The following is a 54,765-nucleotide window of genomic DNA, read 5'->3' on the forward strand; positions in this document are numbered from 1 at the left end:
GCCTATGTTGGCGTTCCGTCAGAGTCGGAAGGTTTGAGTTGGCGAAGAAAAGCACCCTGCGGGCGGTCACCACAACCGCGCTGGCCGATGCGATCAAGCGCAGCCGAAGCCGCATGGCGACGCCATGGCAGCGCGCGCTCGGCCATCTGGAAGCCGTGTTCATCGACCATGCCTGTTTCCGGCTGATCTATTCCAACACCTACCGCATCTCCCCCAACATGTACCGGGCGAGCCAGCCCTCGCCTTCGCACATCGCGGCGGCTGCGCGCAACGGGGTGAAGTCGATCCTCAACCTGCGCGGCTCGCGCGACTGCGCCTCCTACATCCTGGAGGCGGAAGCCTGCCGCGCCCATGGCCTGGAACTGGTCGATTTCCCGGTCAACTCCCGCGACATGCCGAAGAAGGAAACCCTTCTGAAAGCGCGCGAACTGTTCAAGACCATGACCTATCCTGCGCTGATGCACTGCAAGTCGGGCGCCGACCGCGCCGGCTTCATGTCGACGCTGTATCTGTTCGCCCATGAAGGCCAGCCGCTCGAACAGGCGATGAAGCAGTTGTCGTGGAAATATGGCCACTTCAAGCAGGCGAAGACCGGCATCCTCGATTACTTCTTCGAGCTGTACGCCGCCTACAACCAGAAGCGTCCCATCGCCTTCTGGGATTGGGTCGAGCGCGTCTATGACCCGGTGGAAGCCAAGGCGAGCTTCCGGTCGCGGGAATGGGCCGACGCGGTGGTCGACCGGGTGCTGGGCCGCGAATAGAGCGGCCCGCACCGTTGTTCATCGGGCGACGTACCAGTCGGCGCGGTGGTTGAAGGCGACGAAGGCATTCAGCACCGCAGCACCCAGGATGGACGCCAGCAGCGCCGGCCAATCAAGCACGAAGGCCGCAGCCGAGAATACCGCCAGATCGAACAGCGACTGCAGCCAGCCGGCACGGAAGCCGGTCTTTTCCTGCAGGTAAAAGGCGAGGATGCCGACCCCGCCGCCGCTGGCGCCATGGCGGAACAGGGCTATGACGCCGATCCCGACGCAGAAGCCGGCCAGCACCGCCGCGACATAGGGGTTGATGACGCTGAAGCTCATCATCGTCGGCAGCAACCCGGACAGCACGGCGATGCCGGTCACCGCGATCAGCGACTTGACCGTAAAACCGACGCCGATGCGCGCCAGCGCAAGAAAATAAAAGGGAAGGTTGACCAGGAAGAACAGAGTTCCGAAATCGATCCCGGTTGCGTAAGAAATAACAAAGGCGAGTCCCGCCGCCTGTCCGGTGACCAGCCCAGCGGCATGAAGAATGGCAATGCCGAAGGACGTCATGACAATGCCGAACAGTTGTCCTTGCAAATTGTCAAAGACACTGTGCGCCGCCTTTGGACGCTCGTAAGTGGCCGATGCGGGGGATGACGAAATGGTCGAGGCCGAATTGTTCGTCATGCCAGCTACCCCTCGGTGTCGCCTGTGTGTTTACACGCGACGACCAATATAGGTCATTTCTGCTGACCTATCCATACTTCGCTTCGGCGAAGAGTTGAGCTATGCGATTTGCGGGGGATCGGGTGAGGAGACGGTCCTTTGGTGCCGGCCGCCCACCTCCCACCGGCGTTCCGCGACGACAGCAATGAATGGGAGGGGGCAAGCGACCGAACCCTGATAAATAGCGAAAGATCACGCCGCCAGGGTCCGCGCCAGCGTGTCGCCATCGACGTTGCGGCCGGATAGAACCGCCACCGTCCGTCCAGTCCGTCCCAGCCGGCCGCCGAGCACCGCGGCGATCCCCGCGGCCCCGGCTCCCTCGGCAACCACGCCGAAAGAACGGTGCAAAGCCCTCATCGCCGCAGCGATCTCCGCCTCCTCAACCTCGACCACCCGGTCGACAAGGGTGTCCACGATTGCCTGTGGCAGCTTGCCCAGCGCATGGACGTTGATACCGTCGGCCAGCGTCGGACCGCCCCGCCGGGCAAGGCGCACGCCGATCACCCGCACCCACGGATTCCGCGCCTTCACCGCAGCGGCCACCCCGGCCAGCAGGCCGCCGCCGCCGACCGGCACCACCACCGTGTCGACATCCGGACGGTCGGCCAGGATCTCCAGCCCGACGGTCCCCTGCCCGGCGATCACGTCGGGATCGTCATAGGGATGGAGGAAGGTCAGCCGGCGTTCCGCCGCGAGTTCCAGCGCCCTGCCCTTTGCCTCGCCGACCGTGGCGCCGTGCAGCACCACCTCGGCACCCAGTTCCGCGGTGCGCTCCACCTTGCAGCGCGGGGCCGTCTCCGGCATCACGATGGTGGCCCGCACCCCCAGGCGGGCGGCATGCAGCGCCACCCCCTGCGCATGGTTGCCGGCCGACATCGCCACCACGCCGCCGGCCCGTTCCGGTGCCGTCAGCCGCAGCAGGCGGTTCAGCGCACCGCGCTCCTTGAAGGCGCCGGTGGCTTGGAACACCTCCGCCTTCAGCCACAGGTCCCGGCTCAACGTCGGCGCATGCAGCAGCGGCGTGCGGACGATCTGGCCGGACAGCCGCTCGGCGGCATCGGTCACCGCCGACAAGGGCAGCCACGGCGGCAGCCACGCAGGCAGGCGGTCTTCAAGGGATCGGTGGCGGGGAGCGCAGACGGAAAGGGTGCGCGCGGCATCGGCATGCGCGGTGAACATCGCGAAGATCCTCGGCGAACGAATTTTTGGGTGAGTCGGGCGTGCCCCGGACCGCCTCAGCGGACCGGGAGAGTAATTCGCGCCGAGCCACACATTCGCTCGCCGAACCGGACGTCATAAGACGACGCCGCAACAGCGGTCAGAGCGTTGGACCTGTCATGAACCGGATTGAGGGTTCCGGGAACCACATAGTGCAGCGACACGCCACACACTCCACACGACCATTGAACACGAAGACGGCAACCCTCCGACGCTTCAGAGCGCCGGGCCGGTAATTCGCATTCGCATGGTGTCGGTGGTCTTCATGGGATCTGGATACCCGTTGTTGCAGCGGCGGTCAAGCCGTCATCGTTCAAATTGTCGCAGGTCGATACACCCCTTCACATCACCTCGACCCGGTTCCGCCCGAGCGCCTTGGCGCGGTAGAGCGCCTGATCGGCCCGCCCCAGCACGCTCTCCACCGTATCTCCCAGCGCCCGCACCTCCGTCAGACCGAAGCTTCCGGTCAGTTGGAAGCTCCGGCCATCCGACATCTCGATTGCCAACGCGGCGAGGCCGCTGCGCAGCCGCTCCGCGATGGCCACACCGTCGGCTCGCGAACTGTCCGGCAGCAGGATGGCGAATTCCTCCCCACCGATGCGGCCGATCTGGTCGGTCGCGCGCATCTGGCCGCGGATCACCTCGACCACCCGGCGAATCGCGAGATCGCCGGCGCCGTGGCCCATCTCATCGTTGATGCGCTTGAAATGGTCGATGTCGAGCATGATCAGACAGGCCATGCCTGCGGTCTGACGCCCCTCCGGGACAACGTCCAGCCCGGTCAGCAGACGTTCCAGAAGCTCCAGAATATGCCGGCGGTTGTGGGCACCGCTCAACGGGTCGGTGGTGGCAAGGCGCTGGAGTTCGCGTTCCATCCGCCGCCGCTCCGTGATGTCGGTGGCGATGGAGATCACGCCGGTCGCGGCGCCGTCCGGCGCGGTCAGCGGACGCTTCACCACCAGCAGCTCACGCGCGTCGCCGTCCGGCCCGGCGACGCTGGTTTCGAAGGAAAAGGCCGTTGTGCCGGGCGGACTCTGTTCCGGGAAATCCTGGCTTGGAGGCCCCTGATCCTGGGATGACCATTCGGCCCCGTCGGCGGCGTTCGGAAACAGCTCGCGGAAGGCACGGTTGCATAGGGCATAGCGGCCGGCCGAGTCCTTGTACCAGACCGGGCTCGGCATCAGTTCCACCAGATTCTCGATGAAGCGGCGCTGCTCCTCGGCCAGGGCCGTCTGCCGTTCCAGCTGCGCCGTGCGTTCGGCGACGCGATGCTCCAGCGATTGGTTCAGAGTCTCGATGGTGACCAGATCGCGCCAGCCACGCACGGCGCTGACCAGACTGGTAAACAGCTTCTGGGCGGTCAGCTCCGCCTTGCTTTTGTAGTCGTTGATGTCATAGGCGACAATGGCGTCGCGTTCCGGCGCCTGTCCGGGCTGGCCGGTGCGCAGGATGATGCGGATGTGGCGGTTGCCCAGATCGCGCCGGATGTGATGGACCAGACGCAGGCCCGCATCCTGCGTTTCCATCACAACGTCGAGAAGGACCACGGGCAGGTCCGGCCGTTCGGCCAGGATCGTCTGCGCCTCCGCTGCGGAAAAGGCGCTGACGATGGTGAAGCGGCGGCTTTCGAACTCGAAATCGTTCAGCAGCACGCGCGTCATCGCATGCACCTGCTCGTCGTCGTCGACAACCAGCACCGGCCATGGAGCGGCCGTCGTCATCAGCCGGTCCGGCATCGTGCCGGTTTCGTCGTCCTGGAACATCAGATCGTCGGGCGACATGTCACCTGCCGGGAATTGCCCAGTTGAGCGTTGCATAAGCCTGTACTCACCGGGCTTCGATGTCGACACCTGAAAAATCCTGATTGAAAATGTTGTTCGTGTAGTTTTTTACCTCCTTGCGGTGGGCGACGACGATGATCGAGTTCGCAATGGGAAACCATGGGACTTCCTGATGGAAGATCTGCTGGGCAGTGCGGTAATGGGCAGTCCGGCGGGAGACATCGCTGGTCACCTTGGCCTTGGTGATCTGCTCTTCGAAATCGGGATTGCACCATCTCGCGATGTTGGCGCCGCCGGGACGCACCGCGCCGCAATTCAGAAGGAAATACAGGAAGTTGTCGGGATCGCCATTGTCGCCGGTCCAGCCATAGAGCACCATGTCCTGTTCGCCCCGGGTCACTTGGCGGCGATAGTTGCCCCAGCTTTCGGTCTTCAGGGTCAGCTTGATCCCGACGCGTTCCAGATTCTCCCGGATCATTTCGGCGGCACGCTTGCCATTGGGCAGGTAGGGGCGCGTCACCGGCGGATACCACAGGTCGAGGGTGAAGCCCTCGGGATGACCCGCCTCGACCAGCAGACGGCGCGCCTCGACCGGATCGAACGGGTGATCCTCGATGCTGTCATTGTAGGACCACATGCCGGGCGGAATCGGGTTTTTGGCCGGTAGCCCGCCATTCTGATAGACCGCGTCGACCAGGGTGCGCTTGTCGATCGCCAGGGTGATCGCCCGCCTCACCCGCACATCGTCGAGCGGCGGCTTTTGGGTGTTGAGCGCCATATAGGCGACGTTCCGCCCATCCTGCCGTTCCAACACCAGATTTGGATCTTTCTCGATGTTCCCCAACTCGGCCGGGTTGGGAAAAATCATCACGTGGCATTCACCAGACCGCAGCTTGTTCAAGCGAACCGCGATGTTCGGTGTGATCGAGTAGATCAGATTGTCCAACGGCTGGCGCCCGCGCCAATAATCGCCGAAGGCCTTGTAACGGATCGCCACGTCCTTCTGGTAGGACACGAGCCGGAACGGTCCCGTTCCGATGGGCATCTCGTCGAACGAAGCCTGGCGGCCGGATTTCATCAGAAAATCCGCATATTCGGCGGATTGGATCGACAGGAACGGCATCGCCAGATCGGCGAGGAACGGCGCTTCCGAATGATCCAGGGTGATGCGGACGGTATGGTCGTCCAGTTTCTCCACCGACTTCAACAGGGTGGGCAGCCCCATATCCTTGAAGTAATCATAGGTTGCCGGCCCGACATTGTGATAGGGATGGTCGGCATGCCATTGACGTTCGAAGGTAAAAAGAACGTCATCGGCGTTGAGTGGCCTGCTTGGGGTGAACAGATCGTTGGAATGGAAGTTCACATTCCGGCGAAGATGGAAATCATAGATCAGACCGTCAGCCGAGATCGTGTAGGATTCGGCCAGCCCGCTGTCCGTGATTTGTCCATCCGGCCCCATTTCAACCAGATTGTTGAAGAGCGGTGTGACCGCATTCACGGTGGTGCCGGAGGTTGAGAACTGCGCATTGAAGCTCTGCGGATTTCCTTCGGTGCAGTAGACGAGAGATTTTTCCGCCAGCGCCGCGCCGGACATTGCCGCAAGCCCGAAAAGAACAGCCGCCCCCTTTGCAAGAGTCCCCGTCAACGTCTTCGGCGGCAAAGGCATTCACTGCTCCTGCGGGGATGGCACTGCGGCGACCAACGTCATGTTATCAGTGGCAAATCGCCGTGGAAAGCGAATGGTGAACCGCACGCCTCTATCGGGAAGGCTATCCACCGCGATCTTTCCACCCAGCCGATTGACCACGAGGTTATAGACAATGTGCAGGCCGAGACCGGTGCTGCCCGCACCGCGCCGGGTGGTGAAGAACGGATCGAACACCCGGCCCAGATCGGCCGGGGCAATCCCGCGGCCATCGTCGGAGTAGACCAGCGTCACCATGTCGGCGCCCTGGGCTGCGGCGGCAATCAGCAGTTGACCCCGCTGTCCTTCGCGATAGGCGTGAGTGATGGAGTTCATCACGAAATTGGTCAGGATCTGCGCCAGAACGCCGGGAAAGCCGTCGATCTCGATGGTTTCCGGACAGTCCACCCGCAGGCTGTGACCCGCCCGGCGCCAAGACGGGCTGAGGCTGGTCGCCAGATCCTCCAGATAAGGCTTCAGCAGGAAAAGCCGTTCCTCGCCGCTGGTCTGGTCGGCAGCGACCTGCTTGAAGCTCTGCACCAGCTCGCAGGCCTGCTGGAGGTTCAGCACCAGCAGCCGGGCAATCTCGTCCGCCGTCTCCTGGAACTCGGCGAAGTCGCTGCGGCGCAGATTGCCCCCGCTCGCCTGCCGCGCCAGGATCGCCAGCCGGTCCTCCAGATGGGTGGCTCCCATCAGGGCATTGCCCAGCGGCGTGTTGATCTCGTGCGCCACGCCGGCAACCAGGCCACCCAGTGACGCCATCTTTTCCGCCTGGATCAGGTCGGCCTGGGTGCGGCGCAGGTCTTCCAGGGCGCGGTCGGCGCGGTCCTTCGCCTGCCGGGCCGCCCGTTCGCGCAGGCCGATCTCGCGGATGAAGAAGGCGGCCGCACGCGCCATCGCACCGAATTCGTCCTGGCGGCGCGTGCCGTCGATCGGGCCGGCCAGCGGGTCCTCGGCCAGCCGGGTCATCTGCTTTTGCAGGCGCAGCACCGGCCGGCTGATCGACCGCGCCACCACCGCCGCGGCGCCGCCGCCCAGCAGCAGGCCGATGGTCGCCCCAATGACCAGGATACGGGTCAGCAGCTCGCCGATGCGCGCGGCTTCGTCCCGGAAGGTCTCGTCCAGTTGCCTTGCGGTTTCCACCAGCGCGCCGGCATCGCGATCCATGGTGATCAGCAGTTGGTTGAGGCGACGCAGTCCCTCGGCGGTGCGGCGCAGACTGTCCCGCCAGTTGCGGATGGCCGACAGCACCTCGTCCTGCAACAGCGGCGACATGGGGAGGCCGCGCACCGTCTCCAGCAGGGCGCCGGCATCGGCAACGATGCGGTCGGCCTCCTCCGCGTCACGCACCGCCACCGCATCGGCGGCCCGCCGGCCGAGACGCAGGGCGACGACGGCGACGTTCTGCGTCTCCTGCTCGGTGTCGTTGGCCTGGATCGCATAGGCGATCAGCTGAACAACCTCGTCCTGGATCGCGGTGTAACCGGTGGCCTTCACCATCAGAATGCGGGCGGTCAGCGCCTCGATGGCGGATGCCGCTTCCGCCCCGGCGCGCTGTGCGGATTCGAGCGCCTGCTGGGCCGCGGCGGCACGGGCCTGCACACGGTATAGCCCGTCCAGCGGCCCACGCAAGGACGGCAGCATGGAGGACAGGAAGGTCACGTCGGGCTGGCGGTTCAGCGTTCCGGTCAGCACCAGCGCCCGCACCACCGGCAGCGTGCGGATGACCTGCTCGGCCAGCATCCGCTCGCCCAAGGGACTGCTGATGGCCGGCCGCTCGGCATCGTCGCCCCCCAGGCCCGCTGCCGCCTGCACAGCCGTTTCGAAGCGGCTCAATGCCGCGTCACGTTCGGCCTGGGCCGCACGCAGTTCGGTGACGGCGGCCTGCAACCCGTCCACCGTGGCGGCATAGCGGGCGGCGGACTGCTTCGCCGGATAGCGATCGACCAGCGGGTCGGTCCGATCCAAGGCCGACTGCAACCGGTCGGCGGTTCCAATCAGCCTGTCTATGGCGATGTGGAAATCGGCCAGGGTCAGGGGGCGGCCGCTGCCGAACAGTCCGACCCCGAACCCAAGGGCGGCGACATGCTGGGCCTCCGCCCGTTGCAAATCCAGCATCGCCTCGCGCAGCTCATGGGCGCTGTCGACCACGTCGCGGCTGTCCCGCAGGCGCTGGTCCGCCTCCGTCAGGGATCCGAGGGAATCGACGTTGGCGGCATGCTGGCGTTCGCGGGCGCGGTCGGTCAGCGCCATCAGGGTGGAGGCGTGAAGCCCCATGTCGGCCACCGCGGAATCGTTCGCGGCGGTCACCTGGATGAAGCTGCGCATCTGGTCGACATAGCGCGCCAGCACGGCGGTCGCACGCTCCACCTCCGCCCGATGGGTATTGGCCGATCCGGCCTTGTCCAGCTGGCGCAACTCGGCCGCCGCCGAGTCCGACATGCTCTCGAAACGGTCGGCGCGGCTGGCACGGTCGGCAGGAGCCACCTGAAGATAGTCGATGCGGGCTGCGGTCGCCGCCAGCACGTCGCGATAGACCGAACCTGCGAGCACCGCCGATTCGTAAACCCGCTCGCTGCGGGCCAGCAGCAGCCCGCCGGCCACCGCGATGACCGCCGCGACCATGACCGGCACGCCCCCGACGACCGCGATGCGCGAACGAATCCTCATGCGCGCCCTGCCGCGCAGTCACGCGCGCCGGCTGCCCGGCAAGAGTGCCGGGAGAGGGGCAGGCTCCCGGAAAAGGGTGAATGGCGATCCGCCACGAACGCTCCGCACTCAGGACCTAATGGGCCTTAGCAGAGCAATGGACCGTGGCAAAGGGATAAAGCCATCGGAAAGAAAGCGATAGGCCGGATGGGGCGAAAGGCCGCTCCATCCCGCCCCACCCGACGCCGTTTACGACATGGCCCGTTACGACTTGGCCAGTTACGACTTGGTTGCGACGCCAAGCTTGGCCTGCACCGCAGCCAGACCATCCTTGCCATCAATGGTGGTGACGCCCGACAGCCAGCTCTTCAAAATGTCGGGATTCTTCTTCAGCCAGGCCTTGGCGGCGGCGTCCGGCTTCTTGTTGCCGTTCATGATGTCGTCCATCACGGCGTTTTCCATCGCCAGCGTGAAGGACAGGTTGGACAGCAGCTTGCCCACATTCGGGCATTCGGCGCCATAACCCTTGCGGACGTTGGTGCTGACGGTGGCGCCGCCCAGGTTGGGGCCGAACCAGTCGTCGCCACCCTCCAGATAGGTCAGCTCGAAGCTCTTGTTCATCGGGTGCGGTTCCCAGCCCAGGAAGACCACCCAGCCCTTGTTGCGCGTCGCGCGCTTCACCTCGGCCAGCATGCCGGCCTCGCTGGATTCCACCAGCTTGAAATCCTTCAGACCGAAGGCGTCGGCCTTCAGCATCTTGTCGATGATCAGGTTGCCGTCGTTGCCGGCCTCGATGCCATAGATCTTGCCGCTCAGCTTGTCCTTGAACTTCGCGATGTCAGCAAAGGTCTTCAGCCCAGCCTCGGCGGCGTATTTCGGCACGGCCAGCGTGTATTTGGCGCCTTCCAGATTGACGCGCGTCACCTCGACCGAGCCGTCTTCCAGCACCGGCTTCACGAAGGGCTCCATCGTCGGCATCCAGTTGCCGAGGAAGACGTCCAGCGACTTGGTCTTCAGGCCCGTGTAGACCAGCGGCACCGACGACATGGTGGTGGTCGGCTTGTAGCCCAGCGCGTCAAGCGTGACGGAGGCGAGCGCCGTCGTCGCCGCGATGTCGGTCCAGCCGACATCGCCGAAGCGCACCGCCTTGCAGGAGGCCGGTTCGGCGGCCAGCGCCCCGCCGGCGCCCAGCGTCACGACCGCGGCGATGCCGGCACCTGCGATCCCCTTGGCCAGAGCCTTCCATCCGTTCATATCCTCAACTCCTCTTTCTTGTCGTTCGGGCTTGTTGTCCGGGCTTTGCCGTTCCGGTGCATCCGGTCTGCGTTACCGGGTCTGCCGATTTCGCCATCGACGGACCGGCGAAAATGGCGCATTTGTTGCGGTACAGGCCAAGGTACCGGTTGAAACCGTCTTGGCTGAACAGGACAGGAGACCGCCAGCCCCATGCCCAAAGTCGGAATGGAACCGATCCGCCGCCGCCAGTTGATCGACGCCACCATCACCTCGATGGGCGAGCATGGCCTGGCCGACACCACGGTCCAGACGATCAGCCGGGGGGCCGGCGTTTCGCCGGGCATCATCCACCATTATTTCGGCGGCAAGGACGAACTGCTGTCCGCGACCATGCGCAGCATGCTGCAACAGCTGCGCGACGACGCGACCCAGCGGCTGGCGACCGCCGATTCGCCGCGCGCCCGGCTGGAGGCGATCGTCGACTGCAACTTCGCCCCCGGCCAGTTCGAACCGCGGGTGGTCGCGGCCTGGCTCGGCTTCTGGGCGCAGGCGCCGCACAATCCGGCGCTGGCCCGGCTGCAACGGATCAATGCCCGCCGGCTGCATTCCAACCTGCTGCATGCCCTGCGCCCTCTGCTGCCGCCGGACCGGGCGGAGCGGGTGGCCGTCGGGCTGGCGGCGATGATCGACGGGCTGTGGCTGCGCTTCGCCCTGACCGGCGCCATGGACGGCAGCGCCGCCCGGGCGGTGGCGCTGGGCTACCTCGATTCCGAACTGAACGCCTGACCTCACCGCCGCCACCAGCGCTGCTTGGCCGCTCCGGCGGCGGCCCGGCGGCGGCCTACGCCGCGACCGCTCCCCCGGCCAAAACTTTGCGTGATGCGGTCGAGCACCACGGCCAGCAGCACCACGGCCAGACCGCTCTGCACGCCGAGGCCGATGTCCAGGCGCTGGATGCCCTGGAGTACCACGTTGCCCAGCCCCCCGGCGCCGATCATCGAGGCGACAACGATCATCGACAACGCCATCATCATGGTCTGGTTCACCCCGGCCATGATCGACGGCAGGGCGTTCGGCAACTGAATCTTGAACAGGAGCTGGTGGTCGCGGCAGCCGAAGGCGCGCCCGGCCTCGACCAGTTCCGTGGGCACCTGCCGGATGCCGAGCGCCGTCAGGCGAACGGCCGGCGGCATGGCGAACACCACCGTGGCGATGATGCCGGGCACCCGTCCCAGACCGAAGAACAGCACCGCCGGGATCAGATAGACGAAGGCCGGCATGGTCTGCATCAGGTCCAGCAGGGTCTTGCCCACCCCGTCGGCGATCTTGCTGCGCGCCATCCAGATGCCGAGCGGCACCCCGCCGGTCAGGCTGAGCACGGTGGAGGCAAGAACGAGCCCAAGGGTGGAAACCGTCGGCTCCCACAGCCCCATCACGAAAATCCCGCCCAGCGACAGCAGGGTGAACAGCGCGAAGGCGCGCCCGACCCGCCAGAGCGCGACCGCCGACATCACCAGCGCCAGCAGCCAGGGCGGCACCCCCAGCAGCAGCCCGTCCAACGCCTCGCCCAACCCGTCCACCGTCGCGGCGATGAGCGTCAGCGCCGGCTGCCCGTGGTCGAGGATCGTCGTCACCAGCCATTCGGCGCCGCGGGCGATGCCGCCGCCGATGGTCTCGTTCAGCCATTCGATATCCAGCAGGGCGATGTCAGCCATGCCGCACCTCGCGCCCGGCGGTCTCGCCACGGTCGAGCGCCGCCAGCAGCGCCGCACGGGAAATCACGCCGATGAGCCGGCCGTCCGGCTCCACGACCGGCAGCGGACAGGGGGCTGCGGCGACCCGGCCGAGCAGGGCATGTATCGGCGTGTCGGCCGCCACCGGCTCCAGCCCGAACAGGGCCGATGCGCCGTCGCCGGCCAGCACGCCGCGGAAATAGCCGGCCGCATCGGTGCGGTAACGGAACCGTCCGGGCTCTCCAGCGCTCGCGTCGTCGGGCGGCCGGGCGAGGTCGCGGGCGCGCAGCACGCGCGAGGCATCGACGCCGCGGAAGAAGGCTCGGACATACTCGTCGGCCGGCGAGCGCAGGATGTCCGCCGGAGTGCCGATCTGGGCGATCCGGCCCTCCTCCATCACCGCGATACGGTCGGCGATGCGCATCGCCTCCTCGGCATCGTGGGAAATGAATACGATGGTGCGCGCGTCCTCGCGCTGGAGCCGCAGAAGCACGTCCTGCATGTCGGTGCGGATCAACGGATCAAGCGCCGAGAAGGCCTCGTCCATCAGCATGATCGTCGGATTCTTGGCCAGCGCGCGGGCCAGCCCCACCCGCTGCTGCATGCCGCCGGACAGCTCGTCCGGATAGCGGTCGGCATAATCCGCCAGACCGACCCGCTCCAGGGCGGCCAGCGCCGCCCGGCACCGCTCGGCCCGCTTCACCCCGGCCACCTCCAGCCCGAAGGCGGCATTCTCCAGCGCGGTGCGGTTGGGCAGCAGGGCGAAGGACTGGAAGACCATGCTCATGTCCCGCCGCAGCACCTCGACAAGGTCGGCGTACGGCAACGCGGTCAGGTCGCGGCCATCGAGCCGGATTTCCCCCTCCGACGGCTCGATCAGGCGGTTCAGCAGCCGGATGATAGTCGATTTTCCCGACCCCGACAGGCCCATGATGACGAAGATCTCGCCCGCCCGGATGTCGAAGCTGGCCTCCGCGACGCCGACATTGACGTTCAGCCGCTGCATGACCTCCGCCTTGGTCGCCCCGCGGCGCAGCATCTCCAGCGCCGGGCGGGGATCGTCGGCAAAGACCTTGCGCAGGCCGCGCACCGCCAGACGCACCTGTCCAATCGTCGCCGAAGACGAACCGGTGGGCGTGGGCAGAATCGTCGTCATGGGCAAGGCTTCCGGAACGCAACAGACCAGGGTTAAGGCAATCGGGCCGTAGATTGCCCCGAGACGAGGGGCGCGGTCGATAGCTGCGTTCACGAAACCTGCATTTTGATGGCGCAGTTGCGCAATTGGCCGCAGGCGGAAGTCGATTTTATTTTGATTGATCGTTCAATGAAAAACCGGAGGAGAGTTTTGGGTACGGGCGAGCGATCCCGCCCGTACCAGCCCAGAACCTCAGACGCGCTCGAAGATGGCGGCGATGCCCTGGCCGCCGCCGATGCACATGGTCACCAGGGCATACCGGCCGCCGGTGCGGTGCAGTTCATGGATCGCTTTCACCGTGATGATGGCACCGGTCGCCCCCACCGGATGGCCGAGCGAGATGCCGGAGCCGTTGGGGTTCACCTTGGCCGGGTCGAAATCCAGCTCGCGGATCACCGCGCAGGCCTGGGCCGCGAATGCCTCGTTGGATTCGATGACGTCGAGGTCACCGACCGACAGGCCGGTCCGCTCCAGCACCTTGCGGGTCGCCGGGATTGGGCCGATGCCCATATAGTCGGGCTCGACCCCGGCATGGGCATAGCCGACGAGACGGGCCAGCGGCTTCAGGCCAAGGGCCTCGGCGCGGCGGGCGTCGGCCAGCACCACCGCGGCGGCGCCGTCATTCAGGCCGGAGGCGTTGCCTGCGGTGACCGATCCGTCCTTCTTGAAGACCGGCTTCATCTTCGCCAGCCCTTCCGGGGTGACGTCGCCGCGGACATGCTCGTCGGTGTCGAAGACGATGGTGCCCTTGCGGGACGTGATCTCCACCGGGACGATCTGGTCCTTGAAACGGCCCTCGGCGATGGCGCGGGCAGCGCGGCGCTGGCTTTCCAGCGCCAAGGCGTCCTGCGCCTCGCGGTCGATGCCGTAGCGGGCGGCGACATTCTCCGCCGTCACCCCCATGTGGATCTTCTGCCAGGGGTCGTGCAGGATGCCGTTCATGTAATCGACCAGCGCCCCATCGCCCAGGCGGGTGCCCCAGCGGGCGCTCGGCACAAAATAGGGGCCGCGGCTCATCGATTCCGCACCGGCGCCGATGGCGACGTCGCAGTCGCCGAGCGCGATTGACTGCGCCGCCGAAACGATGGCCTGAAGGCCGGAGCCGCAGAGCCGGTTGACGTTGAAAGCCGGCGTACCGATGGGGATGCCGGCGTCGATGGCGGCGACGCGGCTGAGATAGGCGTCGTTGGTCTCGGTCGGGATGACGTTGCCCATCACCAGATGGCCGACGGCGTCGGGCGCGGCGCCGGACCGCTCCAGCGCCGCCTTGACCGCCACGGTGGCGAGCCGGGTCAGCGGCACATCCTTGAGGCTGCCGCCGAAGCCGCCGATAGCGGTGCGGGCGGCGCCGACGATGACGATGTCGTTCTGCATGGTTCGGTCCACTTCTCGGACAGTAAAGACGGTCAACGGCCGGTGAAGTCCGGCCTGCGCTTGGCGATGAAGGCGTTGACGCCCTCGATGAAATCACTGGTGGCCGCAGTGGCGAGGAAGCGGTCGCGCTCGGCGTCCAATTGCCGGTCCAGCGTTTGGTCGAAGGACTGGCGCATCAGATGGCGGACGCCGGCATAGGCGACGGTCGGCCCGGCGGCGAGCCGTTCGGCCAGCTTCACCGTCTCCTCCGCCAGGGTTGCCGCCGGCACCACCCGGTTGACCAGCCCGATCCGCAATGCCTCCGCCGCGTCGATCACCTCCGACAGCATCGCCAGCTCCATGGCGCGGCGCAGACCGACGAGACGCGGCAGATGGAAGCTGCCCGACCCGTCGGGGGTGGCGCCGATGCGGGCATAGGCCATGGTGAATTTGGCATCGTCGGCGGCGATGCAGAGGTCGGCGGCACTGGCGAGGCTCATCCCCGCCCCCGCCACCGGTCCATGGACGGAGGCCAGGACCGGAACGTCCAGCCGGTCGAGAACGCGCAGCGCCTCGTGCAGATGGGTAATGATGGCGCCGGCCACCGCCGGTGCGGCGGCGGGATCGTCGTTGAAACGGCCGACGTCGCCGCCGGCCATGAAGCCGCGGCCATTGCCGGCGATCACCAGCACCCGCGTCGGCCCCGTCCCGCCCTCCTCCGCCACGCTGCGGCAGGCGCCGAGAAAGGCGGCGGCGGTCGGTTCATCCAGCGCGTTCAGCACGCCCGGGCGGTTCAGCCGGATCCAGGACACCGCCCCTTCGCGGACGAGCTGGACCGGCGATGGGGTGGCGGGCGCAGTGTCGGACATCCTGGCGTCTCCCGAATCTCTACCTGACGGAAGGTATGTTACCGATCGGTATGCCCTGTCAACGGTCCGGTTGACCCAACGGTCACTCAGATTCCCGGGCCACATCTCCCGACCACATCCCTGGGCCGCATCCCTGCTCCCTGCCCCGGCGACGGACCGAATCCATGGCTTGGCTGTTGGACCTTGCGGCAGGTCGCATCACCGCACGCAAACAGAGATTCGGAGCATCGCCATGCATCATCGTCCCCCGAACGGCCTTCCGGCCCTGACGCACTGACGGCAGCGGAGGCTTCAAGGCATGCCACCGGTTGTGCGTTCGGTCGCCTCGCTTCTGCTGGGCGTCGCCTTTCTGATGCTGGCGAACGGAGCCATGTCGACCCTGATCGGGCTGAGGCTGTCGGCGACGGCATCCGGTGCGACGGCGGTCGGGATGATCACCGCGGCCTATTATGGCGGGCTGACCCTGGGATCGCTCTATGCGCATCGGATCATCACCCGTGTCGGCCATATCCGGGCTTTCTCCGCCTTCGCCTCCGTCGTGTCGGTCGCCGCGCTGTCGCACGCCCTGTTCGTCGATGCGCCGCTCTGGGCTCTGCTGCGCCTGACGCAGGGGTTCTGCATGGCCGGTCTCTACATGTGCATCGAAAGCTGGCTGAACGGCACCGCCACCAACGAAAGCCGAGGGCAGCTGCTGTCGGCCTACATGGTGACGCTCTATGGCGCCTCCGGCGTCGGGCAGCAGTTGCTGCGCCTGGACGACGAGACCGGCGTGCGGCTGTTCATGATCGTGTCGATCTTATTGACACTGGCGCTGGTGCCGGTGGCCCTGACGCGGACCACGCCGCCGCAATTGCCGAACGTCTCCTCATTCGGCATCGGGCGGCTTTATCGAAGCTCGCCGCTGGGGGTGGCGGGGGTGTTCATCAGCGGGGCGATCACCGGGTCGATCTATGGGCTGGCCCCGGTGTTCGGCGCCTCCTCCAGCTTCGGCGTTTCGGGCACGGCGCTGTTCATGTCGGCGCTGATCCTCGGCGGCATGGCGCTGCAATGGCCGCTCGGCCGGCTGTCGGACCGCTTCGACCGGCGCAGCGTCATCATCGGCCTGTCGGCCGCCCTGTCGCTGACCAGCCTGGGCATGATCGCCGCCGCCGGCCTGGACCGGCCGCTGGCGCTGATGCTGGTGGCGCCGCTGTTCGGCGGGCTGGCCTTCACGCTCTACCCGGTCTGCCTCGCCCATACCAACGATTACGTCCGGCGGGAGGACATGGTGTCGGCCAGCGGCGGCCTGATCCTGGCCAATTCCGTCGGCGCCATCATCGGCCCGCCGGTGGCGTCGGCGTTGATGACCGCCGCCGGGCCGGCCGGGCTTTTCAGCTTCGTCACCGGCAGCGCGCTGTGCGCCACCTTCTATGGCCTGTGGCGGACCCGCATGCGCCCGCCTTTGCCCGCCGCGGCGCAGGCCGCCTTCCGCCCGCTGCCCCAGACCACGCCCACCGTCTCTCCCCTCGATCCCATGAGTGCGCTGAGAGCCCGTTGAAGGCATCAATGGTACACTGACGATTTTTCGGGAATGCTCCGTTAAGAAGTTCGGGATAAGCTGCCGCCCGCTGGAATGCTGACTGGTGGTTGAATGCCGTTTTCGCGGGAGCCCCAAGTGCCGGGGACGTTGGACAAGGACGGGGTGGGGAGCCCAGATGCCGCCCGGACCGATGCCGACCAGTTCGGGGGGCTGGTCCATGCAGTGGCGCAGAATCGCGACCGCACGGCTTTCGCTGCGCTGTTCCGCCATTTCGCGCCGAAGATCCTGCAATATTGCCTCAGGCTCGGCGCCGACCGCAGCACGGCGGAGGAACTGGTCCAGGACGTGATGCTGACGGTCTGGCTGAAGGCCGGCAGCTTCGATCCGGCCCAGGCGACCGTCGGCACCTGGGTGTTCACCATCGCCCGCAACCGGCGCATCGACCGCCTGCGCAAGGAGATGCGCCCCGCCCCCGACCCGGACGATCCGGCAATGACCCCCGCCTCCCTCGCCACGCCGGAGGAGACCGCCCAGATGGTCCAGAGCAGCCGCCAGCTTCAGGATGCCATCGAAACTTTGGCGGCGAACCAATCCGAGGTGCTGCGCCGTTCGTATTTTCTCGAACAGACGCATGAAGAGATCGCCGAGGACACAGAGGTGCCCTTGGGAACGGTCAAGACCCGGCTGCGCCTCGCGCTCAGCCATCTGAAACGCAGCATGAGGGACAAGGCGTGACGGTGCCGTTCCACCATCCGGACGACCAGCTTCTGATCGGCTATGCCAGCGGGCAGGAGCGGGCCGGGAAGTCGCTGCTGGTGGCGACACACCTCGCCTATTGCCCGGACTGCCGCCAGCGCGTCGCGTCATACGAAGCCTTGTGCGGAAACTGGTTCGAAGAACTGCCCTGCGCCGCTCACGATGGGCTGGATGCGGTGCTGGACCGTATGGACAGCCTGCTGACCGCCGCGCTGGCGCCGCCGGAGCCGGCTCCCGTCGAACCGCCGGCAGCCGAACGGACATGCGGGCGGCTGGTGCCGGAACCGCTGCGCAGCTGGCTGCCGGACGCCATCGACACCGCGACCGATGACGGGTCCTGGCGGGAGATTTCCAAGGGGGTCTGGCTGTCGGGCTGGGAGCGCACCCTGTCCGGCACGACGATCCGCCTGCTTCGCATGGCCTCGGATGCCCCGGTTCCGGCGCACCGCCACACTGCGGACGAGCTGCTGCTGGTCCTGCGCGGCGCCTTCCGCGACGAATATGGCAGCTACGGGCTTGGCGACGTCGCCCACTATGTCGCCGGCACCGACCATTACGCCCGCGGCGCCAGCGAGGAAGACTGCATCTGCCTCTTCCTGCTGGACGGCGATCTGATCTTCCTCGACGAGGACGGCAACCCGGTTTAGCCGACGAGGTCCTGATACTCCGGGTGACGCTTGATGTAAGCCTCGATGAAGGTGCAGATTGGCAGCACCTTCATGCCCTGGGCCCGGATGTCGTCCAGCGTGCCCTTCGCCAGCTCCGACCCCACCCCCTGGCCGGTCAGGGCGCCTGGAACCTCGGTGTGGGTCAATGCGATCTTGCCATCGCGCATGTCATAAGTGACCAGCGCGGTGGAGCCGGCCACTGTCAGCTCATAGCGGCCGAGTTCCTCGTTCTTCCGCACTTTCTCATGCAAGCTCATGGTGTCCTTCACCTTGGTTGTTCGGTTTTGCGGCCGAGCCGCGGGGTTGCGGATCGTCAGCCGACCATCAGGGATTCCGCACCGTCGATCCAGACCGGGGTGCCGGTGATGTGCTTCGCGCGGTCGGACGCCAGGAACAGCGCAAGCTCCGCCACGTCGAAGCTGTCGCCGGACTTGCCGCCGGTCAGTGGCACCTTACCCTGCGGATACTCGATGGGGGTCTTCACCGATTCGATATTCCGCATCCTGGTGTTGTCGGGAATATCCGTGTCGATGATGCCGGGGCAGATGGCGTTGACGCGGATGCGGCTCGGCGCCAGTTCCAGCGCCAGCATCTTCACCATGGCGAGCTGTGCCGCCTTGGTGCAGGAATAGGCGGTGGCGCCGGTGTTGCTGAACACCCGCGTGCCGTTGATCGATGCGGTGACGATCACCGAGCCGCCGCCCGCTTTCTTCAGGTGCGGAACCGCATGATGCAGCGTCAGATAGGTGCCGCGCAGGTTGGTGTTGATGGTACGGTCCCATTCGTCCGGCGTCAGGTCGTCGATGGGCGCCCAGACGCCGTTGATGCCGGCATTGGCGAAAACGATGTCGAGCCGCCCGAACTCCTCCACCAACCGCTCGACCGCCTGCCGCATCGCCGCGTCGTCGCCGACATCCGCAGTCAGGGGAATCGCCTTTCCACCGGCGGCGCGGATTTCGTCGGCGGTCTTCGCGATCTCGTCCGCGGTGTGGCTCAGCACCCCGACCGAGGCACCGGACTGGGCGAAGCGTATCGCCGACGCCTTACCGATCCCGGACCCCGCACCGGTGACCAGCGCGACCTTCCCCGTCAAATCCATAACCCAAACTCCAGCCAGTGACCTTCGACGCGAGTGCCAACCCGTGACCGCGCCGTTCGGTTCCCGCAGAAGCAGCTTCGCCCATTAAATTCCGTACAAAGAAATTATATTCCGAAAACTTGATTTGATGGGACCGTCTGTTAGACTGACGGTCCGTGGGCTCCCCATCCATGACGCCGTCTGTGATCGGATCAGCCCGGACCTTTGGCTTTTCGGAGAGTGCCGATGCCGTCGCCGGCCCAGACTGAAGCGGTTCCGTCCAACCCTGTCCAGTATGCGCGCCAGGGACGCGTCGGCGTCATCACCGTCGATTATCCGCCGGTGAACGCCGTCGGCCATGGCGTGCGCAGCGGGCTGGTTGCGGCATTGGACGCCGGGCTGGACGACGATGGGGCCGAGGCACTGCTAATCGTCTGCGCCGGACGCACCTTCATGGCCGGGGCTGACATCCGGGAGTTCGGCAAGCCGTCCGCTCCGCCGACCCTGCCGGAGGTGGTGGCGCACCTCGATGCGGCGGCCAAGCCGGTGATCGCCGCCATCCATGGCACGGCGCTGGGCGGCGGGCAGGAGGTGGCGCTGGCCTGCCATGTCCGCGTCGCGTTGAAGTCGGCAAAGCTCGGCCTGCCGGAGGTCAAGCTGGGCCTGCTGCCGGGGGCCGGCGGCACGCAGCGGCTGCCCAGGCTGGTCGGGGCGGCCAAGGCGCTGGACATGATCCTGTCCGGCGATCCGGTGGGTGCCGAAGAGGCGCTGGCCATCGGCCTCGTCGATGCGGTGGAAGACGGCACCTCCCCCCTGGAGGCCGGCCTGCACGCTGCCGAACGGCTGCTGGCCGACGGGAGCCGCCCGCAGCCGGTCAGCGCCCGCACCGACCGCATCGCCGGCACCGATCCCGCCCTGTTCACAGCGAAGCGGGCCGAGCTTGCAAAGCGGCAACCGCACCTGTTCTCTCCCCACCGCATCGTCGATGCGGTGGAGGCCGCCGTCACCCTGCCCTTCGACGAGGGTACGGCGCGCGAACGCGAGCTGTTCCTCGCCTGCATGGACTCGCCCCAGCGGGCCGGCCTGATCCACGCCTTCTTCGCAGAGCGTGAGGTAGCGAAGGTTCCCGGCCTGCCGGCCGGGACGCCGACGCGCGACATCCGCAGGATCGGCGTGATCGGCGCCGGCACCATGGGCGGAGGCATCGCCATGTGCTTCGCCAATGCCGGCATTCCAGTCGTGCTGGTCGACAGCGCGCAGGAGGGGCTGGAACGCGGCATCGCCGCCATCCGCCGCAATTATGACTCCACCCTCCGCAAGGGCCGCCTGACCGCGGCACAGCTGGACGAGCGGATGGCGCTGATCCATCCCACCCTGTCCTACGATGAACTGGCCGACGCCGATCTGGTGGTGGAGGCGGCCTTCGAGAGCATGGAGGTCAAGCAGGCGATCTTCCAGACGCTGGACCGGACCTGCAAGCCGGGGGCGATCCTCGCCACCAACACCTCGACGCTGGACGTGGACGCCATCGCCGCGGCGACCGGCCGGCCCCAGGACGTGCTCGGCATGCATTTCTTCAGCCCGGCCAACGTCATGCGCCTGCTGGAGGTGGTGCGCGGGGCCAGGACATCCGACACGGTGCTGGCGACGGCGATGGGGCTGGCGCGCCGGATCGGCAAGGTCGGCGTGGCGGTCGGTGTCTGCTACGGCTTCGTCGGCAACCGCATCCTGCACCAGCGCGGCCGGGAGTCGATGGCCCTGGTCGAGGAAGGTGCCAGCCCGGAGCAGGTCGACCGCGTGCTGACCGAGTTCGGTTTCCCGCTCGGCCATTTCTCGATGACCGACCTTGCCGGGATCGATGTCGGCTGGCGCATCCGCGAGGAGCGGCGCAAGGCCGGCGATCCGGAGGCGCAGTCGCCCAACTGGCTCGACACCCTGGCAGAGCGTGGGCGGTACGGCCAGAAGACCTCGGCCGGCGTCTACCGCTACGAGCCCGGCAGCCGTACCCCGATCCCCGATCCGGAGGTGGCGGCGGTGATCGAGGAGGACCGCCGCCGCCGCGGCATCACCCCGCGTCCGGTCAGCGACGGGGAGGTCCGCGAACGCTGCCTTTATGCGATGGTGAACGAGGCGGCCAAAATCCTGGAGGAAGGCATCGCCGCCCGTCCGGTGGACATCGACGCCATCTGGCTTCACGGCTACGGCTTCCCGTCCTGGCGCGGCGGCCTGCTGTTCTGGGCCAATCAGGAAGGTCTGGGCAAGATCGCCGAAGCGATCCAGCGTTACCACCGCGACATCGGCGGCCCGCAATGGCGGCCGTCGGCTTTGCTCCTGCAATGCGCCGCCGAAGGCCGGGCCCTCGGATGCTGAATCCGGAATGTGGATTTCAAACTGGAAACTAGTTTCCGTTACTGATTGTTAGGAATCTCCCCTATACTCTGTCGTCAGGAATGCCCCGCTGCCCCCCGACCGGCCCCCCAGCCGACGGGATCGACGGAGCGGACCTGACCCGAGGAACCCGGACCACACCGAAGGGGAAAAGCATGAAGGACATCACCGTCGCAGCCACCGACTGGGGTCTCCACGCCGTCGCCTGCAGCGGCCTTCGTGACACTCCTCCCTCCGTCTGGCTCGGGACGTTGCGCAACGCGCTGTCCGGTGCCGGCACCGGCCGTAGCCTTTTCCTGGACCTGCGGGAGGTCGGCAATTCCCCCTTGCCGCCGTCCCATCTGGGAGCCCTGGCGTCGGTCGTCGCACAGGCCGGTCACAGTGCGGTTCTGGTGTCGGACCTCCGGCTCGGCCATGCGCTGTGCGATGCGGTTCGCCGCAGCGGTTCGAACGGGGAAATGGCTGCCGGCCTGCGCGTGCTGTCCTCGGACGGGCGCGACCGGGTCGCCATCGCCGCCGCCTACCAGTGGCTGTTGAACGGGCGGGAGCCTGCGGATGCCCTTCTGGTGTCCGACCGCCGCCCGTCTGTCCTAGTCTTCCCCGCTACCGTGGCGCACAGGCGGCCGACCTACCCCGGTTCCGCCGATCTGCGCCACGCCTCGTGACCGTCCTGTCGTAACCGCTTCATTTCCGCAGTCGTCGTCGTCTCAACTGCCTTTTCGCCCCGGCCGGACCCGTCCCGCCGGGGTTTTTTATGTCCATCTGAATTTTCCCGGAAGAATCTGCGCCAGCTTTCGCCCGCCGTTCCGTGGATAGCCACAGAACGAACGGGGCGGCGCCAGCCCGCCGCCCATCCCGAAAAGCCATCGGCCTGAACCGCCGCGAAATCCCACCCGGATTCCGCGAACGGGCCGCGATTGGGTGGAGAAGGCGATGCTGGTCGATTCCGTCAGCGCAACGACGTCAACGACGTCGACGAAGTCCACGTCGAGCAGCTCGTCGGCCACGAGCGCGACCGACAGCTATCAGACATTCCTGACACTGTTGATGAAGCAGCTCGAGGTCCAAGATCCGACCAACCCGGTCGATACGACCACCTTCACCACCCAGCTCGTCCAGCTGTCCGGACTGGAACAGCAGATGTCGATCAACGACAAGCTTGACGAACTGAACAGCACGGTGTCCGACCTCAGCAGCACCCTGTCGTCCTCCCTCGGGTCCGGCAGCGGCGCCGTCAATTATTACGGCAAGACGGTCGAGGCCGAAGGCTCCACCACCCCGTTGCAGGACGGCGAAGCGAGCTGGGAATACGACCTCGATTCCGCGGCGTCCTCGGTCAAGCTGACCATCACCGATTCCAGCGGCAACACCGTCTACAGCGATGTCAGCTCCTCCACCGCCGCCGGCACGCACGAGGTGACCTGGGACGGCGTCGGCACCAACGGCAAGAGCTACAGCAGCGGCACCTACACCCTATCGATCACCGCGCTCGACGCCAACGGCAAGGCCATCGATACCGCCACCCGCTTCAAGGGCACCGTGACCGCCGTGGACAGCTCGTCCGGCACGGCGGTGCTGAGCGTCGGCGGCGTCAGCCTGTCGGCCGACAAGGTGCTGACGGTTTCCTGACCCCTCCCCCGGACAATTCGAAAGACAGGTGCCGCCATGAGCCTCACCAGCGCAATGTACAGCGCCACGTCCGGGCTGACCGCCCAGAGCAAGGCGCTCGCCAGCATCTCCAGCAACATCGCCAATTCCAGCACCACCGGCTTCAAGGGCACGGTGACGGAGTTCACCTCCTACATCAACAAGACCACCACGGTGGACGAGCAGGTCGGCGGCGTCATCGCGTCCAACACCCGCAGCGTCAGCCGCCAGGGCGAAATCCAGTCCTCGGCGACCACCACCAACATGGCGGTCAATGGCGACGGCTTCTTCGTCGTGTCGGACAAGACGTCGAGCGGCGGCACCTATTTCACCCGCAACGGCTCCTTCTCCACCGATTCCAACGGGAATCTGGTCAATTCGGAGGGCTATTACCTCTATGGCTGGGCGGTGGGCGACGACGGCACCATCAAGGCCGGCAACAAGACCTCCACCGACAGCCTGGAGGCGATCAACCTGACCAGCATCAAGGGCACGCCCAAGGCGACCTCGACGCTGGACATCGAGGCCAACCTGCCGTCCGACGCGGCGACCGGCGACAGCTTCACCACCGACGTCGAACTGTTCGATGCCCTCGGCAACAGCCATTCGGTGACGATGACCTGGAGCAAGACGGCCGACAACACTTGGTCGCTCAACGCCTCCGACCCGACCAGCTCGGCCGACGGCACGACCACGACCGGCACGATCTCCGGTTTCCCGATCTCCATCGCCTTCAACAGCGATGGCTCGCTCGCCAGCGCCACCCAGACCGACAGCAGCGGCACCACGACCAGCGTCGATCCGTCGGCCATCGGCTTTTCGGTCGGCGGCTGGACCACCGGCGCCAGCGACAGCACGGTGACGATGTCGCTCGGCAGCGCCAACAGCACGACCGGGCTGACGCAATACGCATCGGGCGAGAGCACTGCCGCCATCGGCGACTGGACCGCCACCGGCAACGGCTACGAGCCCGGCACGTTGACCGGGACCACCATCGACAGCAGCGGCGTGGTGCGCGCCACCTTCGACAATGGCGAGACGCGGGCGATCTACCAGATCCCCATCGCGACCTTCGCCAACTCCAACGGGCTGGAGAGCGAGAGCGGAACCACCTTTACCCAGACCTTCGAGTCCGGCAATTACCAGCTGCGCACCGCCGGCGACGGCAAGGCCGGTGAGATCGAGGCCAGCTCGCTCGAAAGCTCCACGGTTGAGCTGACCGACGAGTTCAGCCGGATGATCGTCGCGCAGCAGGCCTATTCCGCCGCGTCCAAGGTGATGACGACGGCGCAGGACATGCTGGACACGCTGATCTCGATGAAGCGTTGACGCCATGGCCGCCGCACCCGACGACCGCTTCGCCCGCGCCGAAGCCCTGCTGATGGAACACCGGCGGCTGACGGTCCAGGCGCGGGCCCTGCTGGCGAGGACCGCCACGCAGGCCGAGCGGCTGGCAATGGCCGACGATCTGATCGCGCTGATCGACGGGCTGGACGTGGAAAAGCGTGCGCTGGGAGCCCGGATCCACCGCGGCCGGGTCGCCAATGCCGCGATGAGCGCCTATGGGCGGGCGATGGCGACGCGGCGGTAGTGGGAGCGGGCAACCGAAGCCGACGCTCCCCTCAAAAATCCCCGCCAGTTTTCGCACCACCCGCCGTGGAACCAGACATCCAAAACCCGGAGCTATCGCCATGGCGCTCAAGCAGACCCTGCGCAAGCCGGCCCCGCCGAGGCCCGTTCTGACCAAGGCCCAGGCTCCCGTCCAACCCCTCGCCTGGACCCCTGACCGGAGCGGCACGCCGGAAACCCCGACCATCTTCCTCCGCGTCGACGCGGTGGAGGTGCTGGAGGCCTTCGTCGCCGAACTGGACCGCGCCGCAACGCGCGCCGAGGCGGCGGTGCGCGAGGGGCGGCCGCGCGATGCGCTGCTGGCGGCGGGCGACATGCAGACGCTGCTGCGGAGCTGGAAGGACCGGCTGGCCGATGCGCTGGCGCAGACGCGCAGCAAGCGCGTCGCCCCTGCCGTGCGCGGCGCCGCCAAGGCCGCCGCCGACCGGGTCCTGCCGGCGCTGGCCGCCCGCATGCGGGAGATGGAGGCGCAGATCAGGGTCCACCGCGCCCGCCAGACCGCCATCGGCGCCGCCCTGCGCGCCGCCTCCACCGCACCGGCCGGCGTCTATGGCGTCGCTTATGGCCCCGGCGCCCGCTATGGCGCGCGGGTGGCGATGCGCACCACCGGCCATGTCGTCGGCCTGACGGCCTGACCATTTGAGCGCGGAAAGCCGGAAAGGAGGCCCGCCATGTCGCTTCGCGTCGCCAGTTCCATCGCCTCATCGGCGCTGCGCACGTCCGAGGTCGGGATCGCCGTCGCCTCCTCCAACGTCGCCAATGCCGACACCGACGGCTACACCCGCAAGACCGCGTCCAACGTCACCCGCAGCACCGGCGTCAACGTCGCCAGCGTCGACGTCACCGCGGTCAGCAGCAACGTCGACCGCTATCTGCTGAAGACGCTCGTATCGGCCCAGTCCGACCTCGGCTACACCGATACCCGCAACAGCTATCTCGACCAGATGCAGTCGGCCTTCGGCAGCGTCAGCGACGACGACAGCGGCGGCACCGACATCGGGTCGATGATCGACGCGCTGGCCGACACGCTGGGCACGCTCGCCACCTCTCCCGAAAGCGAGAGCGCCAAGGCCGCCACCGTACAGGACCTGTCTGATCTGGCGGAGACGCTGCGCAACACCTCCTCATCCATCCAGTCGCTGCGCGCCCAGGCCGACGACGAGATCGCCACCACCGTCGACACCATCAACGAGACGCTGACCGGCATCGATTCCCTCAACGACCGGATCGTGAAGGGCAAGGCGCTGGGCCAGAACGTCACCGACCTGGAGGACCAGCGCAACACCGCGCTGAAGAGCCTGTCCAAGTCCATCGACGTCACCTATCAGGTCGACGACAGCGGGCTGATGCGCATCTCCACCGCGTCGGGCAAGTCGCTGCTTGACAGCAAGGTGCATGAGCTGTCCTACACGCCGGCCGCGTCGGTCAGCGCCGGCACTGCCTACAGCGCCAGCGGCAGCAGTGGGTTCAATGGCATCATGCTGAACGGAGTGGACGTCACCGGCTCGTCGCTCGGCGGTTCGCTGGGCGCGCTGGTTCAACTGCGCGACACCGACCTGCCGGCGCAGCAGGCCGGCCTGGACGAGCTGGCGACCACCCTGATCGACACGCTGAACGCCATCCAGAACCAGGGCACCTCCTACCCGGCGCCACAAAGCCTGACCGGCACAGAGACCGTCTCGGCCGGCGACGCGCTGAAGGTGACCAGCGGCACCCTGCGCGTCGCCGTCACCGACAGTTCCGGCACGGCGGCGGAGGTCCTCGACATCGACCTGTCGACCAAATCGACCCTTCAGGACGTCGTTGACGCCATCAACACGATGAGCAATGCCTCGGCCTCGATTTCCGCCGATGGCAAGCTGGTCATCTCCACCAACAGCGCCAGCAACGGCATCGCGCTGGGCGGCGACGCCAGCGATGGCACCACGGGCACTTTCTCCGACGCCTACGGCCTGAACGACCTGCTGACCGGCACCGGAGCCTCCGATATCAAGGTCGCTACCCGCATCGCCAACGACAGCAGCCTCCTCGCCACCGGGGCCCTGTCCTCCGCCAGCGGACTGACCGCCGGCGGCACGGCGCTGACCAGCGGCGAGGGATCGGTGGCGAAGGCGCTGTCGGCAGCCTTTTCCGCCAGCTACGACTTCGATGCCGCCGGGTCGTTGAGCGCCCGCAGCACGAGTTTCGCCGGCTATGTCGGTGCGGTGATTCAGGGGGCGGCGACGCTCGCCGACAAGGCATCCACCGCCTACGACAGCCAGAAAACCTACACCAGCAGCCTCGAATCGACTTTCTCGTCGCAGAGCGGCGTGAACGTCGACGAGGAGACCGCCGCGATCTCCACCCTGCAATCCGCCTACGAGGCCGCCGCCGCGGTCATGAAGACGCTGCAGGAGATGTTCAGCACGGCGCTCGACATGGTCCAGTAGAGGAGACCGCGATGGAACGGGTCGCGACCTACAACCATCAGAACACGCTCGTCCAATACATGATGAAGGCCGAGGCCAAGGTGGCTGCGGAACAGGTCCGCTCGGCGTCGGGGCTGAACTCCACCGACTACAAGGGCATCGCCTCGGACAGCGGCCGGCTGGTGAATCTCGAAAGCCATTACCGCCGGCTGGAACATTATATCGACGAGGGCGAGGTCGTGAACGGCCGCATCCAGTCGATGTACGACGCCGTCGGCGGCATGTCCGACCTGACCTCCCGCCTCAGCGCGCTGATCACCGGCCTGCAAGGCAACAATGCGGCCGGCGTCGAAGGCGTGGTGGCCGAGGCCGGCCAGCTGATGGAGGAACTCGGCGGGCTGCTCAACACCCGGCAGGACGGTCGCTATCTGTTCGCCGGCGGGCGCACCGACCAGCCGGCGGTCGATCTCGACAGCTACAGCGCGGCGACCTATCCCTCCAGTGCCGACACCGGCTATTACAATGGCGATTCCACCGTTGCCCATTTCCAGGCCGCCGACGATTTCGTGCTGTCCTACGGCGTCACCGCCGACCAGCCGGCCTTCGAGAAAGCCCTGCGCGCCTTCAGCCTGATCGCCAACATGTCGACCGATCCGGTCGACACCGATCTGCTGGCGGAGGCGACGCAACTCGCCTCCGACGCCACCGACGGGCTGTCCATCGTCCAGGCCAAGCTGGGTGCGGCCAGTTCCTCGCTGGAGAACACCATCGACCGCCATGTCGACGAGCAGCTTGTGCTGCAAACCCAGGTGGACGACATCCGCAGCGTCGATCTGGCCGAATCCACCACCAAACTGTCGCAGCTCCAGGCCTCGCTGGAAGCGACCATGAGCCTGATGAAGATCCTCGAAGAGAACAACCTGTCCAAATATCTGTGAAGGGTCGGGGGCTTCGCAAAAAAGCGCTAACCCTATCTAAAAAGTCCGCCAGCTTTCGCCGCCTGCCCCGTGAGTCCCGGTGAGGGTCGCCGAAACGGCCCGGTTCGATCAGGAGACCACATCATGCCCGTCATCTCGACCAACACGGCTTCCAATTCGGCCCTTCGTTACCTCAACATCAACTCGACCAACCAGTCGGACTCGGTCTCGAAGATCGCCAGCGGTTCGCGCATCACCAAAGCGTCGGACGATGCCGCCGGTCTCGCCGTCGGCACCTCGCTGAAGTCCGACGTCACGGTGCTGAACCAGGCGGCCACCAACGCCTCGCACGGATCGTCCATCCTCCAGACCGCCGACGGCGGCATGTCCAGCATCTCCGACATCGTGCAGCGCATGCGCTCGCTCGCCACGCAATCGCTGTCCGGCTCGGTCACCGACAACGAGCGCTCCTACCTCGACGCCGAATTCCAGCAGCTGCAGGACGAAATCGACGGCATCGCGTCGGGCACCCGCTTCAACGACGAATCCCTGCTCGACGGCGCGACCAACTGGTCGACCGGCGTGTCCTTCCGCGTCGGCACCACGTCGAACGACAACATCACGGTACAGATCGCCGGCGTCACCACGACGGGGCTTGGCATCAACACGCTGGATGTCGGCACGTCGGCCACCGCCGCCGCGGCCCTGACGGCGCTCGACACCGCGGTCACCACCCTGTCGGACGCCCGCGCCGATGTCGGCGCGCTGATCTCGCGCTTCGAATTCCGCAGCGACATGATCGACACCACCATCGAGAACACCGAAGCCGCCCAGTCCAAGATCATGGACGTCGACGTGGCCGAGGAACAATCCAAACTGGCATCGGAGAAGGTCCTGACCCAGGCCGCCATCGCCGTGCTGTCCCAAGCGAACCAGATGCCCGAGAATCTGCTCTCCCTTCTCCGCTGACGGTTCGCAAGGCCGCCGGTCAAGGGTGCCGCGTCCCGCACAGCCTCACACACTCGTGGGGCGCGCCCCGCCGGCGGCCGTTTCCTTCCATCGTCAACGCCGCAAAACCCCGCATCGCCGTGCCATCCGCCGCGTCCCCCGTGGCCGGAACCGGGAGAGCCTTGCCATGACCACCGTCAGCTCCACCACCTCCAGCACGGCCGCGACCACGGGCTATTCGGCCTTGTCCTCCAGCGATTCCGGCACCGGCATCGACTATTCCCTGCTGATCGAGGCCAAGGTGAACGCGCGGCTGGCCAAGGCCGACCGCATTGACACCAAGATCACCGCCAACGAGGCGAAGATCACCGCCTACACCGACCTGCAGGACAAGCTGCAGGCGGTCAGCGACGCCATCGACGGCCTGCGCAACCGCAGCGTCTCCACCGGCGCGTCCTCCAACCTGTTCGGCCAGCGGACCGCCTATGTCGGCGACGACGACGTGTTCAGCGCGACGGTGGACGACGATACGGAGGTCGGCACCTATTCGGTCGTGGTGCAGCAGCTCGCCACCAAGCACAAGATCGCGGCCGACGGCGTCGCCAGCAAGACGAGCGCGCTCGGCTATTCCGGCAGCTTCACGCTCCAGGCGGCCGACGGCAGCGCCGTCACCATCGCGATGGACAGCGACGACAGCCTGACCGACCTGCGCGACACGATCAACGCCAACAAATCGACCAGCGGCGTCACCGCCAGCATCGTCCAGGTCAGCGACAGCAGCTATCAGCTGATCCTGACCTCCAACAACACCGGCCAGGCCATTTCGATGACCGACGGTGGCGATGGCGTCCTCTCCTCGCTCGGGCTGACCGACAGCGACGGCGCGATCAAGAACGAACTGGTCGCAGTCCAGAGCGCGATCGTCGAGGTTGACGGCGTCACCATCACCCGCAGTTCCAATACCATCGACGACGCCATCGAAGGCGTGACGCTGAACCTCTACAGCGCCAGCCCGGACACGGCGATCTCGATGGAGGTGTCGACCGACCTGTCCTCGATCAAGTCGGCGATCACCAGCTTCGTCGACGCCTACAACGAATACCGCGACTTCGTGGTGACGCAGCAGGCGACGACCAGCGACGGCACGGCGTCCAGTGACGCCACGCTGTTTTCCGACAGCCTGCTGCGGCAGATTGTCCGGTCGGTGAACAGCGCGCTCAACACCTCCATCACCACCGACGACGGCACGGTTCTGTCGATGGCCTCGCTGGGCATCAGCTTCAACAGTTCGAACGAGCTGGAGCTGGACGAGGACACGCTGAACAGCATCCTCAGCAGCAACATCGACTCGGTCAAACAGTTGCTCGGCCTCAACATGACCTCGTCGTCGAGCCAGATGTCGCTGCTGCGCTACACCAGCAGCGCCTCGGCGCTGTCCTTTACGCTGGACATCGTGCGCGGCGAGGACGGGACGCTGGCCTCGGCCTCGGTCGGCGGCGACAACAGCCTGTTCACCGTCAGCGGCAACCGCATCATCGGTGCGACCGGCTCGGACTATGAAGGCATCGTGCTGGTCTATTCCGGCAACAGCGGCAGCGTGGACATCGACTTCTCGCAGGGGCTGGCCGACAAGCTGTTCGGCGTCATCGACGATGCATCGGCCACCTACGGCAGCGACCTCGCCACCGCCATCGACGATCTGGAAACCCGGGACACCGAGCTGGAAAGCCGGTCCACCGACATCAAGACCAAGGCCGAGACCTACCGCAGCACCCTGACCGCCTATTACGCCAGGCTGGAGGCGGCGGCGGAACAGGCGGCGCTGCTGCTGAAACAGCTGACCTACAAGGACAGCAGCAGCGACAGCTGACCCCGGTCAAGGTTCATCCAATGACGAGGATTTGGCGCCATGCGCAATTCCGCCTATTCGAAGGCCCTGAACGCCTATGCCGTCGCCAACAGCGCGGTGCCGCCGCTGACGGCGGTGGTGCGGCTGTACGAGCGGGCGATGACCCATTTGCACGCCGCCCGCGACGCCGCCGCGGAGCGCCGGTTCGAAGCGCACCACACCGCGATCCGAAACGCGGTCATGGTGTTCGCGGGCCTTGATTCCATTCTGGTTTTCGACAAAAATGAAGATGTCGCGCTGACGCTTCGCCGGTTCTACCACCGGCTGATCGCGCAGGCCGGCGCCGCCGCCAGCCGGACGGATCCGGTTGCGGCCTGTGACTCGCTCATCCGCCAGACGTCCTTCATGCTGAAGGCTTGGCAGGCCGTGGCCGCAGAACGCGGCGGGCCATCCACTGTCGTCGGTGCCACGGCCAAAGGGCCGCATGCATCCGTCGTCGGGAGAACGATGGATCATGCAAATGGCGGACTCTCGGCTTGACCGTCCTTGCGAGGATTCCGGTGCCGGTCGCTCCATGTCCGGAGATCTGAGCCGGGGGCCAGCCTCCGGCGTCATCATCCCTGCGGACGAGGACAGCGACGAAGCGCTGATGGCGCAAATCCGCTCCGGCAGCCAGACGGCTTACCGGACGCTGGTTCATCGTCATCTGAAGCGCACCTACGCCCTGGCCCGCCGCCTGACCGGCAACGAGGCGGAGGCTGAGGATGTGGTGCAGGACGCCTTCCTCCAGGTCTGGCAACGCCGCAGCCAATGGAGCGACGATGGCGGCGCCCGCTTCACCACATGGCTCTACCGGGTGGTGGTGAACCGCTGCATCGACCACAAGCGGCGGCCGGTCGGCCAGGATCTGGAAACCGTGGCGGAACCGTCGGACAGCGCGCCCGATGCGGTCAGCACCATCCATCGCCGGCAGGTCGCCGCCCGGCTGCTGGAGGCCCAGGACAGGCTGACTCCGCAGCAGCGCGCGGCCGTGACCCTGTTTTATTACGAGAATTTAAGCAATGCCGACATCGCCAGCGTTATGCAAATCAGCATAGGTGCTGTAGAGTCACTGTTGAAACGCGCGCGCCAGCAGCTCCGGCTGCTGCTGCGCGCCAGTGCGCAGGCGGCCAGGGATTCCTTCGATGACGGATGAGGAGTTTCGCGATCGGCTCGATCGTCACGGAGGCGACCTCGCCCTTTGGCCGGCCGACGCGGCGAGGGACGCGCGGCGCCTTCTTCTGCGTTCGGTCAAGGCGCAGGCGATGCTGGACGAGATGGTGACGATGGAGCTGGCGCTGGGCCATCCCGAAGACCGCCCGCCGCCCGGTCTCGCCGACCGCATCTTTGCCGCGGCTTTCCGCCTGCCGCCGTCCGACCGCGGCTTCGACGAGGATGGCGATCAGCCGCCCCGTTTGATGTAGCCGATTGATATAGCCGTCAGCGCCCCGCCACCCGGCGCAGTTCCACCGCAATTCGCTCAAGCGCCTGCTCCAGCCCCTGGCCGCCCAGCGGCTGGAACAGGCGCATCGACGGGTACCAGGGCCGCCCGGCGGTGCCGAGTTGCGTCCAGTCGCGATGGCCGAAGCGCCAGACCGGCACGCCCAGCGCACCGGCAAGCTCCGCCACCGAATTCGCCGGCGCGATGACGAGGTCGAGTGTCGAGACCAGTGCCGCCGTCTCTTCGAAATCGTCACGCAGGTCGAGCCCGGTCCAGCCATAGATCGGCTGCCCGAACCGGCGTTCCGCCGCCAGGATCTCGCGCTGGCACTCGTCATATTGCAAATTCACGAAGGTCACGCCGGGCACGGCGAAGACCGCCCCCCAGCCATCCAGCGGCAGATAGGCACTGCGGCGGTCGGCGGTCATCACTTGGCTGCGCCAACTGATGCCGACACGCAGGTCGTCGCCGGCGCCGTCCAGCCGCTCGCGCCAGTCGGCGGCTCGGCCACCCTGGGCGAACAGCCAGCAGGACCGCGTCGGGAAGGCCGACAGCCGTTCCCGCAGCAGACGGGGGACCGAGCCGGCCGGGATGTGATAGTCGCAATCGACCGTCTCGGCTTCCATCAGCCCGCAGGGCGGCTGTTCGGCCCGCAATGTCGCCTTCGGGAAGGAGCGGGCGAACAGCGGCACCAGCCGGCGCTCGCACTCGATCACCACATGCCCCGCCATCTTGATCAGGTCGGGATAGCAGGATGCGAAAAGAAACTCGTCGCCCACCCCCTGCTCGCGCCAGACGAACAGTCGCTTGCCGGCCAGCGGCTCACCCGTCCATTCGGGAATGGTGAAGCGCCGTTCCGGGCGGACGCGGCCGGCCTTGAAGCGGAAAGCGTAGTCGGCCCAGCCGGCGCTCAGCGCGCCGCGCTCCAGCGACAGCAGGCCGCGGTTGAAGCGGGCCAGCGCATGGCCGGGGGAGGCGGCGACCGCACGCTCGAACCAGCGGCCGGCATTGGTGCGGGCCTGCCGCTGCTCCGCCAAGCCCAAAGTGCAGAGCGGATCGGCCAGCGACGGTGCCAGCGCCAGCGCCCTGCGGCAGGCAACATCGGCCTCGACGGGGTTCTGGGCGCCGTTCAGCGCATAGGCCAGCACGGCATGCAACGGCGCATGGCCGGGCATCAGGCGGATGGCGCGGCGCACCTGGATGATCGCCAACGCAAAGGCTTCGCGGTCGGAGAGATCAGCACCGAGATTGCCCAGCGCATCGGCGAAAGTGGGGTTGAGCGCCAGCGCCCGCTTCCAGCAGCCTTCCGCCTCCACCGGACGCGCCTGCGCCTTGCAGGCGTTGCCGAGATTGTTCCAGGCTTCCGCCTGACCGGGGTCTCGGGCGATGGCACGGCGTTGCCAGTGCTCGGCACGGCCATAATCCCCGAGCGCGGCTTCCGCCAGCCCGAGATTGACGAGGGCCGGCACATGGCAGGGATCGAGAGCCAATGCGGTCCGGAACCGTTCGCGCGCCTCCGCATGACGGCTGAGCGCATGCAGCAGCAGGCCCAGATTGTTCCGTGTCTCGGCATGATCGGACTGGCGCCGCAACGCCTCGCCATAGGCGCTTTCCGCCTCGGCCAGCCGGCCCGCTCCCTGGAGCGCGGCACCCAGATTGGCCCAGACCGATCCGGTATCGGCACCCAGCCCGATGGCCTCCCGATACGCAGCGGCGGCCTCGGCCACTGCACCCCAGCGGCGCAGCGCATTGGCCAGCGCGATCCGGGTCGAAGCGTCCTGCGGCCGCAGCCTCGCCGCCAGCCGGTAGCAGCCGATGGCCGCAGCGGCCTGCCGCAGATCCTCCAGCGCGCGGCCCATGCCGAGCCGCGGTTCGGCCGCACCCGGCACCAGACGGGCCGCCGCGCGGTAACAGCGCAGGGCCGGCACCGGCCGCGCCTGCCGCCCGGCGATGGCGCCCAGCAGGCACAGCGCATCGGCGTCGTCCGGGTTGACGGCGAGAGCCCGGCGGGCGCTGGCAAGCGCCGCGGTCACCCGCCCCTCCTCCATCAGCGCCTGCCCCAATGCCAGATGATAGGAGCCGACCAGCGCGTTGGAGCGCGCCGCGGTGTCGAACAGACGGGTGGCGTCGGTGCGCCGCCCATCCTGAAAGGCGATATGGCCCAGCAGATGGGCGGCGTCGCCATGCGTCGGGTCGATCCGCAGGATCTCGCGATAGAAACGCTCCGCCCGCTCGGTCTGTCCGGCATTGTGGTGCTGGACCGCAAGGCGCAGCAATCCGTCGGTACGCCGTGTCGCGTTCCCGTCCATGTCGTCGCCGTTCCGTCAAATGAACTGGTCAGCGGCATCCATGGCCGCGTCTGTTCCTTGTTACGGCGCCGACATGGGACTCCTGCGCGGGCTTGCAACTTTTCCGCTGCCCTCCGTACTTTTATGTGTCGGGCCTCGATGTATCAGGCGAGCGAGGTGTGCGAGCATACCCAGAGAACCCGCGCCTCCCCCTCGCCACCCGAGATGCAGGCATGCCCCATGGCGCTGTCGAAATAGCAGGAATCGCCCTTGGACAGGGTCAGGGGCGTGTAGTAATCGCTGTGCACCATCACTTCTCCTTCCAGCACATAGATGAACTCCTCGCCATCATGGTGGGAAAGCTCGCCGAATTGCTGGATGCTGCGTGCCTTGATCGTGGTCACCAGCGGGACGAACCGCTTGTTGGGCAGGTCGGCGTTCACCGCCTCGTACCGGTACTGGTCGGTTTCGTGCACCGCGCCGCCACCGGCCCTGGTGACGCTGCGGCGGCCCAGCGGGGTCGGCTTCGGGACCTGACCGAACAGTTCTCCCACCTCCACCCCCAGACCGGAGGCCAGTGCGGCAATCTTCTCGTAGGTCGGCGACAGCTGCCCGTTCTCGATCTTCGACAGGGTCGATATCGAGACGCCTGACCGCTCGCTCAGCTGCTGAAGCGTCAGTTGCGCGGCCGCCCTCAGGCGCTTCAGCGTCGGCGCAAGCATGCCCGCGGCGCCATTCGGCCCTGGCCCGTCCCGGCCGGTTCGCTGTGATGATCCGCCCACGCTGTCTTCCCGACTTGATGCAACCGGCTCGGCCGGCCGAGAGAGTATAGTCGGCGGAAGTTTTTCTTATACGAAAATTTTGTGGCGCATGATCCGAAGCAGATATAGCGTGACGGTCCCTGACGCCCATCCGTCGCGAGGAGAGCACCGCCTTGACCACAGCCGCCCTGTCCATGCTGTCGCCCGCGGAAACGGCCGAACTCCTGCCTTTCGCTCCCCTGTGCGATGCCATCGCCGATGCTGCCCGCGACTATGCCGCCGGCCGGATCCACAGCCCCGAACGACAAGTCCTGCCGCTGCCGCAGAATGGCGTCCTCCTGTCCATGCCGGCGACGGCCGGGGATATCGGCATCCACAAGCTGGTCAATGTCTGTCCGGGGAACGGGGCGCTCGGACTGCCGACCATCCATGGCGTGGTCGCTGCCTATGACGGTGCCACCGGTGCCCCACTGGCGATCCTCGACGGGCCGACGGTCACCGGCCGCCGCACTGCCGCCGTGTCGATGTTGGCGGTCCGGACGCTCGCACGGCGCCCTCCTCAGCATGTCGCCCTGTTCGGCACCGGCAAGCAGGCCGCGTATCATGTCGAGGCTCTGGCATCGCTCTACCCCGGGATCCGGGTCGACGTGCATGGTCGGCGGGAAGAGGCCTGCCAGTCCTTTTGCCGGACCTCCGGCGGGGCGGGAATCGATCTGCGGCCGGCCTCCGGGGCGGTGGACCCCGCCGTCGATGTCGTCATCACCCTGACGACCAGCCTCGTGCCGGTCTATGACGAAGCACCGCGGCCGGACCGGCTGCTGGTCGGCGTCGGCGCCTTCAAGCCGGAGATGGCCGAATTCGGCGCGACCTCCATCCATGGCAGCGACGTCTTCATCGACGACCCGGCCGGCGCGCGCCATGAGGCCGGCGACCTGATCCTGGCCGGCTTCGACTGGACGAGCGGACGCTCGCTGGCCGATGCGCTGGCCAAGGCGCAGGACGGCACCGGCTTGACCGACAGGCCCCGCCTGTTCAAGAGCGTCGGCTGTGCCGCCTGGGATCTCGCCGCCGCGCGCTGTGCACTGAGGAACGGCTCCCCGGCATAGGGCACCGGCGCTATTTCTCGCCGATGAAGGCGCAGTGGGGAAAATTCTGGAAGTCGTAGCGGTGGATGCGCAGGTCCGGCCGATGGCGGCCCAACCAGTCCAGCGCGGCCAGATGGGCGGTCTGGTCGAGCATCCACTGCGGCCGGCCCTCCAGCAGGAAATGGCCGATATAGGCCGCCACCGTTGCTAGATACTGTCCGGCGAGCGGCGTGTCGTTGTAATAGACGAAACCGACGGGAACCTCGCGGAACGGCCCACGCCGCCTGCGATCGTGGAGGATGCCAAGGTCGAATCCCGCCGTTTCGGCGGCAAGCAGCCGCAGATCGCTGCGGGTTGTCGCGTCCAGATCGATCAGGATCAGCGGCCGGCCAAGATGCCGGTGCCATTGCTGGACGCGGATGAAACGCGCGCAGGCGTAATAGGTGACGCGCTGCGCGTGGGACCAGGCAGTGAAGTCCGGCTGCTCGGTCGACAGGCCGATGGACAGCGGATAAAGCCGCCGCCATTCGCCCAGCATCCCCAACAGCGACGGCGTCGGCGAAACCACGTTCAGCACAACCGACGCGCCGGGACTGCACTCGCCGATGGACCGGAAAAGGTCCGGTCCGAAGCGACGCACATAGATCTCGTCACCGCTCACCATGATGACCGGGCCGCTGCCCTCCGGCAGATCCGCCACAATGGTCATTTCCGGCAGCCGGGCGATGACGCTGTCCAGCGGGGGCAAGCGTTCGAAGAACGCATCGTCCGCCCGCAGCATCGACCAGGACCCGAGTTCGCCGGCACCGTCCAGTTCCGCATCCGCAAAACGGGCGGCGAATCTCATCTGCAGCTTCGATGCAAGGGTCAGACGTCCCCGCCGATAGACGTGATAGCCCACAATCGAGGCGGCCAGGGCATCCTTTGGATCGCCGCGCAGGCGCCGCCACGCCGCCCGCGCCGCCCATGAAAGCCGCCGGTCGTCCAGAGCACCCAGCTGGAACAGATCGAGCGCCAGCGCCAGCCACAGGCGCAGACTGCCCGGCTCGTCGGGATGGACCGTCTGGACCCGGTGCAGATGATCGAAGGCCTTCACCGCCAGGCCGAGATCGAGCGTCATCGCCTTCCCCGGTGTCCAGTCCAACAGCCCGCTGCGGTATTGGTGCAGCCGGGCAAGGGCGTCATGTCCGCGCACCGACTGCGGATCGAGCGCCACAACACGGCAGGCGGCGACCTCCAGTCGGCCGGCCTCCTTGCGGCGCAGAACCTCGAGATTGTTCCGCGCCTGCTTGTGGTCGGGCACCACGGCCAGGATGCGCTGGTACCAGGCGGCCGACTCCAGGGGCGATCCGGTGCCGGCCGGCGGCGGCGCGGCGAGGAGGTTCGCCAGATTGTAGGCCCCCGCCACATGGGCCGGCGCCAGTGCCAGGGCCCGCCGGCAGGCATATTCGGCATCCTCCGGCCGGCCGGCCCCGCGCAGCAGGCTGGCATAATTGGCCCACTGATCCGGGCTGTCGGGCTGGGCCGCCGCCACCTGACGGAAATGGTCGGCGGCCTCGGCGGGACGGCGGGTCTGCATCAGGAGCAGGCTCAGCATCTGGAGCGCCTGGAGATGGCCGGGCATGGCCGTCAGGAATGCGCGGTATCCCGCCTCCGCCTGTGTCAGATCACCCTGCTGGTGACTGCGGATGATCTGACCGAGATCCATGCCCGTCCCTTCCCCATTGCTCCGCGGCCATTCACCGCCAGGCGGCGGTGATGGCGGCCTCGACCTGCGGCAAGGCATCGGGATCGATGCTCATCGTGCCGGCCGCCGGCGGAGCGAACCCTGCCATGGCCTGCACCAGCCGGTCCACCATGGAGTCCAGCAGCACGGCTCCATCGGCCGTCTCGATGCTGTCCATTTGATGCTCGACGCCGCTGTACCAGCCGGCGATGGTCACCTTGTCGGCCGTGCCGACCACCTGCACCTCCAGATCGCTGCCCGATTTGGTGAACCAGAGCTGATGGGCATCGATGCCGGCGTCGAACACCAGCCGGTCATGGTCGATATCGCCGTCATTCTCTACGATGCGGTCACGCCCGTCCCCACGTCCGAACCGGTAAACATCGTCGCCCAGCCCGCCGGCCAACGTGTCGTCCCCGGCACCGCCGCTCAAGGTGTCGTCGTTGAGCACAGACCTGGAAACCACGACGCTGTTGGAGGCGAAACCGACGATGTCGGCCCGGCCGTCGCCATCGACGTCGGCGAGCTGACGGGGGTAGGTGTTGTAGTTGCTCCAGCCGTTGTAGCCGTAGTCGCTTGTCCCGATGCGCATCCGGCTGAAGGTGCCGTCCGCCTGACCGAACGACACGTAAGCTCCGTTGCTGGCGAATCCGACGATGTCCATCCGGCCATCGCCATTCACATCGGCCAGTTGGCGGGGATACTGGTCCTCGCTTGTCCAGCCACCGGTGTTTTTGGTGAAGTTGTCGCTGTAGGCGACTTTCATCGGGGCGAACGTGCCGTCGGCCCGCCCTTGCGCGATAAAGACTTTATCGCCACCGAAACCAACGATGTCAGCCATGCCGTCACCATCGACGTCGCCGAGAAGACGGGGATAGTCGTTGTTATTGGACCAACCGTAGCCGGTGGTGAAACTGCCATTATAGGCGAGATTGACGGCCCCGAAGGTTCCGTCCGCCTGCCCCAGGGAGGTCACCACGCCGACGCTGGAGAAACCGACGATGTCCGCCCGGCCGTCACCGTTCACATCCCCAAGCAGTCGGGGATATTGGCTCATGCTGGTCCAGGTGGTTCCATAAGTGAGATTTCCGGTCAGCGCCCTCTGAGCGGCTGCGAAAGTTCCATCCTCCTTGCCCAGAGCCACCCGCACTTCGTTACTGGCGAAGCCGACGATGTCCATTCGTCCATCGCCATTGACATCGGCCAGCATTCGGGAAGTGACGTTCTGGCTGTTCCAGCCGCCATAGCCGGGCGTGAAATCCCCATTGTAGGCGACCTGGACCGGTCCGAAGCTGCCATCCGCCTTACCAAGGGCAATTTGAACCGAAGTGCTGGAGAAACCGACGATGTCCGCCCGGCCATCGCCATTCACGTCGCCGGTCAAACGGGGAACATAGTCCTGCGTCGTCCAGGTGACGGAAAAAGCGCCGTTGAACACCGTCGACATCGAATCGAACAGGTATGTGCCGCTTTCCGACCCGGCATCCCCGATCAAGCTGTCGTTGCCGTCGCCCCCCTCCAGAACATCCCGTCCGGTGCCGCCCACAAGCGTGTCGGCGCCGGCGCCGCCCGTCAGCCGGTCATCGTCGGCATTTCCGGCAAGCACGTCGTCACCGTCGCCGCCGTCGATGGCATCGTTGCCCTCACCGCCCGACAGGCTGTCGTTGCCGCCACCGCCCAGCAAGGTGTCGTTGCCGCCTTCGCCATAGGCGACGTCAAAGTCGCCGGAGCCGACCACGTCGGCCCGGCTGTCCAGCAGATCGTCGCCGTCGCCGCCATGCAGTTCGTCGCGGCCGGTGCCGCCGATCAGCGTGTCGTTACCGGCATAGCCGGTCAGCACGTCGTTGCCGCCCCGCCCGTCGAGCAGGTCGCCGTTCGCATAGCCGAACAGCGCGTCGTTGCCGTCGCTACCGATGGTTTCCAGCTGCAGGGCGGGATTCGACAGCAGCACCTCCGTCCCGTCCTGGAAGCGGACGGTCTCCAGATAGTTGCTGCCGTTGCCGGCGCCGCTGAAGCGGTTGGAGATGACCACCTGCTCCGGCCGGTCGCGGAAGCGCAGCACCAGATTGTTGTCGAAGCGCGCGATCAGAAGCTGGTCGGCCGCAAATCCTTCGCCGAATAGCAGCGTGTCGTTGCCGGCGCCGCCGATGATGGTGTCCCGCCCGCCGTCATAGATCACCAGATCGTCGCCGGCGCCGCCGTCGATGTTGTCGTCGCCGTCGCCACCCCGGATGGTGTCGTTGCCCGCCTCGCCATAGAGAAGGTCGTTGCCGGCTCCGCCCTGGATGACGTCGTCGCCGTCGCCCCCCTGAATGCTGTCGTCACCCGCCTCGCCATAGAGGAAATCGTTATTGGCCCCGCCGTTGAGCGTGTCGATCCCGTCGCCGCCATACAGTTCGTCGGAACCGTTGTTGCCCGCCAGGGCGTCATTGCCGGTGCTGCCCATCAGCGTGTCGTCGCCGTCGCCACCCGACAGGGCGTCATTGCCGGCACCTCCGTCGAGCAGATCGTCGCCGGCGCCGCCGTAAAGGGTTTCGTTGCCGCCGCCGCCGCGCAGGGTGTCGTCACCGTCGTCGCCGGACAGCGTGTCGCTGCCGCTCATGTCATCGCTGTTGTCGAGCAGGTCGTTGCCGGCGCCGCCGAACAGCTGATCGCTTCCCGCCCCGCCATACAGGATGTCGTCGCCGCCATAGCCATAGATGCTGTCGTTGCCGCCACCGCCACGGATGGTGTCCGAAGCGGCATATCCCTCAAGCGTGCGGGCCGCGGCATCGTCCCAGGTGTCGATGATGAGGCCCGGATTCGTCAGGTCGACGGTCCGCCCATCGGCAAACAGCAGGGTTTGCAGGTAATTGGTGCCGTTGCCGGCACCGCTGAACCGGTTGGCGACGACGATCCGGTCGGTCTTGCCGTTGAAGCGGACATGCAGGTCGTTGCCGTAACGCTCGAACCGCAGATCGTCGCTGCTGTAGCCTTCACCGAAGGACAGCGTGTCGTTGCCGCCGCCACCGGTCACCGTGTCGGCGCCGCCCTGGTAAAGCACGAGGTCGTCGCCAGCCCCGGTGACGATCCAGTTGGCACCGGCACCGCCGGCCAGCGTGTCGTTGCCGTCCTCGCCGTAAAGCGTATCGGCATCGTCCCCGCCGGACAGGATGTCCGCACCGGCACCGCCATACAGCGTGTCGACCCCCGCCCCGCCCAGCAGGCTGTCGTCGCCGGCGTCGCCATACAGAATATCGTTGCCGTCATCGCCATTCAGAGTGTCGTTGCCGCCGCCGCCATACAATGTGTCGATACCGGCACCGCCGGACAGGCTGTCCTTGCCCTCATCGCCCTTGATGGAATCGTTCCCGGCATTCCCCTCGATCAGGTCGTCGCCGTCGCCGCCATAGAGCGCGTCGTTGGCGGCACCGCCATAAAGCGTGTCGTTACCCGCCTCGCCATAAGCACTGTCGCCGCTGGCCGTGTCGTCCCGGCTATCGATCAGGTCGTCGCCATCGCCGCCGTAAAGGGCATCGGCACCGGAGCCGCCATACAGCGTGTCGTTGCCGCCATAGCCATAGATCGCGTCGGTGCCGCCGTTGCCACGGATCACATCGCCGGCATTGTAGCCTTCCAGCACATGCCCGACGTCGCTGTCGCGCGTGGCGATGAACAGGTCGGTTCTGGACAGATCCACCGTTCCGCCATCGGCGAAGCGCAGGGTCTGCACATAGTTCGCCCCCTCACCATTGCCGTTGAAGCGGTTGGCGACGACGATCCGCTTGCCGAGATCGTCGAAGACCAGATGGAGATCCTTGCCGAACCGTTCCAACCGCAGGCCGGACTGGCTGTAGCCTTCGCCGAAGACCAGCTCGTCGTTGCCGCCGCCGCCCACCACGGTGTCTGCGCCGCCTTCATAGACGATGCGGTCGTTGCCGGCACCGCCGTTGATGGTGTTGGCGCCTGTCCCGCCATACAGCGTGTCGTCGCCGTCCCCGCCTTCGAGGGAATCTGCACCGGCGCCACCTTCCAACCGGTCGGCACCCGTTCCACCATACAGTGCATCGTTGCCGTCCCCGCCAATCAGCAAATCATCGCCGGCATAGCCGTACAGGGTGTCGTTGCCGCCGGCGGCGTCGATGGTGTCGTTGGCCATGTAGCCGTAGAAGGTTTCCGCCGTCGACTGCCCATGGGTTTCTATCACAATGGTCTGGGCGGACAGGTCTATGGTGCTGCCATCGGCGAACTTCACGGTCTGCACGAAGTTCGCACCGTCGCCTTCGCCGCTGAACCGAGCGGCCAGGACGATGCGGTCGCCGGTGTCGCGGAAGATCAGGTGCAGGTCGGCGCCGATGCGCGAGAGGTACATTTGATCCCGGCTCAATCCGGGCTCCAGTTCCAGCACGTCAGCGCCGCCACCACCGGTGATGCTGTCCACGCCGTCACCGGTGGTGAAGCGGATCACGTCGTCGCCAGCACCACCATCGATTGTATCGTTGCCGGCACCGCCTTCGAGCGTATCGTTGCCGGCCTGACCATAGAGGTAATCGGCACCAGCGCCACCAAGAACGGAATCGGCACCGTCCTCGCCATAGAGGTAATCGTTGCCGCCACCGCCGTCGATCAGATCGCTCCCGGTGCCGCCATAGGCGACATCGACACCGCCGCCGCCATAAATGGTGTCGTTGCCGGTTCCGCCATAGGACGCATCGTTGATGCCGCCGGCATTGGAATCGTCGCGGTTGTCGATCAGGTCGTCGCCGGCGCCGCCGTGCATCTCGTCGGACCCGGAGCCGCCCAGGATGGTGTCGTCGCCGGCACCACCGAGGATTGTGTCGTTGTCGGCACCACCCGACAGGCTGTCGTTGCCTTGGCCGCCGCTGAGCGCGTCATTGCCGGCGCCGCCGTCAACGACATCGTTGCCAATTTCGGGAGACAGGGAAGGAGACGGTAGTAGCGAATTCAGAGACCACTCTGCCGGTGAATAGTTCTCCCAGATATAGAAGCCGGCGGATATGGGGTATCCATCGACCTCCAGACCCGCAACGAAGACTGCGTTGCTGGCTCGCCACTGACCCCAGTTATTATTGACAATACTGATATTCAGACGGCTGGCTTCGCTCACGTCCCGTATGGTAAGGCGGTAGTCCCTTAGCTGACCGACATACTGAATGTAATTTCCCGTCGGATCGAGGTGCGAATAGTAAACATTGATTGTCTCGTCCATGACGACGTTGCCGTCGAGTGTCACGATGACGCGAGGCCAGCCATTAACGGTATGCCCACCGAGTCTCAGTCGAACGGTTATCACTTCGTTTCCGGCGGTCGATATCTCGTCGCCCCACAAGCGGTCTTCTCCACCGGAACCGACAACCGTGTCGTTCCCGTTTCGGCCGAAGACCATATCGTTGCCGTCACCGCCATCGACCACATCAGCGCCGTCGCCGCCATCCAGGTAATCCTGGTCGGCGCTGCCCGTCAGCGTATCCTCACCGCCATAGCCATAGATCGTATCGTTGCCGGCCTGCCCGTCGATGGTGTCGCCGACGTTGTAGCCTTCCAGCTTCTCGCTTCCTGCGCCGCCGATCGTCTGGATCACCAGATCCTGGCGCGTCATGTCCTCCAGCGATCCGTCGGCAAAGCGCAGGGTCTGGGCATAGGCGGAACCGTCGCCAGCACCGTTGAAACGGTCCTTGACGATGATCTGGTCGGACCGCCCGGTAAAGCGCACGTAAAGGTCGTTGCCGAAGCGGGCGTAATAGAGCGTGCTCCTGTCGAAGGACGCATCCAGTTCGATGACGTCGTTGCCGCCGGTGTTGTAGACGATGTCCTGACCGCCGTCGAAGCGGATGACATTGTTCCCGGTTCCGCCGTAAAGCGTGTTGTTGCCGGCCCCGCCGATCAGCGTGTCATCACCGGCGTCGCCATAGAGCGTGTCGTCCCCCTCACCGCCATCCAGCGTATCGAGCCCGTCACCGCCTTCCAGCCGATCGGCACCGACCCCACCGGTCAGCGTGTCGTCGCCCGACCCGCCATAGAGTTGGTCATTGCCGGTCCCGCCATCCAGCGTGTCGTTCCCGCCATAGCCATAGATCGTGTCGTTGCCATCGACGCCCTGGATCAGGTCGCCGACATTGTAGCCCTCCAGCTTTTCGGAACCGGCGGTCGCCAGCGTTTCCAGCGTCAGCGTCGGGTCGGTCAGGTCCACCCGCTGCCCGTCGGCGAACAGCAGGGTCTGGACATAGCTCGCCCCGTCGCCGGCGCCGTTGAAGCGGTTCTTCAGCACGATCTCGTCGGTCGCACCCCGGAAGCGCAGATAGAGGTCGTTGCCGAAGCGGGCGTAATAGACATCCTCCCGCCGCAGGCCGCTGCGGATTTCCAGGACGTCGTTGCCGCCCTCGTTGGTGATGGTGTCCCGGCCGCCGGCATGGTGGATCACGTCGTCGCCCAGGCCGGTCAGGATGGTGTTGGTTCCCGTCCCGCCTTCCAGCGTGTCGGCGCCATCGCCGCCCTGGATGCTGTCGTCACCAGTACCGCCCGACAGGCTGTCGTCGCCGACCCCGCCGGACAGCGTGTCGTTGCCGTCGCCGCCCAGCAGGCTGTCGTCGCCGGCATTGCCCTCCAGCCAATCGTTGCCGGCCTTGCCCTCCAGCCGGTCGTTGCCGTCGCCGCCGGAGAAGGTCTCGGCCGCGTCGCCGCCGAGGATGGTGTCGTCGCCAGCCTCGCCATAGGCGACGTTCAGCGACGCCCCGGTGCCGGTGTCGTCCCGGTTGTCGATCAGGTCGTTGCCGTCGCCACCATAGAGCTGGTCGGCTCCCACGCCGCCGATCAGGGTGTCATCGCCGGTCCCGCCGGTCAGGCTGTCGTTGCCATCACCGCCTTGCAGCAGGTCGTCGCCATCGTCGCCGTTCAGCCGGTCGTCACCGGCCCCGCCGATCAGCGTATCGTCGCCCAATCCGCCATAGAGCTGGTCGTTGCCGGTACCGCCATCCAGCGTGTCGTTTCCGCCATAGCCATAGATCGTATCGTTGCCGCCGATGCCCTGGATCAGGTCGCCGACATTGTAGCCCTCCAGCTTTTCGGAGCCGGCGGTCGCCAGCGTCTCCAGCTTCAGCGTCGGGTCGGTCACGTCCACCCGCTGCCCGTCGGCAAACAGCAGGGTCTGGACATAGCTCGCCCCGTCACCGGCGCCGTTGAAGCGGTTCTTCAGCACGATCTCGTCGGCCGCGCCGCGGAAGCGCAGATAGAGGTCGTTGCCGAAGCGGGCGTAATACAGGTCCTCCCGCCGCAGGCCGCTGCGGATTTCCAAAACGTCGTTGCCGCCCTCGTTGGTGATGGTGTCCCGGCCGCCGGCATGGCGGATCACGTCGTCGCCCAGGCCGGTCAGGATGGTGTTGGTTCCCGTCCCGCCTTCCAGCGTGTCGGCGCCGTCGCCGCCCGAAAGGAAGTCGTCGCCGTCACCACCCTGGAGACTGTCATTGCCGGCATCGCCGTACAGTGTGTCGTTGCCGGCGTCGCCGGACAGGCGGTCGTCGCCCTCACCGCCTTCCATGTAGTCGGTCCCGGCCCCACCGACGATCAGGTCGTTGCCCGCACCGCCATAATGGAGGTCGGCATCGTCGCCGCCCTCCAGCGTGTCGTCGCCGTCGCCACCTTCGAGCCGGTCGGCCCCGGCACCGCCGAGCAGCCGGTCGTTGCCGGTGCCGCCGAGCAGAACGTCGTTGCCGGCCCCGCCATCGAGCAGATCGTCGCCGCCATAACCGAGGATGGTGTCGGTGCCGCCAAGGCCGCTGATGGTGTCGTTGGCGTTGTAGCCTTCCAGCGTCTCGTTGAACTCGTTCGCCACCGTTTCCAGCACCAGCGCGGGATCGGACAGGTCGGCCCGGTCGCCGTTGGCGAACAGCACGGTCTGGACATAGCTCGCGCCGTCGCCGGCCTTGTCGAAGCGTCCGGTCAGCACCACCTCGTCGCTTCGGTTGCGGAAGCGCAGGTACAGGTCGTTGCCGAAACGGGCGTAATACATGTCGGCCCGCGTCAGCCCGCCACCGATCTCCAGCGTGTCGGCGCCGGCTTCATTGGTGATGGTCTCGCGCCCGCCGTCGAAGCGGATCGTGTCGTCACCGGCTCCGGTGAACAGCCTGTCGGTGCCGCCGCCGCCAATCAGCGTGTCGTCGCCATCGCCGGCCAGCAGGCTGTCGTCGCCGTCGCCACCCTCCAGCAGGTCGTTGCCGGCCCCGCCGTCCAGCGTGTCGGCCCCCGCCCCGCCGGACAGGCCGTCATTGCCGTCACCACCCGAAAGGAAGTCGGCGCCATCGCCGCCGGACAGGGAGTCGTCACCAGCCTCGCCGTGAAGGCTGTCGTTGCCGGCTCCACCCGACAGCGTGTCGTCGCCGACATCACCCTTCAGGACGTCGGAGCCGTCGCCGCCGACGACGCTGTCGTCGCCGCTGCCAGCATAGATGAAGTCGTCGCCAGCCCCACCATTGAGGCTGTCGTCGCCGCTGTAACCGTAAATGGTGTCGTTGCCACCCTGCCCGCGGATGATGTCGCCGACATTGTAGCCCTCCAGCTTTTCGCTAAGGTCGGTCGCGACCGTCTCAAGCGCCAGATCCTGCGCCGTGACGGCATAGTCCGTCCCGTCGGCGAAGCGCAGCGTCTGCACGAAGCTGGTCCCGTCGCCGGCCCCGACGAAGCGGCCGGTGAGGACGATCTGCTCCGCCGAATTGCGGAAGCGGATGTAAAGGTCGTTGCCGAAGCGCGCAAAGTAGAGGTCGGCGCGGGCGATGCCCGGTCCCATCTCCAGAACGTCGTTGCCGCCTTCGTTGGTGACGGTGTCGCTACCGCCGCCATAGCGGATCAGGTCGTCGCCGGCACCGCTGAAGATCGTGTCGTTGCCGGAGCCACCCGCCAGCGTGTCGTTGCCGGCGCGGCCATAGATGGTATCCGCGCCGGCGCCGCCGTCGATGCTATCGGCACCGTCCTCACCGTCGATGCTGTCGTTGCCGCCGCCACCCGACAGGCTGTCGTCGCCGCTGCCGCCGAAGATAACATCGGAACCGCCGCCACCCAGGACCGTGTCGTTGCCGTCGCGGCCCTGGATCACATCGCTCGCGCCATCGGTGCCGGGGTCATCGCGGCCGTCGATCAGATCGTCGCCCGTACCGCCATCGATGGAATCCGATCCGGTGCCGCCGATCAGCGTGTCGTTGCCGGCATAGCCGAAGATCGTGTCGTTGCCGGCCGTCCCCTCGATCCGGTCGCCGACATTGTAGCCCTGCAGATACTCCGCCGCCGCGGTCGCCACCGTCTCCAGTGCGATGTCGGTGCGGGTCAGGTCGAAGCTGGTGCCGTCGGCGAAGGCCAGCCGCTCCACGAAGGACGCGCCGTCGCCCACCATGTCGAAGCGTCCGGTCACCACGATCTCGTCGGTCGGCCGCCCGCGGAAGCGGATATAGAGGTCGTTGCCGAACCGCGCGAAATAGAGATCGCCGCGGCCGATGCCGGGACCGAACTCGATGCGGTCGAGCCCGGCGCTGTCCAGGATGTAATCGCGCCCGTCGCCGATGCGGTAGACGTAGACGTCGTTGCCGGTCCCGCCGTCCAGCGTGTCGTTGCCGATGCCGCCGATCAGCGTGTCGTTGCCGCCGCCGCCGCTCAGCCGGTCATCGCCGTCTTGGCCCAGCAGCAGGTCGTCGGTCGCCGCCCCGGTCAGCAGGTCGCCGCCGGTGCCGCCCAGCATCGCCAGTTCGCCCAGCGGCATGGTGGTGCCGTCCGAGAAGGTCAGCCCGGCCAGCCCGCTGGTGCCGTCGCTGGCCGAGAAATGGTTGACGATGCGGATCTGCCGGCCGGTGGCACGGACCTGCACGATCAGGTCGCCGCCGGACCGCGTCAGCACGACGTCCTTCCAATCCAGCCCGTCGGGCAGGCCCACCGTGTCGCCACTGCCGGGGAAGATGATCAGGTCGGTGTCGATGCTGCTGAAGCGGAAGGCCGACGGCCCGTCGCCGCCGATGAAGACGTTGCCGGCCCCCAGCACCCACGGAATCCCGGCCGCGAAGTTGATCTCATCGAGCTGGTTCAGGAAATGGTTGACCACCAGCACGTTGACCGTGCCGTCGGCCGAGACGATGCGCAGATCGTCATGCTCGCGCACCAGGCGCAGGTTGGCCGGCGGAATGCCGGCACCGAAGACCAGCCGGTTGTCCCCCCCCGCCGGGTGGATCGTCACCGGCCCGCTGCCGGAACCGACGCTGAAACTGTTGTTGCCGCGGCTGCCGATCAGAATCCCGTTGCCTGCAACCGCCCAGCTCTGGCCGTCGTCACAACGGACGGTGGACAGGCCGGACCCGCTGCCCGCCAGCCCGGTGGGGCCGAAATGGTTGACCACCGTCAGGTCGACGCTGCCGTCGTCGGTGAAGATGTGCAGGTTGACGCCGTCGCGCTCCATCCGCACCAGCGCCGGGTCGATGCCGGGACCGAAATACAGCCGGTCGCTGCCGCCACCGGGGAAGAGGTAGCGCTGGCCCTGGCCGGGCAGGATGGTGAAGTCGTCGGTTCCCTGCTGGCCGAACATCACGCTGTCGCCCTGCAGGTTGAGCGTCACCCCGCCGGAGAAGGTGATGGCGTCCAATCCGCGCGCCAGCCCATCGGTGGGCGCCGTGAAGTGATTGACGACGCGCACGACGCGTCCGCTGCCGATGAAGGCCACCACCAGATCGACGCCGTCCTGCCGCAGCGTCACGTCGCCGGGGGAAACGTCCGGTCCGAAGACGATCTGGCTGCCCCCGCCGCCGGCATGGACGATCTGGGTGGCCGGCCCGGTCTTGCCGATGGTGAAGCGGTCGCCGCCTCCGCCGCCGATCAGCGTGTAGGGCGAGTTGAGGTCGAATACCCGCCCGTCGGAGAAGTCCAGCTGGCCGACGCCGCCGAAATAGTTGAGGACGGTGACCACCTGCTGCGTGCGGTCGATGAAGACCTGCAGGTCGGACCCGGTGCGGATCAGCCGCACCTCAGTGCTGTCGATGTCCTCGAACACCACGCGGTCGCCGCCTTCGGCATAGATGGTCTTCGACCCGCTGTCCGGACCGACCAGGAAGACCGTTCCGCCCTGGCCGCCGATCAGCAGATTGTCGCCGGTCAGCGGCAGCACCGAACCGTCGGGGCGCGTCAGCGACTCCATCGGTGTGCCGGCGAAATGGTTGACGATGGTCAGCGCGTCCGCGGTGCCGTCGATGGTGATGCGCAGATTGTCGCCGATGCGCGCCACCCGGATCTTGGAGCCATCCACCGTGTCGACGAAGCGCAGGGTGTCGTCGCCGGCACTGTCGGGATAGACGATCACGTCGCCCATGCCGCGCTGGATCACGAACTGGTCGTGGCCGGTGCCGCCGATCAGCACCTTGCCGCCCTGGATGTTCCAGGTGGTGCCGTTGTTGAAGACCAGATCGCCGATGCCGTTCATGGCGAAATGGTTGACGATGACCATCTCGTTCGGCTGGCCGACGATGGTCAGGTGCAGGTCGTTGCCGACGCGCACGATGCGGGTCTTGCCCGGATCGGCGTCGATGGACAGATGCTGGCCGGGCGCGCCGGGATAGATGTACATCGGTCCGGCGGGAATCGTCTCCGCTCCGCCGCCGCTGATGAAGACGTTGGTGCCGATGATCGGCCAGACGACGCCTCCGGGGAATACGATCTCGGGAATCGCCACCACGCCGCCCGTGGCGAATTGGTTGACGATGGTCATGCTGTCGGTGCCGGCAGTGACGCGCAGATCGTTGCCGACACGGGTCAGGCGGACGGTGGACGGGTCGATGCCGGGTGCCACCTCGATGCGGTCGCCACCGCCCTGGCCACCGCCACCATAGACGACGACGGCGCCGGAGCCGGGCGACAGCAGGAACCGGTCGGCACCGTCGGTGCCGATGCGGGCGCCGGGACCGCCGACCGTCCAGATCTTGCCGTCGGCGAAGGCGATGTCGCGCGCCTCGTTGCCCAGGAAATGGTTCAGCACCTTGACCGTGTCGCTGCCGTCGCGCATGACGATCTCAAGGTCGTCGCCGACCCGGCGCACCAGCGTGTCCAGGCTGTCGAAGCCGGTCCCCAGCCGCAGGCGGTCGCTGCCGCCGCCGGGGTAGAGCGACACATGGCCGATGCCCGGTGCGGCGGTGAAGGTGTCGGTGGCGCTGGTCCCGACCATGATGCTGGCGCCCCAGATGTTCCACGTGTCGCCGTCGATGAAGCGCAGCGTGTGCACGCCGCCGCTGGCCCCGCCGGAGAAGTGGTTCAGCACGGTCAGCTTGTCGGGCAACGTGCGCAGGCCGATCACCAGATCGTCGCCCACCCGCTGCATGGTCACGCTCGCCTTGTCGATGCCGGGACCGATGACGATCTGGTCGTTGCCGCCGCCGGGCAGGATCGATTTGGCGCCGCCGCCGACCGTCAGGGTGTAGCTGTCGTCGCCGGCCCCGCCGATCAGCAGGGCGGGATCGGACAGGTTCCAGAAGCGGCCGCCGGCATAGACGTTCTCAAGCAGCGACGCCCCCCAGCCGGTGGCGAAATGGTTCAGCACGGTGACCTTGTCCGTCGAACCCTTCACCGAAATGACCAGATCGTCGCCCTGGCGGGTGAAGCCCAGCTTGTCGGCCCCGATGGCGGACGCGACGTTCAGCGTGTCGATGCCCTTGCCGGCGAACAGCGTGACGGCCCCGTCGCCCGGCTTGAAGGCGAACACGTCGGCGGTATCGCCGCCCATGCGGAATCCGGCCCCGCCGTCCAGCGGCCAGACCGTCCCGTCGGCGAAGGTCAGGCTGCGCAGCACGCCGTTGCCGGCGCCCGCGTCGTTGAAGTGGTTGAGCACCACAACCCGGTCGTCGGCGTTGCCGATCTGGATGATCAGCTTGTCGCCATCCCGGCGCAGCGCCACCTGCGACGGAACGATGCCGGCCCCCAGCACCAGCCCGTCGCGGCCACCACCGGTCGCGAGCACGCGCTCGCCCAGGCCGGCCGCCACCTCCACGCGTTCGTCGGCGGCAGTGCCGGCGATCAGGCGGGTGTTGTCGATGGACCATTCGGTTCCGTCGCCGAAGCGGATGGTCCGATAGCCGTCGGCATTGCCGTCGAACTGCTGCTTGATCAGCCAGGACGCGCCGCTGCCGTCATAGGAGATGCGCAGGTCGTCGCCCTCGCGGGTCAGCCGCATGCGGTCGGGGTCGATGTTCGACGCGAAGGCGATAGTGTCGGCACCGGCGCTGCCGTAGAGAATCGTCTGCCCGCCATCGAGCCCGAAGACCATGCGGTCGTCGCCGCTGCTGCCGATGCGGATGTCGTTGCCGCTCACGCGCCAGCGGCTGCCGTCGGCCAGTTCGATCGCTTCAACCCCGCCATTGCCGGCCCCGGCCAGCGCCTCGGCCGAGAAATGGTTGAACAGCAGGAGCGAGCGGTCGGTCCCGACGATGCGGATCTCCAGGTCATCGCCCTTGCGCGACAGGCGCAGATCGTCGGCGCTCACGTCGGCGCCGAAGCGGATGACGTTCACACCGGCATCGGCATGCAGGCTGTGGCCGGCGAAGCCGGGCTCGATGGCGATGGTGTCGTCGCCGGTGCTGCCCAGCAGCAGGTCATCGCCCCACACCGGCCAGACCACACCGTCGGCGAACTGGATCTGGCGGACGCTGCCGTCCCCCGCTCCAGCGGCACCATTCGGGGCGAAATGCCCCATGACGGTGATGCGGTCGCGGGCATAGCCGTCCTCCCCGGCCGGGCCGCCCTGAGCGTCGAACAGGATGTGCAGGTCGTCGTCGATCCGCACCAGATGCGCGATCTCATGCCGGAAGCCGGAACCGAGCCGCACCGTGTCGTTGCCGCCCTCGCCGAACACCACCACATGACCAACGCCGGACGGGGCGGTCAGGACATCGTCCCCTGCCGTGCCGGTGACCACGAGGTCGCCGAACATCCGCACGCCGTCCTGCACATAGACCGTGGTCGCACCACGGCTGTACAGGTTGTACAGCACGGAACCGACGGTCTGGCTGCCGCCACGGCGCCATCCGGACTCCTTGAAGGTGACCAGATCGTTGCGGTCGCCGGTGACGTAGAGCGGCGCCCCGCCGGTGTCGGCGACGATGCCCTGCTCGTTCAGGATCAGGGTCTGGCGGCCCGGATGGCCGAGGTCGATCATCTCGACGCCATGGACCCCGCCGGCATCGGCGCCGGTCACCACCAGCCGCTCGCCCTCGAAGCGCAGGGTATCGAAGCCGCTGCCACCGTCGATGCCGGCGAAGCCGTCGTCCAGCACCCGCAGCGTGTCGTCGCCCGCCCCGCCGGACAGGCTGTCGGCACCGCCGCGGCCGTCCAGATAATTGGCGGCGCCGTCGCCGGTCAGGCTGTCGGCACCGCCGGTGCCGATCAGATTCTCCACCCCGTCGAGCCGGTCGCCCTCGGCATGGCCGCCGCGGCCGATGCCGGTGGCGAGGTTGACCGACACCGCGGCATCCGACGCCGAATAGTCGGCGGTGTCGATCCCTGCCCCGCCGCTCAGGCTGTCGGCGCCGATCCCGCCGATCAGCGTGTCGTTGCCGCTGCCGCCGCGCAGGCGGTTGGCGCCGGCATCGCCGGTCAGCCGGTCGTCGGCGGCCGAGCCGGTCAAATTCTCGATCCCCGACAGCACGTCGCCCGTGGCGTCGCCGCCGGTTGCCGTTCCATCGGCAAGGCTGACCGTCACCCCGGCGGCAGACCCGGTGTAGTCGGCGGTGTCCGATCCGGCCCCGCCGATCAGCGTGTCGGCACCGGCGCCGCCGCGCAGGGTGTTGTCCTGCGCATCGCCGGTCAGCAGGTCGGCACGGGTCGAACCGAACAGGTTCTCGACCCCGATCAGCACATCGCCCTCCGCCGTGCCGCCGAGCCCGGTGCCCGCCGACAGATCGACCGTCACCGCCGCGCCGGACGCCGAATAGTCGGCGGTGTCGCTGCCGGCCCCGCCGATCAGCGTGTCGGCGCCCGCCCCGCCCACCAGCGTGTCGTTGCCGCCGGCACCATCCAGGATGTTGGCCCCGCCGTCGCCGGTCAGCCGGTCGCCGAAGGCCGAGCCGGTCAGGTTCTCGATCCCGCTCAGCCGGTCGCCCTGGGCGTCGCCGCCGCTGCCGGTTCCGCTCGCCAGACTGACGCTCACAGCGGCGGCGGAGGCCAGATACTCCGCGGTGTCGATGCCGTCGCCGCCGATCAGCGTATCGGCACCGCCCAGCCCGGCGAGCGTGTCGTTGCCACCGCGCCCGTCGAGCCGGTTGGCGTTCGCATCACCGGTCAGCCGGTCGTCATGGTCGGAGCCGGACAGGTTCTCGATGCCGGACAGCACGTCGCCCTCGGCATCGCCGCCCGAACCGGTGCCGCTGGCCAAATTCACCGCGACGCCGTCCGCGGAGGCCGCATAGTCGGCGCTGTCGATCCCGTCGCCGCCGGTCAGCGTGTCGGCTCCGGCACCGCCGGACAGCCAGTCGTCCCCGGCACCGCCGTCCAGCCGGTTGGCGCCGGCATCGCCGGTCAGCCGGTCGGCGCCGGCCGAGCCGGTGACATTCTCGATGCCGGACAGCAGGTCGCCTTCTGCATCGCCGCCAGTGCCCGTCCCCGCCGCCAGATCGACGGCGACGCCGCCGGCCGATGCGGCGTAGTCGGCGGTGTCCGTCCCCTCACCGCCGAGCAGCGTGTCGGCACCGGCGCCGCCGGCCAGCAGATCGTCACCCGTTCCGCCGTCGAGCAGGTTCGCGCCGCCATCGCCGGTCAGCGTGTCGTCATAATCGGAACCGGTCAGGTTCTCGATCCCGGACAGCACGTCGCCCTCGGCATCGCCGCCCAGGCCGCTGCCATTGGACAGATCCACCGCCACGCCCGCATCGGAGGCGGAATAGTCGGCAAGGTCGATGCCATCGCCACCGATCAGCGTGTCCGCACCGCGCAATCCGGCAAGCGTGTCGTCACCGCCGGCGCCGTCGAGGCGGTTGACGCCGTCATCGCCGGTCAGCCGGTCGCCGAAGGCGCTGCCGGTCAGATTCTCGATGCCGGACAGCCGGTCGCCCTCCGCGTCGCCGCCAATGCCGGTACCGCTGGACAGATCGACGGTCACGCCGTCAGCCGATGCCGAATAGTCGGCAAGGTCGACGCCCTCGCCGCCGATCAGCGTGTCGGCGCCGCCAAGCCCGATCAGCGTGTCGTTGCCGCCGCGGCCGTCGAGCAGGTTGCCGTTCGCATCGCCCACCAGCAGATCGTCGTGATCCGAGCCGGTCAGGTTCTCGATGTCCGACAGGACGTCACCCTCGGCATCGCCGCCGGCCGCCGTGCCCGCCGCCAGATCGACGGCGACGCCGCCGGCCGATGCGGCGTAGTCGGCGGTGTCCGTCCCCTCACCGCCGAGCAGCGTGTCGGCACCGGCGCCGCCGGCCAGCA

At 67.1% G+C, this 54,765-nt stretch carries 36 protein-coding genes; 19 read left to right on the forward strand and 17 right to left on the reverse strand.

Annotated features, from left to right (window positions below; all coding sequences use genetic code 11):
• The first annotated feature begins 38 nt into the window (after positions 1–38).
• Complete coding sequence (locus GBZ48_RS01500; protein WP_109447108.1) at positions 39–761, forward strand: protein tyrosine phosphatase family protein; 723 nt, start codon at positions 39–41, stop codon at positions 759–761.
• A gap of 18 nt (positions 762–779) precedes the next feature.
• On the opposite strand, the gene GBZ48_RS01505 is transcribed toward GBZ48_RS01500, so the two are convergent.
• The 6 genes from GBZ48_RS01505 to GBZ48_RS01530 all read right to left on the reverse strand — a co-directional run bounded on the left by GBZ48_RS01505 (position 780) and on the right by GBZ48_RS01530 (position 10,064).
• Positions 780–1,436, reverse strand: a complete 657-nt coding sequence (locus tag GBZ48_RS01505) for a YitT family protein (RefSeq protein WP_174469359.1) — start codon at positions 1,434–1,436, stop codon at positions 780–782.
• A 231-nt stretch (positions 1,437–1,667) separates the two neighbouring features.
• Positions 1,668–2,654, reverse strand: coding sequence for a pyridoxal-phosphate dependent enzyme (locus GBZ48_RS01510; RefSeq protein ID WP_174469360.1), 987 nt, complete (start codon positions 2,652–2,654; stop codon positions 1,668–1,670).
• A 380-nt stretch (positions 2,655–3,034) separates the two neighbouring features.
• Entirely contained in the window at positions 3,035–4,474 is a 1,440-nt protein-coding gene (locus GBZ48_RS01515; protein ID WP_174469361.1) for a GGDEF domain-containing response regulator, read from the reverse strand.
• A gap of 46 nt (positions 4,475–4,520) precedes the next feature.
• Entirely contained in the window at positions 4,521–6,143 is a 1,623-nt protein-coding gene (locus GBZ48_RS01520) for an ABC transporter substrate-binding protein (RefSeq protein WP_174469362.1), read from the reverse strand.
• A complete protein-coding gene (locus GBZ48_RS01525) occupies positions 6,144–8,831 on the reverse strand; it encodes a sensor histidine kinase (RefSeq protein ID WP_174469363.1) in 2,688 nt (895 codons plus the stop codon).
• A 258-nt stretch (positions 8,832–9,089) separates the two neighbouring features.
• Complete coding sequence (locus tag GBZ48_RS01530; protein WP_174469364.1) at positions 9,090–10,064, reverse strand: choline ABC transporter substrate-binding protein; 975 nt, start codon at positions 10,062–10,064, stop codon at positions 9,090–9,092.
• A gap of 192 nt (positions 10,065–10,256) precedes the next feature.
• Between GBZ48_RS01530 and betI the strand changes: the two genes are divergently transcribed.
• Positions 10,257–10,832: a transcriptional regulator BetI gene (betI, locus tag GBZ48_RS01535; protein ID WP_098736529.1), complete on the forward strand. Its 576-nt coding sequence runs from the start codon at positions 10,257–10,259 to the stop codon at positions 10,830–10,832.
• A gap of 2 nt (positions 10,833–10,834) precedes the next feature.
• Here the strand turns inward: betI and GBZ48_RS01540 are convergent, their stop codons facing one another.
• The 4 genes from GBZ48_RS01540 to GBZ48_RS01555 form a co-directional block, all read right to left on the reverse strand.
• On the reverse strand, positions 10,835–11,761 hold the full coding sequence (locus GBZ48_RS01540; protein ID WP_209798185.1) for an ABC transporter permease: 927 nt from the start codon (positions 11,759–11,761) through the stop codon (positions 10,835–10,837).
• Positions 11,754–12,935, reverse strand: coding sequence for a quaternary amine ABC transporter ATP-binding protein (locus GBZ48_RS01545; protein ID WP_174469365.1), 1,182 nt, complete (start codon positions 12,933–12,935; stop codon positions 11,754–11,756). The genes GBZ48_RS01540 and GBZ48_RS01545 overlap by 8 nt, the downstream gene beginning before the upstream one ends.
• 231 nt (positions 12,936–13,166) lie before the next feature.
• Positions 13,167–14,348: an acetyl-CoA C-acyltransferase family protein gene (locus GBZ48_RS01550; RefSeq protein ID WP_174469366.1), complete on the reverse strand. Its 1,182-nt coding sequence runs from the start codon at positions 14,346–14,348 to the stop codon at positions 13,167–13,169.
• 32 nt (positions 14,349–14,380) lie between these two features.
• Positions 14,381–15,196 (reverse strand): enoyl-CoA hydratase/isomerase family protein, encoded by an 816-nt coding sequence (locus GBZ48_RS01555; protein WP_174469367.1) that lies wholly within the window; start codon positions 15,194–15,196, stop codon positions 14,381–14,383.
• 298 nt (positions 15,197–15,494) lie between these two features.
• On the opposite strand from GBZ48_RS01555, the gene GBZ48_RS01560 reads away from it, so the two are divergent.
• From GBZ48_RS01560 to GBZ48_RS01570, 3 genes are all read left to right on the forward strand, one after another.
• Positions 15,495–16,733, forward strand: coding sequence for an MFS transporter (locus GBZ48_RS01560; protein ID WP_174469368.1), 1,239 nt, complete (start codon positions 15,495–15,497; stop codon positions 16,731–16,733).
• Positions 16,734–16,850: 117 nt separating this feature from the next.
• Positions 16,851–17,450, forward strand: a complete 600-nt coding sequence (locus GBZ48_RS01565) for a sigma-70 family RNA polymerase sigma factor (protein WP_343049094.1) — start codon at positions 16,851–16,853, stop codon at positions 17,448–17,450.
• The gene (locus GBZ48_RS01570; RefSeq protein WP_174469370.1) at positions 17,447–18,118 is read left to right on the forward strand and encodes a cupin domain-containing protein; all 672 of its coding nucleotides are present in this window, start codon (positions 17,447–17,449) and stop codon (positions 18,116–18,118) included. Before GBZ48_RS01565 ends, GBZ48_RS01570 begins: the two co-directional genes overlap by 4 nt.
• Here GBZ48_RS01570 and GBZ48_RS01575 read toward each other — a convergent pair.
• Positions 18,115–18,396: a GNAT family N-acetyltransferase gene (locus GBZ48_RS01575; protein WP_174469371.1), complete on the reverse strand. Its 282-nt coding sequence runs from the start codon at positions 18,394–18,396 to the stop codon at positions 18,115–18,117. The two genes, GBZ48_RS01570 and GBZ48_RS01575, sit on opposite strands and share 4 nt — an antisense overlap.
• A gap of 56 nt (positions 18,397–18,452) precedes the next feature.
• Positions 18,453–19,238, reverse strand: coding sequence for an SDR family oxidoreductase (locus GBZ48_RS01580; RefSeq protein ID WP_174469372.1), 786 nt, complete (start codon positions 19,236–19,238; stop codon positions 18,453–18,455).
• A gap of 225 nt (positions 19,239–19,463) precedes the next feature.
• On the opposite strand from GBZ48_RS01580, the gene GBZ48_RS01585 reads away from it, so the two are divergent.
• Both GBZ48_RS01585 and GBZ48_RS01590 read left to right on the forward strand, forming a co-directional pair.
• Entirely contained in the window at positions 19,464–21,587 is a 2,124-nt protein-coding gene (locus GBZ48_RS01585) for a 3-hydroxyacyl-CoA dehydrogenase NAD-binding domain-containing protein (protein ID WP_174469373.1), read from the forward strand.
• Positions 21,588–21,760: 173 nt separating this feature from the next.
• Positions 21,761–22,270, forward strand: coding sequence for a hypothetical protein (locus tag GBZ48_RS01590; protein WP_174469374.1), 510 nt, complete (start codon positions 21,761–21,763; stop codon positions 22,268–22,270).
• 87 nt (positions 22,271–22,357) lie between these two features.
• Here the strand turns inward: GBZ48_RS01590 and GBZ48_RS01595 are convergent, their stop codons facing one another.
• Entirely contained in the window at positions 22,358–22,612 is a 255-nt protein-coding gene (locus GBZ48_RS01595) for a hypothetical protein (RefSeq protein WP_343049095.1), read from the reverse strand.
• Between GBZ48_RS01595 and GBZ48_RS01600 the strand changes: the two genes are divergently transcribed.
• The 11 genes from GBZ48_RS01600 to GBZ48_RS01650 all read left to right on the forward strand — a co-directional run bounded on the left by GBZ48_RS01600 (position 22,539) and on the right by GBZ48_RS01650 (position 32,466).
• Entirely contained in the window at positions 22,539–23,234 is a 696-nt protein-coding gene (locus tag GBZ48_RS01600) for a flagellar hook assembly protein FlgD (RefSeq protein ID WP_211105584.1), read from the forward strand. The two genes, GBZ48_RS01595 and GBZ48_RS01600, sit on opposite strands and share 74 nt — an antisense overlap.
• A gap of 36 nt (positions 23,235–23,270) precedes the next feature.
• Positions 23,271–24,581 (forward strand): flagellar hook protein FlgE, encoded by a 1,311-nt coding sequence (gene flgE / locus GBZ48_RS01605; RefSeq protein ID WP_174469377.1) that lies wholly within the window; start codon positions 23,271–23,273, stop codon positions 24,579–24,581.
• A gap of 4 nt (positions 24,582–24,585) precedes the next feature.
• Positions 24,586–24,843, forward strand: coding sequence for a hypothetical protein (locus tag GBZ48_RS01610; RefSeq protein WP_174469378.1), 258 nt, complete (start codon positions 24,586–24,588; stop codon positions 24,841–24,843).
• A gap of 100 nt (positions 24,844–24,943) precedes the next feature.
• The gene (locus tag GBZ48_RS01615) at positions 24,944–25,516 is read left to right on the forward strand and encodes a hypothetical protein (RefSeq protein WP_174469379.1); all 573 of its coding nucleotides are present in this window, start codon (positions 24,944–24,946) and stop codon (positions 25,514–25,516) included.
• A gap of 36 nt (positions 25,517–25,552) precedes the next feature.
• The gene (gene flgK / locus GBZ48_RS01620; RefSeq protein ID WP_174469380.1) at positions 25,553–27,310 is read left to right on the forward strand and encodes a flagellar hook-associated protein FlgK; all 1,758 of its coding nucleotides are present in this window, start codon (positions 25,553–25,555) and stop codon (positions 27,308–27,310) included.
• An 11-nt stretch (positions 27,311–27,321) separates the two neighbouring features.
• On the forward strand, positions 27,322–28,227 hold the full coding sequence (locus tag GBZ48_RS01625) for a flagellin (RefSeq protein WP_174469381.1): 906 nt from the start codon (positions 27,322–27,324) through the stop codon (positions 28,225–28,227).
• 123 nt (positions 28,228–28,350) lie between these two features.
• Positions 28,351–29,175 (forward strand): flagellin, encoded by an 825-nt coding sequence (locus GBZ48_RS01630; RefSeq protein ID WP_098736547.1) that lies wholly within the window; start codon positions 28,351–28,353, stop codon positions 29,173–29,175.
• Between the two features lie 166 nt (positions 29,176–29,341).
• On the forward strand, positions 29,342–31,024 hold the full coding sequence (gene fliD / locus GBZ48_RS01635) for a flagellar filament capping protein FliD (RefSeq protein WP_174469382.1): 1,683 nt from the start codon (positions 29,342–29,344) through the stop codon (positions 31,022–31,024).
• 39 nt (positions 31,025–31,063) lie between these two features.
• Entirely contained in the window at positions 31,064–31,543 is a 480-nt protein-coding gene (locus GBZ48_RS01640) for a flagellar protein FliS (RefSeq protein ID WP_174469383.1), read from the forward strand.
• A gap of 34 nt (positions 31,544–31,577) precedes the next feature.
• On the forward strand, positions 31,578–32,198 hold the full coding sequence (locus GBZ48_RS01645; RefSeq protein WP_246306916.1) for an RNA polymerase sigma factor: 621 nt from the start codon (positions 31,578–31,580) through the stop codon (positions 32,196–32,198).
• Positions 32,188–32,466, forward strand: coding sequence for a hypothetical protein (locus GBZ48_RS01650; RefSeq protein ID WP_174469385.1), 279 nt, complete (start codon positions 32,188–32,190; stop codon positions 32,464–32,466). The genes GBZ48_RS01645 and GBZ48_RS01650 overlap by 11 nt, the downstream gene beginning before the upstream one ends.
• A gap of 16 nt (positions 32,467–32,482) precedes the next feature.
• Here the strand turns inward: GBZ48_RS01650 and GBZ48_RS01655 are convergent, their stop codons facing one another.
• Together GBZ48_RS01655 and GBZ48_RS01660 are read right to left on the reverse strand one after the other, a co-directional pair.
• Positions 32,483–34,792, reverse strand: coding sequence for a tetratricopeptide repeat protein (locus GBZ48_RS01655; protein ID WP_174469386.1), 2,310 nt, complete (start codon positions 34,790–34,792; stop codon positions 32,483–32,485).
• Between the two features lie 143 nt (positions 34,793–34,935).
• A complete protein-coding gene (locus GBZ48_RS01660; RefSeq protein WP_174469387.1) occupies positions 34,936–35,493 on the reverse strand; it encodes a helix-turn-helix domain-containing protein in 558 nt (185 codons plus the stop codon).
• Between the two features lie 212 nt (positions 35,494–35,705).
• Between GBZ48_RS01660 and lhpI the strand changes: the two genes are divergently transcribed.
• The gene (gene lhpI, locus GBZ48_RS01665) at positions 35,706–36,638 is read left to right on the forward strand and encodes a bifunctional Delta(1)-pyrroline-2-carboxylate/Delta(1)-piperideine-2-carboxylate reductase (RefSeq protein ID WP_246306917.1); all 933 of its coding nucleotides are present in this window, start codon (positions 35,706–35,708) and stop codon (positions 36,636–36,638) included.
• 10 nt (positions 36,639–36,648) lie between these two features.
• Here the strand turns inward: lhpI and GBZ48_RS01670 are convergent, their stop codons facing one another.
• Positions 36,649–38,325 carry a tetratricopeptide repeat protein gene (locus GBZ48_RS01670; protein WP_174469388.1) on the reverse strand — a complete coding sequence of 559 codons (1,677 nt, stop codon included), beginning with the start codon at positions 38,323–38,325 and terminating at the stop codon, positions 36,649–36,651.
• A 31-nt stretch (positions 38,326–38,356) separates the two neighbouring features.
• Positions 38,357–54,577: a calcium-binding protein gene (locus GBZ48_RS36650; RefSeq protein ID WP_343049098.1), complete on the reverse strand. Its 16,221-nt coding sequence runs from the start codon at positions 54,575–54,577 to the stop codon at positions 38,357–38,359.
• Between the last annotated feature and the right edge of the window lie 188 nt (positions 54,578–54,765).

Source organism: Azospirillum melinis (genome assembly GCF_013340935.1).
Classification (GTDB): Bacteria; Pseudomonadota; Alphaproteobacteria; order Azospirillales; family Azospirillaceae; genus Azospirillum; species Azospirillum melinis.

Excerpts from the sequence above, each read along its gene's own strand:
- fliD (WP_174469382.1), top strand. The coding sequence starts at position 29,342 with ATGACCACCGTCAGCTCCACCACCTCCAGCACGGCCGCGACCACGGGC.
- GBZ48_RS01530 (WP_174469364.1), bottom strand. The coding sequence starts at position 10,064 with ATGAACGGATGGAAGGCTCTGGCCAAGGGGATCGCAGGTGCCGGCATC.
- GBZ48_RS01645 (WP_246306916.1), top strand. The coding sequence starts at position 31,578 with ATGTCCGGAGATCTGAGCCGGGGGCCAGCCTCCGGCGTCATCATCCCT.
- GBZ48_RS01650 (WP_174469385.1), top strand. The coding sequence starts at position 32,188 with ATGACGGATGAGGAGTTTCGCGATCGGCTCGATCGTCACGGAGGCGAC.
- GBZ48_RS01655 (WP_174469386.1), bottom strand. The coding sequence starts at position 34,792 with ATGGACGGGAACGCGACACGGCGTACCGACGGATTGCTGCGCCTTGCG.
- GBZ48_RS01600 (WP_211105584.1), top strand. The coding sequence starts at position 22,539 with ATGCTGGTCGATTCCGTCAGCGCAACGACGTCAACGACGTCGACGAAG.
- GBZ48_RS01575 (WP_174469371.1), bottom strand. The coding sequence starts at position 18,396 with ATGAGCTTGCATGAGAAAGTGCGGAAGAACGAGGAACTCGGCCGCTAT.
- GBZ48_RS01640 (WP_174469383.1), top strand. The coding sequence starts at position 31,064 with ATGCGCAATTCCGCCTATTCGAAGGCCCTGAACGCCTATGCCGTCGCC.
- GBZ48_RS01560 (WP_174469368.1), top strand. The coding sequence starts at position 15,495 with ATGCCACCGGTTGTGCGTTCGGTCGCCTCGCTTCTGCTGGGCGTCGCC.
- GBZ48_RS01585 (WP_174469373.1), top strand. The coding sequence starts at position 19,464 with ATGCCGTCGCCGGCCCAGACTGAAGCGGTTCCGTCCAACCCTGTCCAG.
- GBZ48_RS01555 (WP_174469367.1), bottom strand. The coding sequence starts at position 15,196 with ATGTCCGACACTGCGCCCGCCACCCCATCGCCGGTCCAGCTCGTCCGC.
- GBZ48_RS01525 (WP_174469363.1), bottom strand. The coding sequence starts at position 8,831 with ATGAGGATTCGTTCGCGCATCGCGGTCGTCGGGGGCGTGCCGGTCATG.
- GBZ48_RS01545 (WP_174469365.1), bottom strand. The coding sequence starts at position 12,935 with ATGACGACGATTCTGCCCACGCCCACCGGTTCGTCTTCGGCGACGATT.
- flgE (WP_174469377.1), top strand. The coding sequence starts at position 23,271 with ATGAGCCTCACCAGCGCAATGTACAGCGCCACGTCCGGGCTGACCGCC.
- GBZ48_RS01515 (WP_174469361.1), bottom strand. The coding sequence starts at position 4,474 with ATGTCGCCCGACGATCTGATGTTCCAGGACGACGAAACCGGCACGATG.
- GBZ48_RS01615 (WP_174469379.1), top strand. The coding sequence starts at position 24,944 with ATGGCGCTCAAGCAGACCCTGCGCAAGCCGGCCCCGCCGAGGCCCGTT.
- GBZ48_RS01660 (WP_174469387.1), bottom strand. The coding sequence starts at position 35,493 with ATGCTTGCGCCGACGCTGAAGCGCCTGAGGGCGGCCGCGCAACTGACG.
- GBZ48_RS01670 (WP_174469388.1), bottom strand. The coding sequence starts at position 38,325 with ATGGATCTCGGTCAGATCATCCGCAGTCACCAGCAGGGTGATCTGACA.
- betI (WP_098736529.1), top strand. The coding sequence starts at position 10,257 with ATGCCCAAAGTCGGAATGGAACCGATCCGCCGCCGCCAGTTGATCGAC.
- GBZ48_RS01580 (WP_174469372.1), bottom strand. The coding sequence starts at position 19,238 with ATGGATTTGACGGGGAAGGTCGCGCTGGTCACCGGTGCGGGGTCCGGG.
- GBZ48_RS01590 (WP_174469374.1), top strand. The coding sequence starts at position 21,761 with ATGAAGGACATCACCGTCGCAGCCACCGACTGGGGTCTCCACGCCGTC.
- GBZ48_RS01630 (WP_098736547.1), top strand. The coding sequence starts at position 28,351 with ATGCCCGTCATCTCGACCAACACGGCTTCCAATTCGGCCCTTCGTTAC.
- GBZ48_RS01550 (WP_174469366.1), bottom strand. The coding sequence starts at position 14,348 with ATGCAGAACGACATCGTCATCGTCGGCGCCGCCCGCACCGCTATCGGC.
- GBZ48_RS01510 (WP_174469360.1), bottom strand. The coding sequence starts at position 2,654 with ATGTTCACCGCGCATGCCGATGCCGCGCGCACCCTTTCCGTCTGCGCT.
- GBZ48_RS01505 (WP_174469359.1), bottom strand. The coding sequence starts at position 1,436 with ATGACGAACAATTCGGCCTCGACCATTTCGTCATCCCCCGCATCGGCC.
- flgK (WP_174469380.1), top strand. The coding sequence starts at position 25,553 with ATGTCGCTTCGCGTCGCCAGTTCCATCGCCTCATCGGCGCTGCGCACG.
- GBZ48_RS01520 (WP_174469362.1), bottom strand. The coding sequence starts at position 6,143 with ATGCCTTTGCCGCCGAAGACGTTGACGGGGACTCTTGCAAAGGGGGCG.
- GBZ48_RS01540 (WP_209798185.1), bottom strand. The coding sequence starts at position 11,761 with ATGGCTGACATCGCCCTGCTGGATATCGAATGGCTGAACGAGACCATC.
- GBZ48_RS01610 (WP_174469378.1), top strand. The coding sequence starts at position 24,586 with ATGGCCGCCGCACCCGACGACCGCTTCGCCCGCGCCGAAGCCCTGCTG.
- GBZ48_RS01625 (WP_174469381.1), top strand. The coding sequence starts at position 27,322 with ATGGAACGGGTCGCGACCTACAACCATCAGAACACGCTCGTCCAATAC.